Annotated in this window: 54 protein-coding genes and 1 pseudogene (2 of these 55 only partly in view); 4 read left to right on the top strand and 51 right to left on the bottom strand. The window is 60.6% G+C overall.

Going from position 1 to position 57,671, the window contains the following annotated elements; all coding sequences use genetic code 11:
* The 7 genes from DW037_RS00285 to DW037_RS00315 all read right to left on the bottom strand — a co-directional run.
* Positions 1-1,042: the 5' portion of a glycoside hydrolase family 172 protein gene (locus DW037_RS00285; protein WP_172676343.1), read on the bottom strand. It extends 83 nt beyond the left edge of the window; the window shows 1,042 of its 1,125 coding nt (coding positions 1-1,042); the start codon lies at positions 1,040-1,042; its stop codon lies beyond the left edge, outside the window.
* A 12-nt stretch (positions 1,043-1,054) separates the two neighbouring features.
* Positions 1,055-1,453 (bottom strand): PTS sugar transporter subunit IIA, encoded by a 399-nt coding sequence (locus tag DW037_RS00290; protein WP_089572475.1) that lies wholly within the window; start codon positions 1,451-1,453, stop codon positions 1,055-1,057.
* 26 nt (positions 1,454-1,479) lie between these two features.
* Positions 1,480-2,313, bottom strand: a complete 834-nt coding sequence (locus DW037_RS00295; protein ID WP_089572476.1) for a PTS system mannose/fructose/sorbose family transporter subunit IID — start codon at positions 2,311-2,313, stop codon at positions 1,480-1,482.
* 2 nt (positions 2,314-2,315) lie between these two features.
* Positions 2,316-3,101, bottom strand: a complete 786-nt coding sequence (locus DW037_RS00300) for a PTS sugar transporter subunit IIC (RefSeq protein WP_089572477.1) — start codon at positions 3,099-3,101, stop codon at positions 2,316-2,318.
* 9 nt (positions 3,102-3,110) lie between these two features.
* Positions 3,111-3,584 carry a PTS sugar transporter subunit IIB gene (locus DW037_RS00305; protein WP_089572478.1) on the bottom strand — a complete coding sequence of 158 codons (474 nt, stop codon included), beginning with the start codon at positions 3,582-3,584 and terminating at the stop codon, positions 3,111-3,113.
* A gap of 123 nt (positions 3,585-3,707) precedes the next feature.
* Positions 3,708-6,449 carry a PRD domain-containing protein gene (locus DW037_RS00310; protein WP_118372622.1) on the bottom strand — a complete coding sequence of 914 codons (2,742 nt, stop codon included), beginning with the start codon at positions 6,447-6,449 and terminating at the stop codon, positions 3,708-3,710.
* 233 nt (positions 6,450-6,682) lie between these two features.
* Complete coding sequence (locus DW037_RS00315; RefSeq protein WP_369831447.1) at positions 6,683-7,123, bottom strand: hypothetical protein; 441 nt, start codon at positions 7,121-7,123, stop codon at positions 6,683-6,685.
* Between the two features lie 227 nt (positions 7,124-7,350).
* Between DW037_RS00315 and DW037_RS10715 the strand changes: the two genes are divergently transcribed.
* Positions 7,351-7,452 (top strand): IS3 family transposase, encoded by a 102-nt coding sequence (locus tag DW037_RS10715; RefSeq protein ID WP_233505658.1) that lies wholly within the window; start codon positions 7,351-7,353, stop codon positions 7,450-7,452.
* A 757-nt stretch (positions 7,453-8,209) separates the two neighbouring features.
* On the opposite strand, the gene rplX is transcribed toward DW037_RS10715, so the two are convergent.
* The 25 genes and pseudogenes from rplX to DW037_RS00445 form a co-directional block, all read right to left on the bottom strand.
* The gene (gene rplX / locus DW037_RS00325) at positions 8,210-8,515 is read right to left on the bottom strand and encodes a 50S ribosomal protein L24 (protein WP_099432059.1); all 306 of its coding nucleotides are present in this window, start codon (positions 8,513-8,515) and stop codon (positions 8,210-8,212) included.
* A gap of 13 nt (positions 8,516-8,528) precedes the next feature.
* A complete protein-coding gene (rplN, locus tag DW037_RS00330) occupies positions 8,529-8,897 on the bottom strand; it encodes a 50S ribosomal protein L14 (protein WP_006235041.1) in 369 nt (122 codons plus the stop codon).
* 118 nt (positions 8,898-9,015) lie between these two features.
* Positions 9,016-9,276: a 30S ribosomal protein S17 gene (rpsQ, locus tag DW037_RS00335; protein ID WP_006235040.1), complete on the bottom strand. Its 261-nt coding sequence runs from the start codon at positions 9,274-9,276 to the stop codon at positions 9,016-9,018.
* A gap of 16 nt (positions 9,277-9,292) precedes the next feature.
* Positions 9,293-9,508 (bottom strand): 50S ribosomal protein L29, encoded by a 216-nt coding sequence (gene rpmC / locus DW037_RS00340; protein ID WP_006235039.1) that lies wholly within the window; start codon positions 9,506-9,508, stop codon positions 9,293-9,295.
* 107 nt (positions 9,509-9,615) lie between these two features.
* Positions 9,616-10,011 (bottom strand): annotated as a pseudogene (gene rplP / locus DW037_RS00345) (50S ribosomal protein L16); the annotation flags it as partial.
* Positions 10,011-10,721, bottom strand: coding sequence for a 30S ribosomal protein S3 (rpsC, locus tag DW037_RS00350; RefSeq protein WP_006235037.1), 711 nt, complete (start codon positions 10,719-10,721; stop codon positions 10,011-10,013). The pseudogene rplP and the gene rpsC, both read right to left, overlap by 1 nt.
* Positions 10,722-10,727: 6 nt before the next feature.
* The gene (gene rplV / locus DW037_RS00355) at positions 10,728-11,099 is read right to left on the bottom strand and encodes a 50S ribosomal protein L22 (RefSeq protein ID WP_006235036.1); all 372 of its coding nucleotides are present in this window, start codon (positions 11,097-11,099) and stop codon (positions 10,728-10,730) included.
* A gap of 14 nt (positions 11,100-11,113) precedes the next feature.
* Positions 11,114-11,374, bottom strand: coding sequence for a 30S ribosomal protein S19 (gene rpsS, locus DW037_RS00360; RefSeq protein ID WP_006235035.1), 261 nt, complete (start codon positions 11,372-11,374; stop codon positions 11,114-11,116).
* 32 nt (positions 11,375-11,406) lie between these two features.
* A complete protein-coding gene (rplB, locus tag DW037_RS00365; RefSeq protein WP_022094198.1) occupies positions 11,407-12,237 on the bottom strand; it encodes a 50S ribosomal protein L2 in 831 nt (276 codons plus the stop codon).
* A gap of 179 nt (positions 12,238-12,416) precedes the next feature.
* Positions 12,417-12,704 (bottom strand): 50S ribosomal protein L23, encoded by a 288-nt coding sequence (gene rplW / locus DW037_RS00370; RefSeq protein ID WP_022094197.1) that lies wholly within the window; start codon positions 12,702-12,704, stop codon positions 12,417-12,419.
* Positions 12,705-13,331 (bottom strand): 50S ribosomal protein L4, encoded by a 627-nt coding sequence (gene rplD, locus DW037_RS00375; protein WP_006235032.1) that lies wholly within the window; start codon positions 13,329-13,331, stop codon positions 12,705-12,707.
* A 46-nt stretch (positions 13,332-13,377) separates the two neighbouring features.
* The gene (gene rplC / locus DW037_RS00380) at positions 13,378-13,998 is read right to left on the bottom strand and encodes a 50S ribosomal protein L3 (protein WP_035137484.1); all 621 of its coding nucleotides are present in this window, start codon (positions 13,996-13,998) and stop codon (positions 13,378-13,380) included.
* 449 nt (positions 13,999-14,447) lie between these two features.
* On the bottom strand, positions 14,448-15,074 hold the full coding sequence (locus DW037_RS00385) for a histidine phosphatase family protein (protein ID WP_118372623.1): 627 nt from the start codon (positions 15,072-15,074) through the stop codon (positions 14,448-14,450).
* A gap of 39 nt (positions 15,075-15,113) precedes the next feature.
* Positions 15,114-16,268: a cation diffusion facilitator family transporter gene (locus tag DW037_RS00390; protein WP_233505655.1), complete on the bottom strand. Its 1,155-nt coding sequence runs from the start codon at positions 16,266-16,268 to the stop codon at positions 15,114-15,116.
* A gap of 150 nt (positions 16,269-16,418) precedes the next feature.
* Complete coding sequence (locus DW037_RS00395) at positions 16,419-17,633, bottom strand: PTS transporter subunit EIIC (protein WP_117629224.1); 1,215 nt, start codon at positions 17,631-17,633, stop codon at positions 16,419-16,421.
* A 40-nt stretch (positions 17,634-17,673) separates the two neighbouring features.
* On the bottom strand, positions 17,674-19,398 hold the full coding sequence (accD, locus tag DW037_RS00400; protein WP_117716432.1) for an acetyl-CoA carboxylase, carboxyltransferase subunit beta: 1,725 nt from the start codon (positions 19,396-19,398) through the stop codon (positions 17,674-17,676).
* Positions 19,385-20,728: an acetyl/propionyl/methylcrotonyl-CoA carboxylase subunit alpha gene (locus tag DW037_RS00405; RefSeq protein WP_117716433.1), complete on the bottom strand. Its 1,344-nt coding sequence runs from the start codon at positions 20,726-20,728 to the stop codon at positions 19,385-19,387. The genes accD and DW037_RS00405 overlap by 14 nt, the downstream gene beginning before the upstream one ends.
* Positions 20,729-20,737: 9 nt before the next feature.
* Positions 20,738-21,160 carry a 3-hydroxyacyl-ACP dehydratase FabZ gene (fabZ, locus tag DW037_RS00410; protein WP_117716456.1) on the bottom strand — a complete coding sequence of 141 codons (423 nt, stop codon included), beginning with the start codon at positions 21,158-21,160 and terminating at the stop codon, positions 20,738-20,740.
* 9 nt (positions 21,161-21,169) lie between these two features.
* A complete protein-coding gene (accB, locus tag DW037_RS00415) occupies positions 21,170-21,646 on the bottom strand; it encodes an acetyl-CoA carboxylase biotin carboxyl carrier protein (protein ID WP_117765060.1) in 477 nt (158 codons plus the stop codon).
* Positions 21,647-21,649: 3 nt separating this feature from the next.
* Complete coding sequence (fabF, locus tag DW037_RS00420; protein ID WP_117817116.1) at positions 21,650-22,897, bottom strand: beta-ketoacyl-ACP synthase II; 1,248 nt, start codon at positions 22,895-22,897, stop codon at positions 21,650-21,652.
* A 39-nt stretch (positions 22,898-22,936) separates the two neighbouring features.
* Positions 22,937-23,710: a 3-oxoacyl-[acyl-carrier-protein] reductase gene (fabG, locus tag DW037_RS00425; RefSeq protein ID WP_117817115.1), complete on the bottom strand. Its 774-nt coding sequence runs from the start codon at positions 23,708-23,710 to the stop codon at positions 22,937-22,939.
* Between the two features lie 30 nt (positions 23,711-23,740).
* Positions 23,741-24,667 carry an ACP S-malonyltransferase gene (locus tag DW037_RS00430; protein WP_117799712.1) on the bottom strand — a complete coding sequence of 309 codons (927 nt, stop codon included), beginning with the start codon at positions 24,665-24,667 and terminating at the stop codon, positions 23,741-23,743.
* Positions 24,655-25,599 (bottom strand): enoyl-[acyl-carrier-protein] reductase FabK, encoded by a 945-nt coding sequence (gene fabK, locus DW037_RS00435; protein WP_117716438.1) that lies wholly within the window; start codon positions 25,597-25,599, stop codon positions 24,655-24,657. The genes DW037_RS00430 and fabK overlap by 13 nt, the downstream gene beginning before the upstream one ends.
* 2 nt (positions 25,600-25,601) lie before the next feature.
* On the bottom strand, positions 25,602-25,838 hold the full coding sequence (locus tag DW037_RS00440) for an acyl carrier protein (protein WP_006235019.1): 237 nt from the start codon (positions 25,836-25,838) through the stop codon (positions 25,602-25,604).
* A 52-nt stretch (positions 25,839-25,890) separates the two neighbouring features.
* On the bottom strand, positions 25,891-26,850 hold the full coding sequence (locus DW037_RS00445; RefSeq protein ID WP_117646091.1) for a 3-oxoacyl-ACP synthase III family protein: 960 nt from the start codon (positions 26,848-26,850) through the stop codon (positions 25,891-25,893).
* A gap of 174 nt (positions 26,851-27,024) precedes the next feature.
* Between DW037_RS00445 and DW037_RS00450 the strand changes: the two genes are divergently transcribed.
* Positions 27,025-27,801, top strand: a complete 777-nt coding sequence (locus DW037_RS00450; protein ID WP_117716439.1) for a biotin--[acetyl-CoA-carboxylase] ligase — start codon at positions 27,025-27,027, stop codon at positions 27,799-27,801.
* A gap of 116 nt (positions 27,802-27,917) precedes the next feature.
* Here DW037_RS00450 and rpsJ read toward each other — a convergent pair whose 3' ends face one another.
* The 12 genes from rpsJ to DW037_RS00510 all read right to left on the bottom strand — a co-directional run bounded on the left by rpsJ (position 27,918) and on the right by DW037_RS00510 (position 46,002).
* Complete coding sequence (rpsJ, locus tag DW037_RS00455) at positions 27,918-28,226, bottom strand: 30S ribosomal protein S10 (protein ID WP_022094184.1); 309 nt, start codon at positions 28,224-28,226, stop codon at positions 27,918-27,920.
* A gap of 60 nt (positions 28,227-28,286) precedes the next feature.
* A complete protein-coding gene (fusA, locus tag DW037_RS00460; protein ID WP_022094183.1) occupies positions 28,287-30,386 on the bottom strand; it encodes an elongation factor G in 2,100 nt (699 codons plus the stop codon).
* 19 nt (positions 30,387-30,405) lie between these two features.
* Positions 30,406-30,879, bottom strand: coding sequence for a 30S ribosomal protein S7 (gene rpsG / locus DW037_RS00465; protein WP_006235013.1), 474 nt, complete (start codon positions 30,877-30,879; stop codon positions 30,406-30,408).
* A gap of 73 nt (positions 30,880-30,952) precedes the next feature.
* Complete coding sequence (gene rpsL, locus DW037_RS00470; protein WP_006235012.1) at positions 30,953-31,330, bottom strand: 30S ribosomal protein S12; 378 nt, start codon at positions 31,328-31,330, stop codon at positions 30,953-30,955.
* 680 nt (positions 31,331-32,010) lie between these two features.
* Entirely contained in the window at positions 32,011-33,087 is a 1,077-nt protein-coding gene (locus tag DW037_RS00475) for a DUF4179 domain-containing protein (protein WP_117629233.1), read from the bottom strand.
* Positions 33,038-33,556: an RNA polymerase sigma factor gene (locus tag DW037_RS00480; protein WP_233505656.1), complete on the bottom strand. Its 519-nt coding sequence runs from the start codon at positions 33,554-33,556 to the stop codon at positions 33,038-33,040. Before DW037_RS00480 ends, DW037_RS00475 begins: the two co-directional genes overlap by 50 nt.
* A gap of 318 nt (positions 33,557-33,874) precedes the next feature.
* The gene (locus DW037_RS00485) at positions 33,875-38,353 is read right to left on the bottom strand and encodes a DNA-directed RNA polymerase subunit beta' (protein ID WP_199578279.1); all 4,479 of its coding nucleotides are present in this window, start codon (positions 38,351-38,353) and stop codon (positions 33,875-33,877) included.
* 6 nt (positions 38,354-38,359) lie between these two features.
* Complete coding sequence (locus DW037_RS00490) at positions 38,360-41,788, bottom strand: DNA-directed RNA polymerase subunit beta (RefSeq protein WP_233542199.1); 3,429 nt, start codon at positions 41,786-41,788, stop codon at positions 38,360-38,362.
* Between the two features lie 350 nt (positions 41,789-42,138).
* Positions 42,139-43,047 carry a UTP--glucose-1-phosphate uridylyltransferase gene (locus DW037_RS00495; RefSeq protein ID WP_118372626.1) on the bottom strand — a complete coding sequence of 303 codons (909 nt, stop codon included), beginning with the start codon at positions 43,045-43,047 and terminating at the stop codon, positions 42,139-42,141.
* Between the two features lie 312 nt (positions 43,048-43,359).
* Positions 43,360-43,737: a 50S ribosomal protein L7/L12 gene (gene rplL, locus DW037_RS00500; RefSeq protein WP_006235005.1), complete on the bottom strand. Its 378-nt coding sequence runs from the start codon at positions 43,735-43,737 to the stop codon at positions 43,360-43,362.
* 102 nt (positions 43,738-43,839) lie between these two features.
* A complete protein-coding gene (gene rplJ, locus DW037_RS00505; protein ID WP_006235004.1) occupies positions 43,840-44,361 on the bottom strand; it encodes a 50S ribosomal protein L10 in 522 nt (173 codons plus the stop codon).
* 504 nt (positions 44,362-44,865) lie between these two features.
* Positions 44,866-46,002, bottom strand: coding sequence for a pyridoxal phosphate-dependent aminotransferase (locus DW037_RS00510; protein ID WP_118372627.1), 1,137 nt, complete (start codon positions 46,000-46,002; stop codon positions 44,866-44,868).
* 93 nt (positions 46,003-46,095) lie between these two features.
* Between DW037_RS00510 and DW037_RS00515 the strand changes: the two genes are divergently transcribed.
* Positions 46,096-46,758 carry a hypothetical protein gene (locus tag DW037_RS00515; protein WP_117629238.1) on the top strand — a complete coding sequence of 221 codons (663 nt, stop codon included), beginning with the start codon at positions 46,096-46,098 and terminating at the stop codon, positions 46,756-46,758.
* 1 nt (position 46,759) lies between these two features.
* Here DW037_RS00515 and DW037_RS00520 read toward each other — a convergent pair whose 3' ends face one another.
* From DW037_RS00520 to DW037_RS00540, 5 genes are all read right to left on the bottom strand, one after another.
* On the bottom strand, positions 46,760-47,323 hold the full coding sequence (locus DW037_RS00520; RefSeq protein WP_117629239.1) for a uracil-DNA glycosylase family protein: 564 nt from the start codon (positions 47,321-47,323) through the stop codon (positions 46,760-46,762).
* A gap of 3 nt (positions 47,324-47,326) precedes the next feature.
* On the bottom strand, positions 47,327-48,703 hold the full coding sequence (locus DW037_RS00525; RefSeq protein WP_117629240.1) for an alpha-amylase family glycosyl hydrolase: 1,377 nt from the start codon (positions 48,701-48,703) through the stop codon (positions 47,327-47,329).
* A gap of 153 nt (positions 48,704-48,856) precedes the next feature.
* A complete protein-coding gene (locus DW037_RS00530; protein WP_117629241.1) occupies positions 48,857-50,053 on the bottom strand; it encodes an MFS transporter in 1,197 nt (398 codons plus the stop codon).
* A 175-nt stretch (positions 50,054-50,228) separates the two neighbouring features.
* Entirely contained in the window at positions 50,229-50,981 is a 753-nt protein-coding gene (locus DW037_RS00535; protein WP_147329326.1) for a hypothetical protein, read from the bottom strand.
* Between the two features lie 165 nt (positions 50,982-51,146).
* The gene (locus DW037_RS00540) at positions 51,147-52,520 is read right to left on the bottom strand and encodes a 6-phospho-beta-glucosidase (RefSeq protein WP_117583084.1); all 1,374 of its coding nucleotides are present in this window, start codon (positions 52,518-52,520) and stop codon (positions 51,147-51,149) included.
* A 175-nt stretch (positions 52,521-52,695) separates the two neighbouring features.
* On the opposite strand from DW037_RS00540, the gene DW037_RS00545 reads away from it, so the two are divergent.
* Positions 52,696-53,448, top strand: coding sequence for a MurR/RpiR family transcriptional regulator (locus DW037_RS00545; RefSeq protein ID WP_158550125.1), 753 nt, complete (start codon positions 52,696-52,698; stop codon positions 53,446-53,448).
* Between the two features lie 62 nt (positions 53,449-53,510).
* On the opposite strand, the gene DW037_RS00550 is transcribed toward DW037_RS00545, so the two are convergent.
* Positions 53,511-55,175, bottom strand: coding sequence for a PTS transporter subunit EIIC (locus tag DW037_RS00550; protein WP_158571888.1), 1,665 nt, complete (start codon positions 55,173-55,175; stop codon positions 53,511-53,513).
* Between the two features lie 314 nt (positions 55,176-55,489).
* Positions 55,490-57,671, bottom strand: partial view of a ferrous iron transport protein B gene (feoB, locus tag DW037_RS00555; protein ID WP_117629245.1) — the 3' portion only. The gene runs 179 nt beyond the window's last position; 2,182 of the gene's 2,361 nt are visible here — the last part of the coding sequence; its start codon lies beyond the right edge, outside the window — the gene reads right to left on this strand; the stop codon is at positions 55,490-55,492.

Here is a 57,671-nt window from a genome sequence, read left to right on the forward strand (position 1 = left end):
AGATGTCGTCCTCGCGCTCGTAGAGCTTGATGTCGTCGTTGCCGAGGTCCTGGAACGTCACGCGCAGGTCCTCCTTGAACGAGATCGGGTCGGGAAGGTGCCACCTGTAGAGGCCGTGCCTGGGCAGCGCGTCGTCGTTAGTCGCGAGCATCGGATTCGGGTTCGGCTTGCCCGCGCTGAAGCGGTCGCGCGTGGCGTCGCGCGTCGAGCGGTACGGGTAGCCGGCGAACAGCGTGTTGAAGCACTGCGCCTCGGGCAGCGCGTGGGGCGGCCTGTCGAGGAAGGCCCAGGCACCGCCGAAGTAGTCCTCGGCTCCCGTCGAGGTGACCGTGGGGAACTCCTCGTCGCCGTCGAGGAAGAACTTCATCTCGCCCTCGCCCCACCAATAGCGCTCCAGGGCGCACAGGGCCATGTAGGTGCCGACGTAGTAGCCCTTGCCGCGCACGCCGTCGAGCACGGTGTAGTCGACGCCCCTGCGGGTGCTGCGCTCGCGGTTAAAGCGGGCGTGGAAGTACATGGCGTCGTCCGGCACGTCGGTGAGCGCGTAGTTGAACGTGTAGAAGATGTACTTAATGAACCCGGGGTGCTCGCTCGTAAGCGTGACCTTGGCGTGCTTCCTGAAGGGCATCTCGAAGTAGCAGTTCATGCCGCCCGTCGGGTTCACGCAGATGGGCATCGAGTTGACGATGGCGCGCTCACCGAAGCCGTTGCAGAAGAAGTCGCCGACAGGGCACTCGACCGAGGGGGTCTCCTCGTCGTCCCAGTAGAAGCGCAGCACGAGGTCACGCATGACGAAGCTGCCGGCGGCGGTCTTGTCGGGGACGGTCATCCAGATGTGGCGGATGATGCCGGGGCCCTCGATGTCCGCGAGCGTGATGGTCTCGCCGGACTCAAGGGGCACGCAGCACGAGCCCTTGCGGCCGACGCCGAGGTGGCTGGCCGACATGGCGGCGCGGCCCTTCTCGCCCGTGATGTTCTCGGGGGTGATGGCGCGGCTTTCCTCACCGCCGTGCATCCACACGTCCTTAAGGAACTCTCTCATCGTCGACCTCCTCTATTCGTCGTCGTCGCACTCGGCGGAACTGGCACCGTTCACGTAGATGATCTGCTGGCGCGCCTCGTTGACGAGGGCGTCGAAGTCGAGTTTCTCGTCGGGGCGCGCGAGCGCGACCGTCATGGCGAGCGGGAGGTTGACACCCGCGATCACGTGGATCCGGTCGGAGGCGAAGCGGGAAAAGCGCTGGTTCACGCTGCCGCCGTACGCGTCGGTGAGGACGACGACCTCGTCAGTGCCCGAAAGAGCCGCCTCGACCGCCGCGTCGAGCCCCTCGCCGTTGTCGTTCACGTAGGCGCACACGGCGTTGACGGCGTCGCCCTTACCCGTAAGGAACTCGAGGGTGTCCTTGAAGCCCTGGGCGAGAAGGGAATGGCTCGCCACAACTATCTTTCTCATTGATTCACCAATCTCTTGGGTCGAAGCTAGGCGAGGATGCCGGCGGCGGAGGCGACCATCGCGAGGACGATCACCACGAGGATGAGGGCCGTCATGCTCGCGTTCTTCTTGGTAAGAAGGTAATACGCGCTTCCCGTGATGGCGGCGGGGATCATGGCAGGCAGGATCTTGTCGAGCAGCGGCTGAATCTCCATCGCGACGTCACCGAAGCTGAAGCTAATCGGGCAGGTGACGCCGATGACCGAGGCGATGAGGCAGCCGACCACGGTGAGGCCGAGCACGGAGGCGGCGGCAGTGAGGTTGGGAAGCTTCTCGCTGAAGTCGGTGACGAGCTTCACGCCCTGCTTGTAGCCGAACTCGAGGGCGTGCATGCGGACCCAGAAGATGGCCAGGATGAGCGCGAACCAGATGCCGGCTCCCACGGGGTTGCCCTCGATGGCCATGTAGGCGGCGATGGAGCCCATGATGGTCGGGATCATGGTCATGAGCAGGGAGTCGCCGACGCCGGCGAGCGGTCCCATGGTGCCGATCTTCAGGTCTTGGACGGCGTCCGCCGCCGCTAGGCCGTCGCGCTCCTCCATGGCCACGCAGGCGCCAAGGATGATGGCGGCGAGCCAAGGCTGGGTGTTGTAGTAGCGGAAGTGGTTGTTGAGCGCTTGCTTATAGTCCTCGTCGTTCGTGTAGATCTTCCTCAGGACCGGCGAGAGGGCGTAGGCGACTGAGGCGCCCTGCTGGGTCTGGTAGTTGAAGGTGCACACGCTCATGAGCCAGCGCCAGTTCGCGTTGCGCAGGTCCTTCTTGGTGACCTTGTAGCCGGAGGGCTTGCCCTCAGCGACGGCGGTGATGTTCTCGTTTTCCATGGTTACTCATCCTCTCCGATGAAGGCGTCTGCGGAAGCGTGGGCGGCGAGCTCGGTGTCCCTCTCGGCACGCTGGTAGAACGCAATCGCGAGGGCAACGCCGACGATGGCGGCGCCGATGATGGGCACGTTCAGGAAGGCCGAGAGGAAGAAGCCGGCGAGCAGGTACTGGAAGTACTTGGCGGTTGGCATGTAGCGGAGCAGCATGGCGATACCGACGGCCGGGAGCATCTTGCCGGCGAGGGTGAGGCCGGAGAGGAACCACTGGGGCATGACCTCGAGGAGCCAGTTGACGGCGGGCTGGCCGAGCGTCACGGAGACAAAGACGGGCAGGGCGGCGCACAGGCCGAAGAGCGCGGGGCAGACCCACAGGATGGCGTTCATCTGATTGAACTTACCCTCGTTGCAGAACTTCTGGGACTTCTCGACGACAAAGCCGTTGAGGATCTTGGCGACGACGTCGAGCTGGATGCCGAGCATGCCGACCGGCAGGCCGATGGCGAGGCCCGTGTCGGAGCCCAGGGTCACGCCGTAGGCGGTGGCGATGATGGCCATCGTGCCGTAGTCGGGAATGGAGGAGCCGCCGAAGCCCGCGACGCCGAGCTGCATGAGCTGAATGGTGCCGCCGATGACAAGGCCGGTCTTCCAGTCGCCCATGACGACTCCGGTGATGAGGCCCCAGAAAACGGCGTAATTGACGAAGATCATCGGGATGCCGTAGTAGTCCACGTGCTTGATGAAGGCCAGCAGGGTCAAAAGGACGACCTGCAGGATAGTGAAGTTGACCATATTTCCCCCTTAGATGAGGTCTGCGACGGAGACGGGCTTGTCGGCGGGCACGAACTGGGCCGTCACCTTGACGCCACGGGCGATGAGCGCCTTGTAGCTCTGGACGTTCTCGGCGGAGGCGTAGGCGCGCTGGGTGAGCTGGATGCCGTCCTCCTTGACGAGCGAGCCGCCGACGACCAGCGACGGGAGCTCGACGCCCGACTCGACCAGGCGAAGCATCGTCTCGGGCTCCTTGGCGATGACGAAGACCTTCTCGCGGTCGTACTTGCCCGCGGCGAAGTTCTTGAGCGCGGTCTGCTCGGAGATGATCGAAACGGCCATGCCCGCGGGGCGCGCCATCCTCATGGTGGACTTCAGGACCTCGTCGCCGGCGACCTTGTCGTCGATGACCATGACTCGGGTCGCGCCCGACACCGGGGCCCACTGCGTCACGATGATGCCGTGAAGCAGGCGATTGTCGATTCGTGCCATAACAACACTCATGTTTGCTCCTATCAAATGAAGTTTTGCGTTCGGTACTGCCTCGGCGCTATCCGGATTCGCGCCGGGCAAGGGGTTATCGGATTATTGAGGACGCGCGGTCAGCTTGCGGCGGCGCGGGGAAGGTCACTCGTCGAGCAGGAGGTCCGAGGAGCCGAGGCGCTCTTCTCGCGCCGGGGCGGCGCTCACGCTTATGTAGTCGAAGACATATGCGATCTCGCTTACGGGAACCTCTACGCGATAACGCGTCGAGATGCTCGAGAAGCTCTGCCTGAAGGACTCGATGAAATCGGCGCGTTCCTCCTCGAAGCGGTCCTGGCCAACGTAGGTCTCAATGGGGTTTCTGGTAACAAGGCGCTCGACGAGACAGCAGAGGTGAACGTAGAGCCCAATGATGGCGTTGCTGCCGATCTTCTCGCCTGTCCTGCGCTGAAGCTCGTGCACGGCGCTCTCGATCTCATGGAATAGCCGCTCCGGGTCGAGGATGGTGATGGAGCGGATGACGTTCTGCAGCGTCATGTTCGAGAGCAGCTTCTCGTGGAAAGAAGAGAGCTCGGAAGCGTCAAGCCACCTGCCGAACACGGCATCAACCTTAGAGGCGGACGCCGTCGACATGATGTCCTCGAGGGCGACGAAGGGGACGGAGGCGACCCCGGGGTCTCCCGTGCCGATGACGGCGCAGACGCGGTGCTCGGAGAAAACGGCGTCGTTCGACCCGTTCGCGACGAGCTGCTTGAAGGGCCTCGTGAGCAGGCGCGCGCCTATGGTGCGCGGGAGGCTCTGCGAGACGAGCTGGCGTATCCTCTCCGCGGCGTCGACCCCGGACTCGGAGCAGAAGACGATGGCGTCCTCACGGTTGACGCGCTCGATCACCTTGCAGTGCGTCACGCACGCGGCGGTCGCATCGCCAAGAACCTCGGCGATGGACTTGCCGCCGAGCAGCCCGACCCCGATCTCGAGCGCAAGACCGGTAGAGACGTTGTTCACCACGCCGATAGTGGAGTCGGTAACGTTCTCGAGGGCCTTATAGGCCTCCTCCAAGGAGCCCATGTCGACGAGGAACACGACCCCGGTGCAGTAGGAATGGCGGTCGACGAGGCGCTGGAGCGGACCGACGATGTCCTTCAGCTGCTGGTCGTAGGGCATGTCGACAGCCTCGTACACATGCATGCCGAGCATACGGTTCGCCGCGTCGGCGATGCTCGTCGCCGTTGAGTAGCCGTGGGACAAGATGACGCAGAGCGTCCGAAGGGCCTTCGCATCGCGAGACTCCGATGCGACGCACAGCGTCAGAAGCGTCTTCGTGAAGTGATCGAGCGAGATTCCCAGCGCCCCTTCCACGTCTGCGGCGACCTGATCGGAGACACTCGAGGCAAACGGCAATTCGGAGGTCACGGCACCGAGGAGATGGGAGATTTGCTCCGCACAGGCAGACTTTCGCTTAGCCAGGCCGATACCCGGCCACAACTGCAGGCAAATCTCCTGGGCCAGTAGAAAAGCGACCTTCCTCGAAAGCTCGATGCCATAAGAAGAGCCTGCGTCGGCAAGGACCGCGCCCACGACGCGCTCGAAGGCGCGCGACCTCGAGGAGGCGACGCCGTGGTCGAAGATCAAGTGATCCTCAACGCCGCGCACAGCGGAGACAGCTTGCGAGACAAGCTCGGAGACAGAGAGCTCCCCGGCGCAGAATCGCTCATCGAGGGAGCACAGGGCATCGAGCGCCTGCTCGACCGGCCCTGTGCTCTCGGCGGCATCCAGAGACGCGTCGATCAGAACGCCATCGTCGGGCTGTTGATCGATCTGCGCGGAGGAGAGGAGCCCGCTGGGAAGAAGATACGGGCGAACGACGACGTAGTCGCCCTCGCGATTGAGGAACGCTTTGGCGCAGCAGTTCGTCACGCAGGCGCGCAAGCCGGCGATGTTATCGGAAAAGTCCGCGTTCACGAGGCAACGGTATGCGCCGCGGCTGATCTTCACATCAGAACCGATTCGGCACCCCTCGCTGCGCAGGAAGCTCAAGATGAGATCCTCGCGCTCCTCGGGGGTCCGCTCCTTGAGTGAGGGGACGCGGGCACAGATGGGCATTTTGCTGTAGGCCGAGGAAACCTTCAGGTCATCGGCGGAAAGCGTCGTCGAAAGAACGAGACGAGCGCGCGGCGCATCCTGGGAGGCATCGAGCCCGAGGGCCGTCGCAAGACAGTGCTCCATCGCAGAGGGAGAGAGTGCCTCGATGCCGTTGACAAAGACCACACCCCCGCGCGATTTCGCGATCGACTCGTCAAGAAGCCCGTTGAACGAGGCGGCGTCCGGGACCCCGGCGCAGTCGATGCGCACATAGGAGGAGTCGCGGGGCAGCAAGCCCTGGTTCTTGCCATACTCGTACACAAGGCGAGAAAGGAAAGACTTACCGACACCCACGCCGCCGCTCAAGAGGATGGGCAGGCCAAACGGAGGGTACTGAACCGCAGCTTTGCACTGCTCGACAACGGAGCTGAGGCTCATGTCGAAGCCCACGGCACGCGCGAAGTCGCGGTGATCGGCGATTCCCGTCGCCTGGATGAGGTCGGCGAGCGAGGCGTACTCGCTTGCAGAGAGCTTTACCTGAAAATGCTTCTGGAACGCGCGGCGATGAAAATAACGGACGGGCCTGCCCGCCACCTTAACCACAAGACCGGCGCGAACAAGGTCGTTGAGGTACTGGCTCGCCAGGCTCCTGGAGATGATGAGCGTCTCGGCGATGTCGGTGGTGGACAGACGGGCAAGGTCGTCGAGCGAGACGGCAGAGGTGAGGGCCTCGAGATGCTCGAGAATCCTGTCCCTCATGTCGACGGGCTTCTTTGCCAAGCTGTCCTGCGCGGTCTTGTCCATGACTTCTTACCTCCTCGTACAAGGAGTATAAGGGGAGAACAGAGAACGGAAGGGGGCGCGTGGGGGAATCAACAGCCCCGAGGAAAAGTCCACCACTTGAGGGGCAGAAAACAACGGCCATTGAACATTCAGGGCCGACGCTCAACACTTCGGCTCGACACTTCGCTTTGGAAAGGGCCCTGCGCGCCGGGGCCCCAACATAAAGAAGGGCCCCGGCGCGTAGGGCCTATAGCTTAACCATGCGCGCGACGATGCGGGCGCAATCGCAGGCGGCCTTCTTCTCGAAGGTGTTGTAGTCGACGACCTGGCCCTCGGCGCAGTGCTTGTCGCTGATGGCGCGCGCGACGACGAGGGGGCACGCCGTTGAGATAGGCGGCCTGCGCGATGGTGCAGCCCTCCATCTCGCAGCACAGGTCGCCGAAGGTCGCGAGGATGCGCTCCTTCTGTTCCGTGGGCGAGACGAACTGGTCGCCGGAGACGACGCGGCCCTCGAGGACCTTAATGTCGGGGGCGACGGCGGCCGCGGCGGCGCACGCCGCCAGCAAGGGCCGGAACGGATCGCGCAAGATCGAGGCGTCGCCCGGGAGGTCGGACGTTACCGTCAGCCGGCGCCGCGTCTGCTGCATCATGAGGGAGAACGGCCTGGCCGGCGCATACGGCAGGAAGGGGTTCAAGGTGCACCCCGGGGCGGTCAACGAGGCCGACGTGTCGAACGTCGTCGCGCGCGGCTTCGTCGGCAGGGCGCCATGCACCCATATATGCAGCGACTTGGCCTGCGTACGCGTCGGGGCGTCGTGGAACTACGTCTGCCTGCTCGTCGACCTCTGCAACGGGGAGATCGTCGGCCACTCCGAAGGACCGAGGAGGGACGCGCGAGCTCCGAGCCAAGCTCTTGGATTACGTGCACTGGTACAACAACTTCAGGATCCACTCGACGCTGGGCTACATGTCGCCGGTCGAGTTCGGGGAGGCGGGGCCGTCCCTCCCGGAATCGTCCAAATAAGTGTTGCCAATCCAGCCATCATCTCCGCGAAGGCGGACGTCAGGAAAAGCTCGGCTTGAGCTCGGTCGGACGCGGTCTGTGGGGCATCAATCAGGCTCAGGGGGCCTCCTTGTCTACTTCGGTCGCAAGCTGAATGATAGGGACGGCCCCTTCTCTCTTTCCCTTTCGCTTTCGACGCGTCACCCTCTCGGCGGGCTTAAGGCCCGCGCTCGCGGGTGCAGGGGCTACGCCCAAACCCCAAAAAAGTAACGCCGTACTCGAAGCGTTTCCGGACGTCAGCGTAATCTCAAATCCCGTTCGTCAACTCATGGGCAAGCCACCTGAGACTACTCATTTCTCCTACTGGCAATGAAGACCTGCGGCCTGCAGTTTTGCAAACTGCTTGAAAGCCACCTGCGTTGATTCACTTCCTATTGCAGCTGCGGCTTGCACTCGAAAAGGCATTTGCGTTTCAAAACGGGCGTTTTCGGCGCTATCGAGCCTCCAAAGGCATCCCGCCGCGCCCTTTGGGACAAAAACAAAAACTCAAAGCCCTGAGTTCGTAAATAGTTTTTGGAGTTGTCCCGACTTTTGTCCCCGAAGCCGACGAAACGCGACAGGGTGTCACCTGGCGGCACTCGATTCGAGTCGGCACCGAAAACTGGATGCAACCGGAATGACGGGACGGCAAAACCCAAGCCATCGAGCGGGGATACAAAAAGGCCCGGGTGCCGTGGGGCATCCGGGCCTTTGCTAGCAACTTGATGTTGCGGGCAGCTTAGAACTTGTGGCCGCACTTCTTGCAGACGCGCAGCTTGTTCTTGCCGTCCTTCTCGTGACCGACGCGGGTAACCTTACCGCACTCGGGGCAAACGAGATTGACGTTGGAGGCATCGATGGGAGCCTCCTGCGAAACGATGCCGCCCTGCTGGTTGGCAGCGTTGGGCTTGACGGCCTTCTTGACGACCGAAACGCCCTCGACAACGACCTTGTTCTCGGCGGGAAGAGCACGCAGGATAACGCCCTGCTTGCCGCGATCCTTACCAGAGAGAACCTGGACCTTATCGCCCTTCTTGATATACATATATCTCCCCTAACTACAGGGTCTCGGGAGCGAGCGAGACGATCTTCATGTACTTCTTGTCACGAAGCTCGCGAGCGACAGGCCCGAAGATACGGGTGCCGACGGGCGAACCATCGTTGTTGATGACAACGCAGGCGTTCTCATCAAAGCGAATGTAGGAGCCATCCTTGCGGCGGATCTCCTTAACGGTGCGAACGACGACGCAACGGACAACGTCCTTCTTCTTGACGTTGGCGCCAGGGGTAGCCTCCTGGACAGCACCGATGAACACATCGCCGATGCCTGCATAACGACGCTTGGAACCGCCAAGCACCTTGATGCAGCGAATCTTGCGAGCGCCGGAGTTGTCGGCGACGTTCAGCATGGTTTGCATCTGAATCATGGTAGATGTTCCTCCGAACTAAGAACCGAAGAGAGGTGCGCAGCCTTTAGACGGCCTGTGGTATGCAAGCCAGGCATACGCACATCTTCGGAAACGTACAAGTCGTAAGAGCGACTGCTTATTTAGCGCGCTCGACGACCTCGATGAGGCGCCAACGCTTCATCTTGGACATAGGACGGGTCTCCATAACGCGGACGGTGTCGCCCACGCCAGCCGTGCACTCCTCGTCGTGAGCGTGCAGCTTCTTGGAGCTGGTCATCATCTTGCCGTACTTGGGGTGACGCTTGCGCTCGGTGATGGTGACAACAATGGTCTTGGCACCGGAGACGGAGGTAACGACACCCGTACGGACCTTACGCGAGTTACGCGAATCAGTCATGTTCTCTCCTTAGGTCCTACTCGGCGACAGCGGACTTCTCCGCTGCGATCTCGCGGGCGCGCTGCTCCGTGAGGACGCGAGCGATGTCCTTCTTCACGGTGTTGACGCGAGCGGTGTTGTCCAGCTGGCTGGTGGCCATCTGGAAACGAAGGTTAAAGAGCTCGGCGCGCATTTCCTTCAGCTTCTCAACGAGCTGAGCGTCCGAGAGCTCACGAATCTCTGCGGGCTTCATTAGTTCTCCTCCTTGGCGGCGGCGGCGTCCTCAGCAGCCCACTTGGCCTCGAGAGCGGCCTCCTCAGCCATCTCCTTCTCGATGCGCTGCTCAGCGTTCTTAGCAGCAACAATCTTGGTCTTGATGGGAAGCTTGTGCTGTGCAAGACGCAGAGCCTCGCGAGCGACCTCCTCGGGCACGCCCTTGACCTCGAACATGATGCGGCCGGGCTTGACGACGGCCACCCACTCCTCGGGGTTACCCTTACCAGAACCCATGCGAGTCTCGGCAGGCTTCTTGGTGATGGGCTTATCGGGGAAGATCGTGATGTAGACACGACCGCCACGCTTCATGTAGCGGGTCATAGCAATACGAGCGGCCTCGATCTGACGGTTGGTGATCCAATGGGCCTCGAGAGCCTGGATACCAAACTCGCCGAAATGCAGCTCGGTATTACCCTTGGCCTGGCCCTTCATGGAGCCACGCTGCACCTTGCGGTGAAGAATACGCTTAGGGGCAAGCACTACTGACCCCTCCTCTCGGAGTTACGACGACGAGGACGGGAAGAGCCCTCGAGTGCAGGGTTGGGAACAGGCTGGCCCGGGAGCTTCTCGCCCAGGTAGATCCAGACCTTCACGCCGCAAGCGCCCATGGTGGTGCTGGCGACAGCCGTGCCGTAGTCGATCTTGGCACGGAGGGTGTGCAGAGGCACGCGACCCTCGCGGTACCACTCACGACGGCCCATCTCGGCACCGCCAAGACGACCGGAGCACTGGATACGGATGCCCTTAGCGCCGGCCTTGCGGGCGGACTGGACAGCCTTGCGCATAGCGCGACGGAAGGCAACGCGGCCCTCGAGCTGCTCGGCGATAGACTGAGCAACGAGGTTGGCGTCGAGCTCGGGGCGCTTGATCTCGACAACGTCGACGGAGAGCTGGCCCTTAGAAACGCCAGCGACCTTCTCGAGCTCGGTGCGGAGGGTATCGATCTCGGCACCCTTCTTACCGATGACAACGCCGGGGCGAGCGGTGAGGATGATGACCTTCACCTTGTCGCCAGCGCGCTCGATCTCGACGCGGGAGACAGCTGCGCGGGAAAGACGCTTCTCGAGGTACTTGCGGATCTCGAGATCGTTACCGAGGGTCTTAGCGTAATCCTTCTCTGCGAACCAGCGGGAGCGCCAGTTCTCGGTGATGCCAAGACGGAAGCCGGTGGGGTAGACTTTCTGACCCATACAGCTTTACGCCTCCTTTCGAGGAGCAACGACGACGGTGATGTGGGAAGTACGCTTCAGAATGCGAGAAGCGGAACCCTTGGCGCGGGGACGGATGCGCTTAAGCGTCGGACCCTCGTCAACATAGGCAGCGGCGACAACCAGGTTGTCGGCACGCAGACCGTTGTTGTTCTCGGCGTTCGCAACGGCGGAACGGAGAACCTTCTCGACATCCACGGCGACGGCGCGGTCGCAGAAGTGGAGGATGTCGAAGGCCTGAGCGACAGGCTTGCGGCGGATCAGATCGACCACCAGGCGGGCCTTGCTGGGGGAAACACGCACGTACTTAGCGACGGCGCGAACCTCGGTGGCCTCAGTTTCAATAGACTTAGTTGCCATTTACGGTTAACCCCCTATTTGGCCTTGTGGCCACGGAACGTACGAGTCGGCGCGAACTCGCCGAGCTTGTGACCAACCATGGACTCGGTAACATACACGGGCACATGCTTGCGGCCGTCGTGGACGGCGATGGTGTGACCAACCATCTCGGGGAAGATGGTGGACGCGCGGGACCAGGTCTTCACGACGTCCTTCTTGCCAGCCTCGTTCATCGCGGTGATACGCGAGAGAAGGCGAGTCTCCACGAACGGGCCCTTTTTGAGACTTCTGCTCATAAGTGCTTTCTCCTAAAACTCGGTATCCGAAATTACTTCTTACGGCGACGAATGATGTGCTGGTTCGAGACCTTCTTCTTCTTGCGCGTACGAAGGCCCTTCGTCGGCTTACCCCAGGGGGTAACAGAGGGACGACCAGAGGTGTGGTTCTTGCCCTCGCCACCGCCGTGCGGGTGGTCGACAGGGTTCATGACGGTACCGCGGACGGTCGGGCGCACGTTCATGTGACGCTTACGGCCGGCCTTGCCGATGACGATGTTGGAGTGATCGGCGTTGCCGACCTCACCGACGGTGGCGCGGCAGGTAACGAGGATGCGGCGCATCTCGGAGGAAGGCATACGAACGATAGCGTACTTGCCCTCCTTACCCATCAGCTGGCAGGAGTTACCGGCGGAACGGGCGATAGCAGCGCCCTTGCCCGGCTGGAACTCGACGGCGTGGATGAGCGTACCGACGGGGATGTCGGCGAGGGGCAGAGCGTTGCCCGGCTTGATGTCGGCGTCAGAACCGGACATGATGGTCTGACCGACCTCGAGGCCCTTGGGGGCCAGGATGTAGCGCTTCTCACCGTCAGCGTAGTGCAGCAGAGCGATGCGAGCGGAACGGTTCGGATCGTACTCGATCGTGGCAACCTTGGCGGGCACGCCGTCCTTGTTGCGCTTAAAGTCGATCACGCGGTAACGACGCTTCACGCCGCCGCCCTGGTGGCGGGTGGTGATGCGGCCGTTGTTGTTACGACCGGCCTTCTTGGGCAGGGGCTCGAGAAGAGACTTCTCGGGCTTGGTGCAGGTGATCTCGGAGAAATCGGAGATCGTCTGCCAACGCCTACCAGCGGAGGTCGGCTTAAGGTGCTTTACAGCCATTACAATCCCTTTCAATAGGAATCCGTTAGCCATCGCAGACAGGGATTCGAGGTTCTGCCTCGGGTGCGATGACACCGGACGTATACACGGTTCCGGGCGTGTCCATTTTATACGCCCAAAACCTTGAGCTCTCGCCTCCCCTATTTGGGAGGCATGAGCTCACTCAACAGCAGCGAGTCTTAGGCCTGGTTGCCAAAGACCTCGATGGTGTCGCCCTCGGCCAGCGTGACGATGGCCTTCTTCCAAGAACGGGTCTTGCCGGCGACATAGCGCACGCGCTTGGTCTTGGGCTTGACCGTCAGGGTGTTCACGCGAACGACCTTGACGCCGAAGATCTCCTCGACAGCGTCCTTGATCTGATACTTGTTAGCATCCTTGGCGACCTCGAACGTGTACTTGTTCAGCTCCATGCCGGAGAAGGAACGCTCGGACACGATCGGACGGATGATGATCTCGTGGGCGGTCATTTATGCAAGCACCTCCCCGAAGTGAGCGGCGATGTCGGCGGGCATCAGCACGGCGTTGTTGTTGACGAGATCGTAGGTGTTGGCCTCGTCGGCAGTGATGATGAACGTCTTGGGAATGTTGCGGAACGACAGGTAGGCGTTGACGTCCTCATCGCGAACGATGATGGTCAGACGCTTGCCCTCAAGGCCGAGAGCCTTGAGCATGGCGACGGCAGCCTTGGTGGAAGGCTTCTCGAAGCCGTAGTCGTCAACGAGCACGAGCTCGCCATCGGCCAGCTTGGCGGACAGCGCGGAGCGCATAGCCAGCTTGACCTCCTTGTTGTTCATACGCTTAGCGTAAGAACGGGGCTTGGGGGCGAAGACGACGCCACCGTGACGCCACTGGGCAGCACGGATGGAACCCTGGCGGGCACGGCCGGTGCCCTTCTGACGCCAAGGCTTCTTGCCGCCACCGGAAACCTCAGAGCGACCCTTAGCAGACTGGGTGCCCTGACGCCAAGAGGCCATCTGGCACTTGACGATGTGGTGCATAACGTGGATGTTCGGCTCGATGCCGTACACCTCAGCGGCGAGCTCGGCCTCGGCGACCTTCTTGCCCTCGCTGTTCTTTACTTCAAACTTTGCCATTTAAGTGTTCTCCTTGGTATGACGCTGGGCTAAATGGGCTGGGCCCTTAGGCCATACGGATGGCGACGAGACCATTCTTGGCACCCGGGACAGCGCCCTTGACCAAGATGAGGTTCTGCTCGGCATCGATGCGGACAACGGAAAGGTTCTTGACGGTAACGCGCTCGTTACCCATGTGACCGGCCATCTTGACGCCCTTGAGGACGCGCGCAGGATAGGCGCACTGACCGATAGAACCGGGGTGACGCTGGAAGTGAGAACCATGCGTCATAGGACCGCGGCGCTGACCCCAGCGCTTGATGCGACCCTGAAAGCCCTTACCCTTGGAGGTACCGATGACGTCGACCTTCTCGACATCAGCGAAATCAGCGACGGTGACGACCTCGCCGACCTTGTGCTCCTCGCCGTTCTCGACGCGGACCTCACGAAGGAAGCGGACAGGCTCGACGCCAGCCTTGGCGAAGTGACCAGCCATGGGCTTGTTCACGTTCTTGGCCTTGATGTCGCCGAAACCGATCTGGACGGCGTCATAGCCGTCGGTTGCCTGAGTTTTAACCTGCGAGACAGCGCAGGGGCCAGCCTGGATGACCGTGACGGGAACGACGTTATCGTCCTCGTCCCAAACCTGGGTCATGCCAATCTTGCGGCCGAGAATCATGCTGATCAAGATATGATCCCAACTCTCGCGTGGTCTTGGGACAATGCGTACACCACCGAGCGTACGCCCCTAGAGGACCACTACTTACACGACGTGCTCCCCAGCCTTGTATTGCGTCCGGACTACCTGACAACCCTATTAAGCAGGCATTTTGTCCAGCCAGAATACTCCCCTGGTTACACACAGCTGTTTAGTATACACGGCTGCGGGCGTATCCATCGAGATTCATATTTCACTCACATTGTTTACGCAGGTAAAGTGCGTGGATGGCTCCTGGGCACGGCGGAGGGCCGGAGAAATATATTAAGGTCCCTGCTCTACAGTCCTGCGCAAGACGGAGAGCACATTAAGTGCTCTCCTTTGCGTGCGGAACTCGCGATGACCTTAATATATTTCTCCGGCCCTCCGCCGTGCTCGGGAGACGACACGTTGATGTCTGCTTAACTCTGCTCGCTCAGCTAATTACTTTGTTGAGGATCGATGATTTGCTGCAAGATAAACTTGGATTGGGGCGCGTTGCCTTCTTCTCCCGACTTTTCCTCTTCGAAATCGAAAATCATGATGGCGCAGTTGGGGAGTTTTGTTGGGAACTCGAAGCCCCCTGGGGCTACAGCCTTGATAAATTGGCGGCTGGCGCTGCCGTGGCTTACTGCTAGGAGGGTTTCGATGCCCTTGGCGCCCATGAGATTGGTGAGGGTGGCTACCATGCGTTCTTGCAACGCTTTGCTTCCTTCTCCTCCGAAGGGGACCAAATCCTCGCCCGGATCCCAGACGTCGGTGGGCAGGGCGTCGTGGGGGCCTTCTTCGAAGGTGCCGTAGCAGCGCTCGATGATGCCTTCGCAGGGCTCGGCTGCTGCGTCCGGGCCAAGGAGTTCGGTTGCGACGAGCTGAGCTGTGTCCATGGCTCGGCCTAAGGGTGATGAGACCACTTTGTCGGGGACGACGCCGTGGGCTTTGAGCCATGCGGCTGCCATCCCGGCTTGCTGACGGCCTAAATCGGTGAGCGGTGAATCACAGCGACCCTGGACGAGCTTTTTGACGTTGAATTCCGTCTGACCATGGCGGAGTAGATATAGACGCCTCATGCTCTCCCCTTCTGCATCATTTGCTTTATCGGCTCGGCCCTACTCGTGGGTATGCCCTACGTAGTCTTCGTCGATCGTAATCTTGGCAATCGACTTGGGATATTCCGATTCGACCCGTTGTGCCAGCGCGTGCTTTAAGTCATCGGCACTCATCTGCAGATCCGAGGGACGCACGCAGTCAAAGATCACGTTGGTGTGCGTAGGACCCGGCACACAGCGTAGGTCATGAATCGAGAGGCGGCTATCGATCTGTTGAGCCATGGCGTTAATGCGTAAACGCATGCTCGCCACCTTGGGGTCATCGGTCACGATGGGATCGTAGTGAAGCGTGACGATCATGCCGTCTTCGACCCTAAACGACTGCTCGATGTTATCGAGTGTGTCGTGACTTTCCAGCGGGCTGGTCTCGGCCGCCATCTCGGCGTGCGCACTTGCAAACTTCCTGCCCGGACCATAATCGTGAACCATAAGGTCGTGGACGCCCAAAACGCCGGGATAGCTCATGATCTTGTCTCGAATGTGCTTGACCAGCCTGGGATCGGGCGTCTGGCCCAAAAGCGGGCTCACCGTATCCTGGATGAGTTCAAAACCGCTCCAGCCAATATAGGCGCCAACGGCAAGGCCGACCCATGCGTCAAGATTGATGTGCGTCACCTGCGAAACAATTGCGCACGCCAGCACGGCGCCCGTAGCAAGAACATCGTTCTTGGAATCCTGCGCGGTCGCATGCAGCGTCTCGGACTCAATGCGGTCACCGAGCTTTTGGTTGAGGGCCGCCATCCACAGCTTTACAACCATCGAAAGTGCCAGGACTGCCACCAGGGCAAGCGAGAACTCGACAGGTTCGGGGTGGATGACGCGCTCGACCGAGGACTTGATAAGCTCAAGGCCGATCAGCAGTACGAGTGCCGCCACGACCAGACCCGAGAGATACTCGTAGCGACCGTGGCCGTAAGGATGCTCGGGGTCGGCCGGCTTGCTCGCCAGCTTAAAGCCCAGCACGCTCACGATATTCGAGCTGGCATCGGACAGGTTGTTCATGGCATCCGCCACGATCGAAACCGATCCCGAAACCACACCAATTACGCCCTTCGCAGCACATAGTGCCACATTGGCGAGAATACACACCACGCCCGTCAACGTGCCCACGCGCGCACGGTCGCCCTGCGCACGCTTAACAATCCACTCGACCATCTGCATCCGCCCCCACGGTACTGCCTATATATCTATTGCTCAAACGGATTGTAGTGTAGCCACTTTGTCCTCCAGATACAAAAAGGCCGCAACCCGCACGGGCCACGGCCTTGGAACATGACAAAGGAATCGTCCTTGTGTCGCACAGGTTTATGCGCTCACTTCAGCAGCGCTCGCCACTGTTTCGGGTGAATCGGCTCCGTCCCCTGTCGTCTGCCCCTTCGCCGGCACCACGCCAAAGCAGTAGCTCAGCGCCGCAGACACCGCAAATGCCACACCGCCGGCAGCGCAGCACCACAGCAGGTTCGAGATGCCGCCCGTGGCAAAGCCAATGACCATGAGGACATTCGTCATGCCGATGGTATAGGCCGTAACGTGGCCCACGGCTGCAACAAGGCCTCCGACGGCGCCGCCAATGGCCATGCACGTCAGGCACCTGCCATATTTAAAGCCGCAACCGTACAGCGCCGGCTCGCTTACGCCGCCAAGAACACCCGAGATTGAATAGCCCAGCATGAGCGCCTTCTCGTCCTTATCCGCAACGCGAAGCGACGCGCCAAAGGGCATGCCCCAAACGGCGAACGTTGCCATCGTCGCGGCGATCAGGATGCACGAATCCGTTCCCACACTCATAAACTGCGCATAGGCGAGCGATAGGACAACGTTGCTGATGCCGGCGATCTTTAGGAACTCCCAGCCCGCGGCAAGCCCCATGAGCGTGAGCAGCGACACGATGCCACCGGAATTACCAAGCATAAACATAAGCTGGCCCAACAGCATGCCCAGATAGCTGCCCGCCGGCGCCGTAATACACAGCGAAACCGGAACCATAACGAGCATGGTTGCAAACGGAACGAACGAAAACGCCACGGCCTGAGGGATAACGCGCCGAAAGAAACACTCCACTCGCCATAGCACGGGCACCGAGATGAGAACCGGGATAACAGTTGTCGTGTAATCGTTGACCGGCGCGGGAAGCAGGCCATACACGGAAGTCATCGATGCCCCCGTCGTCGATGCGGCATCGACGAGCTTAAGCAGATCGGGCGCAATCAATACGCCGCCCAGCATCATGCCCAGCTGCTCCGAGCAACCGAGCTGGCGGGCAGCCGCCCAACCAAGATAAATGGGCAAAAAGTAGTAGCCGGCGTTATAGAGCCAACTGTAGAACAGGCGATAGATTTCGGAATCGGCAGACCACAGGCCCAGCATGCCTTCGCCCATAATGACGGCGACGGTACGGAACAACGCCGCGCAGACAATAAACGGCAGCGCCGACATCATGCTTTTGGACAGATAGTCCACCACGGCCATGGCGTTTGATGAGACCGTCGTTGTAAACGAGGTGTTAGAAACTTGTGACATGGAACGCCTTTCCCAATGTGACATGCAGACTTTTCCTTTGTCACATCGTGCGGTACTGACCGATTGTGCGGTACTTTTCGTAGCGGAGGTTTGTGAGGGTGGCGTCGTCGAGCTGCCCAAGCGTATCGAAGGCATCAAATGCCGAGGACATGACGGCACCGGCGATCTCCTCATGCGACAGGCCCCTATCGTCAACAATGCCGTCGATGATGCCGAGCGCCAACAGATCGGGGGCCGTGAGCTTCAGCGCCTCGGCGGCCTCATCCGCGCGCTCGGTATCCTTCCACAGGATCGACGCACAGGCCTCGGGGCTCACGACCGAATAGGCCGAGCTCGAGAGCATCAGGATGCGGTCGGCCACGGACAGCGCCAGCGCGCCACCAGAGCCGCCCTCGCCCGTCACCACCGAGACAATCGGCGTCTTAAGGCCGCTCATCTCCATGAGATTCCGGGCGATCGCCTCACCCTGGCCGCGCTCCTCGGCACCGATGCCGCAAAACGCGCCCGAGGTATCGACCAGGCACAGAACCGGTCGACCAAACTTTTCGGCCTGGCGCATAAGGCGACGCGCTTTGCGGTAGCCCTCGGGATGCGCCATGCCAAAGTTGCGGCGCATACGCTCTTTGGTCGTGGTGCCGCGCTCGATGGCGATGACCGTTACGGGGCGTCCGTCTTTCCAGCCAATGCCAGCCAACACAGCGGCGTCGTCGCCAAAGTAACGGTCGCCGTGCAGCTCCACAAATCCATCCAGGCCCAGCGAGATCATCTCACCCGCCGTGGCGCGATCTGCCGAGCGGGTCTGCTTGACAATCTCGAGCGCGGTTTTTGGTGCCGCCGAGCGCTTAAACAAGTGTCCCAGCTTTTTGCCGCGGCGACCCGTATGCACGATTTCATGCGGTGCCCCCAAGCCGGGCGCGTGCCCTTCGTGCAGCGCCAGCAACTCGCCTACCGTGAGCGCAATCTCGCCACGCGGAACAACGGCATCGCAAAAGCCGTGCTCCAGCAAAAACTCGGAGCGCTGGAATCCCTTGGGCAGGCGCTTGTGCATGTTCTGCTCGATCACGCGCGGGCCGGCAAATGCCGTCAGGGCATCGGGCTCGGCCAGGATAATGTCGCCCTCCATGGCAAAGCTCGCGGTTACGCCTCCGGTCGTGGGGTCGGTGAGCACCGTGATATACAGGCCGCCCGCCTCGCTGTGGCGCCTAACCGCCGCAGAAATCTTGGCCATCTGCATAAGCGAGGTCACGCCCTCTTGCATGCGCGCACCGCCCGAAACGGTAAAGCCGACGACTGGCAATCCCAGCTCGGTCGCACGCTCAAATGTGCGACAGATCTTTTCGCCCACCACAGAACCCATCGAGCCCATCATAAAGTTGGCGTCCATAAAGAAGAGAGCTGTATCGCAACCGCAGATTTTGCCCCTGCCGCACACAACGGCATCGCGCTCGCCCGAACGCTCGCTCACGCTCTTGAGTTTGTCGGCATAACCGGGAAACGAGAGGAAGTCCTCCGACGCCAGATTGGCATCCCATTCCTCAAACGTGCCCTCGTCGACCGTCATGCGCATGCGCGCGCGACCGCTCACGCGAAAGTGTTTGCCGCAACGGGGGCAGACCTCGAGGTTGTCGTGCAGGCGTGCCTCATCGATCACACGGCGGCAATCCGGGCACTTGATAAACACGTGGCGCGCGGGAAACTCGGCGCACGACTCGGTTATCGGCCCCTCGAGGACGTTGACCGTCTTCGCTTTTCTATTCATCAGCATAGAGATGCCCCATCAGATCGGTGTGATACATGCCCAACAAGAACTCGTCGTTTGCCAGCACGTCGAGCTGAAGCTCGCTGTTTTCGCTCACGCCCTCAATCACGAGCTCGCCCAGGGCCGAACGCATCTTGCGAATGGCGCCGTCACGCGTGGGCGCACACACGATGAGCTTGCCAAGCATGGAGTCGTAGTACGGCGGAACGTTCGCACCGGTAAACATGGCGGAATCCCAGCGCACGCGCGGACCACCCGGCACACGCAACGCGGTGACCGTTCCGCATGACGGCAGAAAGTCCGGCGTTTCGGCATTGATGCGGCACTCCATGGCGTGGTTGCGAACCGGCATGTCCTCCTGCTCAAAGGGCAGAGGCTGGCCGGCTGCCACGCGCAGCTGCCACTTGACCAAGTCGGTATCAGTCACAAACTCCGTAACCGGATGCTCCACCTGCAAGCGCGTGTTCATTTCCATGAAGTAGAAACTGCCGTCGTCCGAATACAGGAACTCGATGGTACCGGCTCCTTCGTAGCCGACGGCACGAGCCAGGTCACGCGCTGCCTTGTGCATGCGAGCACGAATGTCGTCGCGTCCGTCGAGGCACGGCGCGGGGCTCTCCTCGATCAGCTTTTGGTTGCGACGCTGAACCGAGCACTCGCGCTCGCCGAGCGAAAACACATGGCCCTGCTTATCGGCCATAATCTGCACCTCGACATGGTGCGCCGGCGCGACGAACTTCTCCATGTAGCACTCGCCGTCGCCAAAGACGGCCTCGCCCTCGGCACGCGCCTCGATGAACGCCTTTGCCGCATCTTCCACGCGCTCGACCTTGCGAATACCGCGGCCGCCACCGCCTGCGCGCGCCTTGATGAGCACGGGACAGCCGATGCGCTCGGCCTCGGCTGTTGCCTCCTCGGGACTTTTGAGCAAATCGCAGCCCGGCACGATGGGCACGCCCGCCGCGGCAGCCGTTCGACGTGCGGCGTCCTTGTCGCCCATGCTGTCGATGACCTCGGCCGAAGGACCGACAAACGTCAGGCCATACTTGTCGCAGTCGCGCACGAAGCTCGCCTTCTCGGAGAAAAAGCCATAGCCGGGATGAATTGCCTTGGCGCCCGACTTTACGGCACAGGTGAGCACGGCATCGTCGTTGAGGTAGCTCTCGGCAAGACGCGGGCCACCGATGCAATACGCCTCGTCGGCAAGCTGCACGTGCAGCGCGTCCGCATCGGCCGTGGAATAAACGGCGACGGTCTTGATGCCCATATCGCGGCACGCACGGATAACACGGACCGCGACTTCGCCGCGGTTGGCGATGAGCACTTTGTCGAACATGAGCCTTCCTTAACTTTCGTGCATGAGTGCAAAAGACATATCGGCGCGGCAGCAAACCTCACCGTTGACGCTCGCAGTACCCGTCGCAAAGCGGAACGGCCCGCGCGCACGCGTGATGTTGCACACCAGATCAACCGTGTCGCCCGGGCGCACCGGACGCTTAAAGCGCACCTTATCGAGGCTCGTATAGAACGGCGTCGCGCCGCGCGCCTCCTCGTCGCCCATCAGCAGCACGCAACAGTTTTGGGCGAGCATCTCGCACTGAATCACGCCGGGGACTACCGGGTTTCCCGGAAAATGCCCCTGCAAAAAGTACTCGTCACCCGTAATCGTGATCTTGCCGTGGGCCTCGTCGCCCACCAGCTCGGCTTCGTCGAGCAAAAGCATCGGCTCGCGATGCGGCAACAGTTTCTTGAGCTCTTCTTTGTTCATGGACATCACCTATCCGATCCTCATAAGGCAACTGCCGAACTCCACGAGGTCGCCGTCGGCCACGCAGATCTCGAGCACCTCGCCGTCTGCCTCGGCCGTCACCTCGTTGAGAACCTTCATGGCCTCGATGATGCAGAGGGTCTCACCGGCCTTGACCTTGGAGCCCACGTGCACAAACGGCTCGTCGCCCGGCGCCGGGGCAGCATAGAAAACGCCGACCATGGGAGCGGTCACCTCGGTGCCCTTGGGCTCCGGTGCGGCGGCAGGCGCCTGCGCGGCGGGCTCCGGTGCGGCGGCAGGCATGGCGACAGGAGCCACCGCCGGAGCAGTCACGGCACCCGGCATAGGCATGGGCACGGCAACCGGCTGCGCGGCGCTCGCGCGCTCGAGTTCGACCGCGGTGCCATCGGGCTCCTCAACGCGTACGCGCGTGAGGCCGCGGTCCTCCATAACATCGGCTATCTCGGCAAGTCTTTTGGAATCCATGCTCTAGCTCCTCGTATATCTACGCAGCGCGATGGCGGCATTGTGCCCGCCAAAGCCCAGGTTGGTCGAAAGCGCCCAGGTAAGGTCGACGCGAACCGCGCGATTAGGCGTGTAGTCAAGATCGCAGGCGGGATCGGGCGTGTGGTAGTTAATGGTCGGCGGCACCACGCCCTGCTCGAGCGCCATGGCGCAGGCCATGACCTCGATGGCACCCGTGGCGCCGATCATGTGGCCGGTCATCGACTTAGTCGACGAGACGTGCGCGGCGCGCGCCGCGTCCTCGCCGAGCGCACGCTTAATGCCCGCCGTCTCGGACGAATCGTTGAGCTTGGTCGATGTGCCGTGGGCATTGATGTAGAGGCCCTCGGAAGGCTTAACGTCGCCCTCGGCCACCGCCAGCGATATCGCACGGGCAATGCCGGCAGCCTCGGGATCGGGGCTCGTGATGTGATAGGCATCATCGGTGTTGCCGTAGCCCACGACCTCGGCGTAAATGTGCGCACCGCGCGCCTGCGCATGTTCTATGCTCTCGAGCACGAGCACGCAGGCGCCCTCGCCCATCACAAAGCCGTCGCGGTCTGCATCGAACGGACGGCAGGCCGTCGCGGGATCGGGGTTGGTGGTCAATGCGCGGCAGGACGTAAAGCCCGCAACGGCATCGGGGATAATTGCGGCCTCGGCGCCGCCCGCGAGGATCGCGTCGGCATAGCCGTGCTTGATGGCGCGGAACGCCTCACCCACCGCATGGGCAGAAGTCGCGCAGGCAGTCACGACGGGTAGGGTCGGGCCCTTTGCCTTATGGCGAATCGCGATGTTGCCCGAAGCCATGTTGGGGATCATCATCGCAATCATATAGGGTGATGCACGGCGAGGCCCTCGATCGGCAATCGTGTGGACGTTGTCGACGAGTGTCTGCATGCCGCCCACGCCTGAACCCACGTAGACGCCCAGGCGCTCGCGATCGATGGCGCCTTCGACATCAAGGCCCGCATCGTGCATGGCCTCGTCCGAAGCCGCCATCGCAAACTGAACGCAGGGGTCGAGGTGCTTGGCATCGTGCTTACCAAAGTACTCGTTGCCGTCAAAGCCCTTGACCTCGGCCGCCACCTTGACAGCAAACGCATCCGTATCGAAGTGCGTAATCGGGCCGATACCGCACGTGCCGGCGCACATAGCCGCCCAAGTGGCAAGCGCCGTGTTGCCGAGCGGCGATACGGCACCTATGCCGGTGATTGCAACTCTCTGTTCCATCATGGTCTCCTCATCCAAGCCGTTCTTCGGCCCTGGTTTCTACATCGCCATTCCGCCGTCGACGCGTACAACCTCGCCCGTAATGTAGGAAGCCGCATCGCTCGCCAGAAAGCGCACCACGCCGGCCACTTCCTCGGGACGTGCCATGCGCTTAAGGGGAATCTGTTCCTCGGTTGCCGTACGCACCTTCTCCGAGAGCTTTGCCGTCATATCTGTCTCGACAAACCCGGGAGCGACCGCGTTCGCTCGTACGCCACGAGGCGTAAGCTCGCGCGCCACCGCCTTGGTAAGCCCTATCACGCCCGCCTTGGAAGCAGCGTAGTTGGCTTGTCCGGCATTGCCCATCAGGCCCACGACCGAGCTCATGTTGACGACGCAACCGCCGCGCTGGCGCATAAAGGTCTTGGTGAGCGCGCGCGTCATATTGAATGTTCCCTTGAGATTGACATCGAGCACGCGATCGAATGCGTCATCGCCCATGCGCATGAGCAGGCCATCGCGGGTGATGCCGGCGTTGTTGACGAGCGCCCAAATGGAACCAAAGTCGTTGAGGACCGCTTCCACGCACGCGTTGACAGCAGCGGGATCGGCCACGTCGCATTGATATGCGCGTGCCGTGGCGCCAACCGCCTCACAGGCTTCGCACGTCTTGCGCGCCGCATCGACGCTGCCGGCATAGACGACGGCGATATCAAAGCCGTCCTCCGCCAGACCGACAGCGCAGGCGCGGCCGATACCCCGCGAGCCGCCCGTGACCAGTGCCACACGACGTGAGTCGTTGCGCTCGAGCGCGCCGTTGTTCAAGTTGCCCATGTCATTCCTTTCGGGTTACAGCCCTGTGGACTATGCGAGCTCGTCGGCAATAGCTGCGACCTGCTCGGCCGTTTCGCACGAATACACGCGAACGTCGCTCAGCGTACGCTTGGCCAGGCCCGACAGCGTTTTGCCAGGGCCGACCTCAATAAACGTGTCGATGCCCTGATTCTGCAGAGCATGCAGCGTGTCGACCCAACGAACGGCATGACTCACCTGATTGGCCAAGACATCCGATGCCGCTCGCGGGTCCGCCGGATAGGGCGCCGCCGTCATGTTTGCCATGACCGGAATCAGCAGCGGTGACGGCGCGTGGCCGGCTTGGATATACGTCGCCAGCCCCTCAGTCGCCTCGGCCATATAGGGGCTATGAAATGCGCCCGACACCGCGACTTTCATAGCGCGGCCGCCAGCCTCTTTTACTAGGACGTCGAGCTCCTGCAGCGCCTCGGGCGCTCCGGCAACAACCGTCTGCTGCGGACTGTTGTAGTTGACCGGCCAGCAGTCCTCGCCGGCCTGTTTTGCCAGGTTCTCGACTTGCGCCGCATCGAGCTTGATGACGGCGCGCATGCCGCCCGGATGGCGCTCGGCAGCCGCGGCCATCAGCGCCGCGCGCTCGCACACGAGCTCAAAGCCCGCTCGCGTATCGAACGCCCCCGCAAAGGTGAGCGCGGCGACCTCGCCAAGCGAAAAACCCGCACAGGCGGCAGGTACCACGCCGCGCTCACGCAGGGCGACAGCCGCTGCCAGATCGTGAACGAACACGCACGGCTGCGTGTTCTCGGTCTGCGAGAGTTCCTCCTTGGAGGCGCTTCGGCACTGCTCACTGGTCCCCGGGCGCACCTCGTCGACAATGGCGAACACCTCGGCGGCCGCCGGCGATGCCTCGATCAGGTCGACGCCCATCGCGGGGTGCTGGGCGCCCTGGCCGGCAAACAGAAACGCTACGCCACCCATGCGCACGCACCCTTCAGGACGTGCTCGGCGCCATCGACCAGGTCGTCAACGATTTCACGTGCACTTTGGCGCTCGTTGACCATGCCGGCAATCTGTCCACACAAAAACGAGCCCTCTTCGTAATTGCCGTCCTTGGCGGCCTTGCGAAGGGCGCCCGTGCCCATGGCCCCGAGCTCCTCGACGCTTACGCCCGCCGCCTCGCTCTTGGCGTAGGCGTTAGTGAAGGGGCTCTTGAGGGCACGCACCGGGTGTCCCGTCGAGCGGCCGGTCGCACGCGTCGAGGTGTCGTTGGCCTTCAGGACCATCTCCTTGTACTGCTCCGATACGGTGCACTCATCTGCGATCAGAAAGCGCGTACCCACCTGCACGCCGGCGGCGCCCAGCATAAAGGCGGCCGCCACGCCGCGGCCATCGGCGATACCGCCAGCCGCAACCACGGGAATATCGACCGCATCGACAACCTGTGGCACCAGTGCCATCGTCGAGGTCTCGCCAATATGGCCGCCTGATTCGGTACCCTCGGCAACCACGGCAGTGGCTCCACGACGCGCCACGAGACGCGCCAGCGCCACCGAGGCAACGACCGGGATGACCTTGATGCCCGCCTCGTTCCACGCCTTCATGTACTTGGTGGGATTGCCGGCACCCGTCACGACGACCGGCACCCGTTCGTCAATCACGACCCGCGCGACCTCGTCGGCAAACGGGCTCATGAGCATGACGTTGACGCCAAAGGGCTTATCCGTCCTGGCGCGCAGCTCATGAATCTGGTCGCGCAGCCAGTTGGCGTCGGCGTTCATGGCCGCGATAATCCCTAAGCCGCCCGCCTCGGACACTGCGGACGCCAGCGAGGCGTCGGCGATCCAGGCCATACCGCCCTGGAACACGGGCTTTTCGATGCCGATCAGATCGCAGAGAGGAGTCTTGAGCATCTCTACTTCTCCAATGCCGCCTCGACCGTATCGGCGAACTCGCCGACCGTCTTGGGGTTCTCCTCGGTATCGAGCTGGATGCCAAACTCGTCCTCAACGGCGACGAGGATCTCGACGGTGCCCAGACTGTCGAGACCAATCTCCTCGAGCGTGGACTCGGGCTTCATCTCGACGTCGTCAAGACCGGCGGTCTCGCGGATAACATCGCAAACGCGCTCGAAGGTCTTCTGATCTGCCATGGTAGTTCTCCTTTGTTTGTGCCCTAGGGGCGTTTTTATTTCCTATGTGCGACTACTTCCAACGAAGTAGATAGCCACCTATATCCAGACCGGCGCCAAATCCAACGAGGGCGATGGTGTCGCCCGTGTGAAGTGCACCGGCGTTTGCCAGCCGGTCGAGGGCAAGCGGAATGCATGCGCTCGAAATGTTGCCGGTCTCGCGCAGCGTTCGAACCACGCGCTTGTCTGGCACACCGAGGCGCTTGACCGCCTGACTCAGGATTCGTTCGTTAGCCTGATGGAATACAAAATGGTCGATGTCCTCGACCGAAATGCCCGCATCGCTCGCAAGCTTATGGACCGTGTCGCAAATCGCGTTGACGCCGAACTTGAACACGCGGCGGCCATTCATGGACAGCACGCTCTCGCTATCTGCGGAGGCCTTAAACGGCGAGGTGCCGACCAGACCGGGAACGCACAACGTCTCGACGTCGGGCGCCGTCGAAAGCTCAACGGCAAGGGGGCTGTCTCCCCCAGCCTCAATCACCGCGGCGCCTGCCCCATCGCCAAAGAGCACACAGGTGGCGCGGTCGGTCCAGTCGAGCGCGCGCGTCATCTGCTCGGCGGCAACGACAAGCACATGCTTGGCTCGTCCTCGGGCGATATAGCCCTCGGCAACATCGAGCGCAAATACGAAGCCGGCGCAGGCAGCCGAGACATCGAAGGCAGGGCACGTCGCGCCCAGTCGCTCAGCAACGGCACACGCCTCGGCGGGAACAAGGTGGTCACCCGTCGTCGTCGAGCAGACGATCAGATCCAACTGGCTCGCGTCGATTCCGGACACCTGAAGTGCCCGCTCGCTCGCCGCTACGGCAAGGTCGTCAAGTGACTCGGTGGTGCAGACGTGGCGACTCTTAATACCTGTGCGGGTAAAAATCCACTCATCCGAGGTATCGAGGAACTCGGACAGCTCGTCATTGGAAACACTGCGCTTAGGAAGCGCCGAGCCTGTTCCAAGAATCGTGAAACCCATCACTAACCTCCTTTGAGTTGTTGACGTGTTTACATCGACCAAGAGAGGATAGCGCATTTCAGTCGTTGTTAACGTGTTAACATTAAATTGTCCAAATGCGACAAAGGCTTCACATTGTGTCTCTCTCGACACCATTGCGTTATTCACTTATTCATTAAGGAGGTAGCAGCCGTTATGGATGCCAAATTAACGATAGTCGACGTAACCGGATCGACCAACGATGACCTGCTCGAAGCAGGAAAACAGGGAGCGCCGCACGGCACAGGACTTGCCGCCCGGGCTCAGACAGCAGGACGCGGCCGGCGCGGCCACAAGTGGGATTCAACCGCCGGCAACCTATTGCTTTCGATTGTCCTGCGTCCATGCGTTAATCCTGCGAAGTACTCTGGTCTTGCTGCCGTCAGCGGCCTAGCGGTGCTCGAGGCGCTCGAAAAACAGGGTCTTGCAAACGAGATTGGCCTCAAATGGCCCAACGACCTGGTCGCGCGTGGACGCAAACTCGGCGGCATTCTGGTCGAGGCCGCACGCGATAACGAAGGCAAACCTTTCGCCGTCTGTGGCATTGGTGTCAATGTGAACTATGCGCCCCAAGAGGTGCCCGATGGCGGCCTGCCGGCAATCGGTCTCTCGAACCTTAACGAGAACGTTCCAGCTGTCGACATGCTCCTCGATGAGGTCTATCACGCAGTTATAGACGCTATAGATGCCTGGGCAGAACGCCTCAACGCCATGGAAGAAAACACCGGACCGCTCGCGCCCGTCCACGGCGAATATGTCGCTCACCTCAATTGGATTGGAAAGCACGTTATCGCCCGCTCCCCTGCCGGTGACGAGCTGGCGCGAGGCATCTTTAAAACGGTCGATGGCTTTGGTCGTGCGTGCATCGAAACGGAGGACGGCGTGCGATCCTTCCATTTTGAGGAAGCGTCATTGCGCCCCTTGAGTGAGTAGGTCGCCACAGCCAGCCGCTCGGCAGCCTTACCCGGCGATCCAAACCCATCATGCAAAACAAAAGGGCCCCGCTACCGTAACGGCAGCGGGGCCCTTTAAGCTATGAGCGATATCGCTTAGAGCTTGATGTCGATGTCGACGCCAGCGGGGAGGTCGAGACGCATAAGCGAATCAACGGTGCCCGAGGTGGGGTCGAGGATGTCGATGAGGCGCTTGTGGGTGCGCATCTCGAACTGCTCACGGGAGTCCTTGTTCACGTGCGGCGAGCGGATAACCGTGTACAGGTTGCGCTCGGTGGGCAGGGGGACAGGACCGGAAACGCGAGCGCCGGTCTTCTGAGCGGTCTCGACGATGAGCTTCGCGGACTGATCGACGACCTCGTGATCATAGCCCTTGAGGCGAATGCGGATCTTCTGGGTAGCCAACTTAAACCTCCAAAGAGTGCGAGAGATGCTCTCGCGGATTACGTAACAGGGAGCTCGAACTTAGGCGTTCTTGCTCATGACCTCGTCCACGATGGACTTGGGCGCGGGCTCATAAGAGTCGAACTGCATCGTGTAGGATGCACGGCCCTGGGTCTGGGAGCGAAGGTCGGTAGCGTAACCGAACATCTCGCCCAGCGGCACCTTGGCACGGATGAGCTTGCTGTTCTTGCGATCCTCCATGCCCTCGATCTTGCCGCGGCGACCGGAGAGGTTGCCCATAACGTCGCCCATGTACTGCTCGGGGGTCTCGACCTCGACAGCCATGATCGGCTCGAGCAGCTGCGGGTCGGACTTCTTGAGGGCGTCCTTGATAGCCATGGAACCGGCGATCTTAAAGGCGGCCTCGGAGGAGTCGACCTCGTGGTAAGAACCGTCGAACAGGGTGACCTTAACGTCGAGGACCGGGAAGCCGGCGATAACACCGGTGTTCAGGGCCTCCTGGATGCCCTTGTCGATGGACGGGATGTACTCCTTGGGCACGACGCCGCCGACGATAGCGTTGACGAACTCGTAGCCGAAGCCCTCCTCCATCTTCTCGAGCTTGATGACGGCGTGGCCGTACTGACCGCGACCACCGGACTGACGGACGAACTTGCCCTCAGCCTTCTCGACGTCGTGACCAGCGGTCTCGCGGTAGGCAACCTGGGGCTTACCAACGTTAGCGTCAACCTTGAACTCGCGGAGCAGACGGTCGACGATAATCTCGAGGTGCAGCTCGCCCATGCCGGCGATGATGGTCTGGCCGGTCTCGTGGTTGGTGGACACCTGGAAGGTCGGGTCCTCCTCGGCGAGCTTGGTCAGAGCCAGGGACATCTTGTCCTGCTCGGCCTTGGTCTTGGGCTCGATGGCAACGTCGATAACGGGCTTAGCGAACTCGATCTTCTCGAGGACGATCTCCTTGCCCTCGGCGCACAGGGTGTCACCGGTGGTGGAGTTCTTGAAGCCGACGCAAGCGACGATGTCACCGGCGGCAGCGTCGTCACGGTCGATACGCTCGGCGGCGTTCATCTCGAGGATGCGGCCGAGGCGCTCGCGCTGACCGTTGGAAGCGTTGACAACGTAGGAGCCGGACTCGGCGCGGCCGGAGTAAACGCGGACGTAGGTGAGCTTACCGACGAACGGGTCGGTCATGATCTTGAAGACCAGGCCGGAGAAGGGCTCGTCGAAGGAAGGATGACGCTGAATCTCCTCGCCGGTGTCCGGATCGGTACCGGTGACGGCCTCGACGTCAAGCGGGCTGGGCAGGTAGTCGACGACAGCGTCGAGCAGCTCCTGAACGCCCTTGTTCTTGTAGGCGGAACCCACGAAGACGAGGTTGAGCTCGTTGGCCAGAACGCCCTTGCGCAGAGCAGCCTTGAGCTCCTCGACGGTGAAGTCCTCCTCCATGAGGATCTTCTCCATGAGCTCGTCGTCAAAGCTGGCAGCAGCGTCGAGGAGCTCCTCGCGCTTGGTGGCAGCGATGTCGGCAAACTCAGCCGGGATCTCGTCCATCGGCTCGGGGTAGGTCATACCCTTCTCGTCGGCCTTGAAGTCCCATGCAGTCATGGTGACCAGGTCGATGACGCCCCAGAAGTTGTCCTCGGCGCCCATCGGGACCTGAGCGGCCACGGCGTTGGCGTCGAGACGATCCTTCATGGTCTCGATAGCGTTGAAGAAGTCAGCGCCCACGCGGTCATACTTGTTGATGAAGGCGATGCGGGGGACGTTGAAAGTGGAAGCCTGACGCCAAACGGTCTCAGACTGGGGCTGAACGCCGGCAACGGCGTCGAAGACGGCGACAGCGCCATCGAGGACGCGCAGGCAGCGCTCGACCTCGGCGGTGAAGTCAACGTGGCCCGGGGTGTCGATGATCTGGATGCGGTAGTCCTTACCGTCCTTGTTCCAGAAGCAGGTGGTAGCAGCGGAGGTAATGGTTACGCCGCGCTCCTGCTCCTGAACCATCCAGTCCATGGTGGCAGCGCCCTCATGAACCTCACCGATCTTGTGGGTCTTACCGGTGTAGTAAAGAATACGCTCGGTCGTGGTGGTCTTACCGGCATCGATGTGGGCCATGATGCCGATGTTACGGGTATCGGAAAGCTTGTACTTAGGCTTAGCCATGTTAGTTCCTTACCTTAACTTACCAACGATAGTGAGAGAACGCGCGGTTGGCCTCGGCCATCTTGAAGACGTCCTCACGCTTCTTGACGGAAGCGCCCAGGCCGTTGGAGGCGTCGAGGATCTCGTTGGCGAGACGCTCGGCCATGGTCTTCTCCTTGCGAGCGCGGGAGAAGTTGACGATCCAGCGGATACCCAGAGCGGTGGAACGACGGGAGTTGACCTCCATCGGGACCTGATAGGTAGCGCCGCCGACACGCTTGGGCTTAACCTCGAGCGTGGGCTTGACGTTGTCCATAGCCTTCTTGAAGGTAGCGAGAGCGTCGCCACCCTCAGACTTCTCGGCAACGATCTCGAAAGCGGTGTAAACGATGCGCTCAGCGGTGGCCTTCTTGCCGTCAAGAAGGACCTTGTTGATGAGCTGAGTCACCAGGCGGTTGTTGTAAACGGCGTCAGGCTGAACCTCACGACGATTAGCTGCTGCACGACGCGGCATGTGAAATCTCCTTAAGTGTCTACCGTGCGGCGCTTAGGCGGCACACGGCGAAAGTATCAAAACGTTATCTGGCTTATTTAGCCTTGGGGCGCTTAGCACCGTACTTGGAACGGGCCTGCATACGGTTCTGGACCGGAGCAGCGTCGTAGGCGCCACGGATGACGTGATAACGGACACCAGGGAGGTCACGGACACGACCGCCGCGGACGAGCACGATGGAGTGCTCCTGCAGGTTGTGGCCCTCACCCGGGATGTAAGCAGTAACTTCGATGCCGTTGACAAGGCGAACACGGGCAACCTTACGAAGAGCCGAGTTCGGCTTCTTGGGGCTCGTGGTGAAGACGCGGGTGCACACGCCGCGCTTCTGGGAGTTGTGCTGCAGAGCAGCGTTCTTGGACTTCTTGGGCACGGAACGACGGCCCTGGCGAACCAGCTGGTTAATAGTAGGCAAAGCGTACTCCTTCTCGAATGATTCCAGCTTTCTGTAAAGTGCAACGGCTTGAATCGAGGGGTCAGCATCCCCCTACGAAACACGCAGTTCGATAGGATACGTGCCGTTAGCTGTGTCGTCAACAGACCACGCCGCCGGGCGTATCCCAAAATAGGCACATTTCCGCAAAGCCTACACAAAAGGAATCCCCTCCTGTGCGCTTGGGCGGATTCCCGGCCCGGGCGGCGCGGGGGTTAAGTTTGCTGCTCTACAGTCCTGGCTCGCACGGAGGCCACATTAAGTGGCCTCCGGCTCGTGCGGAACTCGCGACAAACTTAACCCCTGTGCCGCCCGGCCCGGGAATCCGACGTACTCGTCAGGACAACGCTACCTGCCAAAAAGGGACAGGTTTATTTTGGTCGGTTTTATCTGGGGAAACGTCGCGCTCCAGCGGTGATCCGACCTCACTAGCACTGTAGATTGACGGTGTTTTCGGAAGTATGCGGCAAATTATGAACTTACCGAGCACACAGGGATTTTGCGATAACAAACCCGCAGGTAGAACGCTTGAGCATATACGGTGTGGTCGACCCATCAAGATTTTGCCGCATACTTCAGAAATGCAGGCGAATATCGTGCGGTCTAACCGCCCATTTACCGCAAAGAAGGCCGCTTCCCCTAGTAGGAAGCGGCCCCAAATCTTACGAATAGACGATGGTAAAGGGTTCCGACGTTTCGGCGCCCCCTGTTGAAGTGCAGCGTGTGCCTTCGAGCGTTACTGAAACCACTTGGTCGACATCAATCAACTTCGTTGGCACCCAAATGTTCTCTCCGCTATTGCGTGCCATCGAAACATAGAAATTGTACGCCCCTGCGTCGTCATCTTCGATAATCTGCTCCGATCCATCCTTGTAGCTGACGGTCAGTTTATGATCAACTGCTTCATAGCCCAGATCATCGATGTGCGTCTGGATGGAAAACGGGCTGATCTCGAGAGGCGAGTCATCGGAGCGGAGTTCCTTTGTATCGACGTACGCTCCAACGCTAAACTCGGGCGTCGATGCCTCGAACAGCTTCGCGTCCTCGCCTTCGCCCTCAGTCCAGCAGATATTCCAGGTGACCGTATGTCCCAAATCTCGCTCACGATCCCACGAGGCAAAGTACATCGTGCCATTAATGACCGTGTCGCTTGATGTGTCCTTATCAATTGTGCAGCGTGTGTCAGCCCATTCCTCGCCGAAGTTCATGCTGGGCGTGCCGATGCCTTGTTCTTCTTCACCATAGAGAACAAGTTCGCCTGTCTCTGCTGCCGGCTTGTAGTAGTTAACGCCATTTGAATTGGACAACGTAAACGTCACGGCTCCGCAGCCGTTTTGGTCAATAGCCATCTCATGGATATCAAGCGTATAGCCGTTACCCTCGACGGACAGATTAACCTCCTGAACTGCGCCCTCCAGGCTTTGGGGCGCGATCCCGTCACCAAACTCTCTGGTGTAGGTATATTTAGTCCCCGATGAACCGCCGTTGGTCCAGGTAATGGAATCCCCGTTGCCGTGGTTTCCCCAGGCTGAGGCAAAATAGCTGGAATTGATAACTGCGTAGGCGACCCCTCCGGTCGCCAACACTCCGACAAGACATCCGATTACGGCAACATAGAGAGGCTTCGCGTGGCCCTTTCGATGAAGCGGCTCACCCGCAGCGGTATTAAGGACGCGATCTGCAAGATTGCTATCGGCTTGGATGGACTCGAAGGCCTGCTTGATTTGATTGGATTTCACGGTCGCCCTCCTCTAGGATGAATTTGAGCTTCGATCGACCACGAGCTAAACGCGTTCGAACGGTCGCGGCTGGTACATGCAACAACTCGGCAATCTCTGAGGTCGAAAAGCCCAGATAGTAATAGAGCACGATGGGGATACGGAATCGTTCCGGAAGCCGCATGACATCTGACAGGACGGCCTTGGTCTCATCCTGCGCTGTCGAAAGCGACTCGGCCAGGTTCTCAATATCCTCCACACGCCTCCATGGCTTTCGAAAGAGAGATTTGCATTCATTGATCGTGACCCGGATAAGCCATCGACGAAGATGTTCCCAGCTTTCAAATTGCGCATCGCTTTTGAGTAACTTCAGAAAGACGTCTTGAGCGACATCGTCGGCGTCGGCGCGATCACGCAGGTACGTCAACGCGATCCGAAACACGACATCCCGGTGGTCTTCGACCACCTGTCTAAATGCTTGTTCTTCCATAATCACCTCCCGGTGACGTTAATAATTCTTGGTGAGGCCCTCACCTTAAATACGCTCTTGTCGGGCGAAATGTTTCAAATTCAAGCAGGAAAAACCTACCAAAATAAACCTGTCCCTTTTTGGCAGGTCTCCAACGGATCAACGGAACGCAACAGGTTGAGCATGCACAAGCGAGCGGCCCCCAGAGCGTACAAGGTGGCATGAAAAAGGCAGGGCATTGACCTTTTGGTCATGCCCTGCCTTTTGAATGACAGATTGTAGCTCTGGGGGCCGCGCAGCGACGGAGGTCGCCGCCGTTCGTTAGAACGGCGGAACTAATTACTCCTCGTCGTTGTCCTTGGCCTCTTCGGCGTCGTCGGTGTCCACGAGTTGGTTGAGCAGCTCGTCGAGGGAAGCCATGTCCTCGTTGATGGCACCGTTGGCGGGAGCCTTCTTGTCGTCGATCGGGGCGCCCAGGAGCTCCTCGTCGGCGTCGGCGTGATGCGTCGGCGCAGCGGAGGTGCCCAGCAGGATATCGTCCGGACCGTCGGGGCTAAAGACCATCTGCAGCAGCTGCGAGAGGTCTTCCTCGTCGGCAACGTCGTCGTTGTTCTCGAGGATGTAGAGCAGGTCGTGGGCCTCCAGGCCGTCACGGAGCTCCTCGATCGCCTTGGCACCGATGCCGTCGATGCGCAGCAGATCCTCCTCGGACTTGCCGACCAGGTCGCCGACCGTCTCGATGCCGACCTCGCTGAACTTGTTGGTCCAGCGCTGCGACACGCCCAGGTCGTCGAACAGGTACAGGCGAGCCTTCTCGGCGGAGATGGTGTGGCCGTTGCGGGTGAACGAACCGTCAGCACCACCGAACTCGTCGTAGCCGGCCCAGTCGAGCTGCTGCGGGAGCTGCTCGTCCAGATCCTTGAGCTCCACAGGAGCCCACTCGGGCAGCGACTTGGCGTTGGGCGAAGCCGGGCCGTCGATGTCCACGTAGCCATCGGCCGTGCGATACGTCAGCTTGGCGTTGGCGTACGGCTTGAGGCCAGTACCAGCCGGGATCTTCTTACCGACGATGACGTTGGACTTAAGGTCGAGCAGGTGGTCGACCTTGCCCTCGATGGCAGCCTCGGTAAGGACGCCGGCGGTACGGATGAACGAAGCGCTCGACAGCCAGGAGTCGATGTTGGACGCGACCTTGAGCGTACCCAGGATGACGGGCTCGGCAACAGGAGCCTGACCGCCCAGACGGGCAACGCGCTCGACCTCGTCAGCGAACTCGTAGCGGTCGACGTACTGACCAAGCAGGTACTTGGAGTCGCCGGGGTTGGTGATCTGAACGCGACGCAGCATCTGACGTGCGAGCACCTCGATGTGCTTGTCGTTCAGGTCGACGCCCTGGCTGGTGTAGACGTCCTTGACGCTCTCGACGAAGGTGTGCATCGTCGACTCGATGTCGGTCAGCTTGCGCAGGTTGCGGAAGTTGACGAAGCCCTTGGTGATCTGGTCGCCGGCGCGAACCTCGCAGCCGTCCTCGATCTCGGGCATAAAGCGCACCGAAGCGGGGACGCGACGCTCGTCGAGGACACGGGTGTGATCCTCGGAGTCGGTGAGCGTCAGCACGTACTCGGACTTCTCGGGCTTAATCGAGAGGTGACCGGAGTACGGAGCCAGCTCGGCCTCGCGACCCAGGATCTTCTCGTTGACGTTGCCGACGATATCGAACATACGGCTGACCGTAGGCAGACCCTGCGTAATATCGTCGACGCCAGCGACGCCGCCGGAGTGAATGGTACGCATCGTAAGCTGCGTACCGGGCTCGCCGATGGACTGGGCGGCAATAATGCCGACTGCGGTACCGATGGCGACCGGACGACGGGTGGAAAGATCCCAGCCGTAGCACTTCTGGCACACGCCGTACTTGGAGCGGCAGGTGAGCAGCGCGCGGAGCTTGACCTTCTTGAGGCCCGCATCGACCATCTTCTGGATGTCGGCGACCTTCTCGATGTAGCCGTCCTGCTCAAAGAGCACGGTGCCATCGGGAGCCACGACGTCCTCGATGAAGCAACGGCCGACGAGGTCGGTGTTGAGGTCGGTGGTGCCGGGGATGATGAGGTTGTAGGTGACGCCCTCGTGCGTACCGCAGTCCTCCTCGCGGACGATGACGTCCTGGGCCACGTCGACCAGACGACGGGTCAGGTAACCAGAGTCCGAGGTGTGGGATGCGGTATCGACCAGACCCTTACGGGCGCCGTAGGTCGAAATGAAGTACTCGAGCGGCAGCAGGCCCTCGCGGAAGTTCGCCTTAATGGGAAGGTCGATCGTCTCGCCGGACATGTCTGCCATCAGGCCACGCATGCCACCGAGCTGACGCAGCTGGGTCTTAGAACCACGGGCGCCGGAGTCGGCCATCATGTAGAGCGGGTTCTCCTCGTCGAACATATCGAGCATGAGCGCTGCAACCTTATCGGTACAAGCGGTCCACTCGTTAACGACTTCGATGTGGCGCTCCGTCTCGTTGATGAAGCCCTCCTCGAAGTACTCGTTGATCTGGTCGACGTTGGCCTGGGCGCGGTCAAGCAGCTCCTGCTTCTCGGCAGGGATGAGAGCGTCCCACACCGAGATGGTGAGGCCGGCGCGGGTAGCGTAGTGGAAGCCGGAGTACTTGATGGCGTCGAGGATCGGGCCGACCTTGGCCTCGGGGTAACGATCGCAGCAGTCCGCAACCAGCTTGGCCACGTCGCCCTTGACCATCTTGTAGTTCATGAACTCATAGTCTTCGGGCAGGCACTGGCGGTTGAAGATGATGCGGCCGATAGAGGTCTCGAAGCGCGCGGTCTTGTTGCCGGTGACGTCGTAGTCGACAAACTCGTTCTTGCCGTTCTTGACGCGGAAGATACGGGTGCCGTCCTCGTTGATGACGTTGGCGTTCTCGGCGGACACGCGGACCTGAATCTTGGCCTGCATGTCGACCTCGGAGCGGCAGTCATAGGCGTGCAGCGCGTCGTCGAAACTCGAGAACACGTGGTTCTCGCCCGGCAGACCGTCGCGGACCTGGGTCAGGTAGTACACACCGATGATCATGTCCTGCGAGGGGATGTTGACCGGCTTGCCGGATGCCGGCGAGCGCAGGTTGTTCGCAGAGAGCATGAGCACGCGGGCCTCGGCCTGAGCCTGGCTGGACAGCGGCACGTGGACAGACATCTGGTCGCCGTCGAAGTCGGCGTTGAAGGGCGAGCAGACCAGCGGGTGCAGGTGGATAGCCTTGCCCTCGACCAGCACCGGCTCAAAGGCCTGGATGGACAGACGGTGCAGGGTCGGTGCACGGTTGAGCAGCACGACGCGGCCGTCGATGACCTCTTCGAGGATGTCCCACACAAAGGTGGCACCGCGGTCGATAGCGCGCTTGGCGCCCTTGATGTTCTCGACCTTGCCGAGCTCGACCAAGCGCTTCATGACGAAGGGCTTGAAGAGCTCCAGCGCCATGGTCTTGGGCAGACCGCACTGGTGCAGCAGCAGCTTGGGGTCGGTAACGATAACCGAACGGCCGGAGTAGTCGACACGCTTACCCAGCAGGTTCTGACGGAAACGACCCTGCTTGCCCTTGAGGGCCTCGGCGAGCGACTTGAGCGGGCGACCGCCACGGCCAGAGACCGGGCGACCACGACGGCCGTTGTCGAACAGGGCGTCCACGGACTCCTGGAGCATGCGCTTCTCGTTGTTCACGATGATCGCAGGGGCGTCCAGGTCGAGCAGGCGCTTGAGTCGGTTGTTACGGTTGATCACGCGACGGTACAGGTCGTTGAGGTCGGACGCGGCGAAGCGGCCGCCGTCGAGCTGGACCATCGGGCGCAGATCGGGCGGAATGACCGGGATGACGTCCAGGATCATGTTCGCGGGGCTGTTGCCGCCCTTCAGGAAGGCGTCAACGACCTCGAGGCGCTTAACGGCCTTCTCACGCTTCTGCTTCTGGGAGTCCTCGTCGGCGATGATGGCCTTGAGCTTCTCGGCCTCGGAAGGAAGGTCGATGGCAGCGAGCAGGTCGCGGACGGCCTCGGCACCCATGCCACCCTTGAAGTACATGGAGTAGTAACGGGTCATCTCGCGGAACAGCGGCTCATCGGAGATAAGGTCGCGCTCGGTGAGCTTCATGAAGGCGTTGAAAGCGTCCGTGCGGAGCTGCTTCTCGTCCTTGCACTCTTCCTCGATGTCAACGGTGCCGGAGGCGATCTCCTCGGGGGTCAGCGGCTCCTCGTCGGAGAACTCGTCAAAGTTCTCGGGGTCGCCCTGCTCCTTGAGGGACTCGATCTGGCGGGCGCACTCGGCATCGATCTCTTCCAGATCGGCGGCGAGCTCCTCGCGCAGGTCGTCGGCGTCGGCCTCGCGGGCCTCATAGTCAACCTCGGTGATGATGTAGCTGGCGAAGTACAGAACCTTCTCGAGGTCCTTGGACTTGATGTCGAGCATACGGCTCATCGGGAAGCTCGTGGGGCTCTTGAAGTACCAGATGTGGGACACGGGAGCGGCGAGCTCGATGTGGCCCATGCGATCACGACGCACCTTGGCCGAGGTGACCTCGACGCCGCAGCGCTCGCAGACGATGCCCTTAAAGCGGATGCCCTTGTACTTGCCGCAGGAGCACTCCCAGTCCTTGGCGGGACCGAAGATCTTCTCGCAGAACAGGCCGTCCTTCTCGGGCTTGAGGGTACGGTAATTGATGGTCTCCGGCTTCTTGACCTCACCGTGCGACCAGGAACGGATCTGGTCGGCGGAGGCAAGGGAGATCTTTACCGAGTCAAAATCAGTAGCTTCGAAATCTGCCACAGTCAACTACTCCTTATCAGTGGTCGTGGCGGCGACAGCCTCGGGCGCCTCGGTGGTCTCGGCGTCCTCGGCCTCGACGTCGGCGTCAACGCCGGCGAGCGCAGCCAGGTCGTCGAGAGCGGAGGTCTCCTCGGCGGTCACAGGTGCGGAGGCGTCCTCGTCGGCATCGTGCATGGGCTCGATGTCCAGTGCGAGGGAGCGAATCTCCTTGACGAGAACCTTGAAGGACTCGGGGATACCCGGGACAGGAACGTTCTCGCCCTTGACGATAGACTCGTAGGTCTTGACGCGGCCCACGGTATCGTCGGACTTGACGGTCAGGATCTCCTGCAGGACGTTGGAAGCACCGTAAGCGTACAGTGCCCAAACTTCCATCTCGCCGAAGCGCTGGCCGCCGAACTGAGCCTTGCCGCCCAGAGGCTGCTGGGTAACCAGGCTGTAAGGGCCGGTCGAACGGGCGTGGATCTTGTCGTCGACCATGTGGCCGAGCTTGAGGATGTAGGACGTACCCACGGTAATGGGCTCGCGGAACTCCTCGCCGGTGCGGCCGTCGAACAGACGGGTCTTGCCGCGCTCGTCAAGCTGGGTGACGAACTCGGGGCGCATGTGATCGCCAAAGGCAGCGGTGGCCTTGTTGAGCATGTTCTTGTTGGCGCGACGGATGACCTCGGCGATCTCGTCCTCCTTGGCGCCGTCGAAGACGGGCGTCGCGGTGAAGAACGGACCGGGGACGTACTTGTCGGAGTCGGCCTGCTCGGTATCCCAACCGCACGCAGCAGCCCAGCCGAGGTGGCACTCGAGCAGCTGGCCGACGTTCATACGCGAAGGAACGCCCAGCGGGTTGAGGATAACGTCGATCGGGGTACCGTCAGCCATGTAGGGCATGTCCTCGACCGGCAGAACGTTACAAATAACACCCTTGTTGCCGTGGCGGCCGGCGATCTTATCGCCCTGCTGGATCTTACGACGCTGGGCGACGTAGACGCGCACCTGCTCGTTGACGCCGGGGGCCAGGTCGTCGCCGTTCTCGCGGCTAAAGCGGACGACGTCGATGACGCGGCCGTAAGCGCCGTGAGGCATCTTAAGGGAGGTGTCGCGGACGTCGTGGGCCTTGGCACCGAAGATGGCGCGCAGCAGGCGCTCCTCGGCGGTCAGAGCGCTCTCGCCCTTAGGCGTGACCTTGCCGACCAGGATGTCGCCAGGGCCGACCTCGGCGCCGATACGGATGATGCCGTCCTCGTCGAGGTTGGCAAGCATGTCCTCGGAGAGGTTCGGGATCTCGCGGGTGATCTCCTCGGGGCCGAGCTTGGTGTCGCGGGCGTCGATCTCGTGACGGGTGATGTTGATGGTCGTCAGCAGGTCCTCGGCCACCAGGCGCTCGGACACGACGATACCGTCCTCGTAGTTAAAGCCTTCCCACGGCATGTAGGCCACGGTGAGGTTCTGGCCCAGTGCGAGCTCGCCGTGATCGGTCGAAGGACCGTCGGCCAGAGGCTCGCCCTGCTCAACGGTGTCACCGACGCGCACGAGCGGACGGTGGTTGATGCAGGTGGACTGGTTGGAGCGCTGGTACTTGGCCAGGTGATACTCGTCCATGCCGCCGGCATGCTTGACGATGATCTTGGCGGCGTCGGCAAAGATGACCTCGCCGGCGTTCTTGGCCAGGGTGACCTCGCCGGAGTCCAGAGCGGCGCGACGCTCCATGCCGGTACCGACATAGGGAGCGGCGGGGTGAACCAGCGGCACGGCCTGGCGCTGCATGTTAGCGCCCATCAGCGTACGCTTGGCGTCGTCGTGCTCAAGGAACGGGATCAGCGTGGCTGCGACGGAGAGCATCTGACGCGGCGAGACGTCCATGTAGTCGACGTCCTCGACGGGCACGTCGGCGGGAGCGCCGAAGGAGCCGTCGAAGTCGCGGGTACGGGCGATCACGGTGTGCGGGCGGACGATCTTGCCCTCGGCATCGGTCGTGATGAACTCGTTGGTCTTGGGATCGAGCGGCGTGTTGGCCGGCGCGATGACGTGCTTCTCTTCCTCGTCAGCGGTCATCCAGTCGATCTGGTCGGTGGCAACGCCGTTCTCGACGCGACGGAACGGGGCCTCGATGAAGCCATACTCGTTGACGCGGGCGTAGAGGGCGAGCGAGCCGATCAGGCCGATGTTGGGGCCTTCGGGGGTCTCGATCGGGCACATGCGGCTGTAGTGCGAGTTGTGAACGTCGCGGACGGCCGTCGGCACGTTGGTGCGGCGGCTGGAGCCGGACTTGTGGCCGGCAAGACCACCAGGGCCGAGTGCGGACAGACGGCGCTTGTGGGTCAGACCGGTCAGGGGGTTCGCCTGGTCCATGAACTGCGAGAGCTGCGAGGAACCGAAGAACTCCTTGATGGAGGCCACGATCGGGCGGATGTTGATGAGCGACTGCGGGGTGATCTCGTCGATGTCCTGGGAGCTCATGCGCTCACGGACGACGCGCTCCATACGGCTCATGCCGATACGGAACTGGTTGGCGACGAGCTCGCCGACGGTGCGGATGCGGCGGTTGCCGAAGTGGTCGATGTCGTCGACCTTGAAGCCCTGCTCGCCGGCAGCGAGGGACAGGAGGTAGCGCAGCGTCGCGACGATATCCTCGTCGGTGAGCACCGTGACCTCTTCTTCGGTGGTGAGGTTGAGTTTCTTGTTGACCTTGTAACGACCGACGCGGGCCAGATCGTAGCGCTGCGGGTTAAAGAGCAGGCCCTCGAGCAGGCTACGGGAAGCGTCCACGGTGGGAGGCTCGCCCGGGCGCAGGCGACGGTAGATCTCGATGAGGGCGTCCTCGCGGGTAAGGGCGGTGTCGCGCTCCAGGGTGCGCTTGATCACATCGGAGTTGCCGAGCAGCTCGATGATGTCGTCGTTGGTGACGGCGATGCCAAGGGCGCGCAGGAACATCGTGGCGCTCTGCTTGCGCTTACGGTCGATGGAGACCATGAGCTGGTCGCGCTTGTCGACCTCAAACTCAAGCCAGGCACCGCGGGACGGGATGATCTGGGCCTTGTAGATCTGCTTGCCCGAATCCATCTCGGAGCTGTAGTACACGCCCGGGGAGCGGACGAGCTGCGAGACGACGATACGCTCGGTACCGTTGATGATGAAGGTGCCCTGATCGGTCATCATGGGGAAGTCGCCCATAAAGACGAGCTGCTCCTTGATCTCGCCGGTCTCCTTGTTGGTGAGACGGACGTCGGTCAGAAGCGGAGCCTGATAGGTCATATCCTTCTCGCGGCACTCCTCGACGGTGTGCGCGGGGTCGCCGAACTGATGCTCGCCGAAGGTAACCTCGAGAACATGGTTCTGGCTCTGGATGGGGCTGGATTCCTTGAACGCCTCACGAAGGCCCTCGTCCTTAAAACGCTCAAAGGATTCCCTTTGAACAGAGATAAGGTTGGGGAGCTCCATGGCCTCCGGGATTTTCCCGAAGCTGACGCGCTTGCGCTCAGTGGCAGTGTATGCGTAGGTCACCAGGTTTTTCCTCCTTCACGGAAATGCTCGGTGGGTTGGCGAGGCATAGCTTCGCCAGTTATCGCAACCTAATAGTTTATCAGGTACCGACCGTTGGGCAAGAAAAGCCTTGACGCGATTGAGTTTTTGGAGTAGCAAAGTTTTTCGACAGAAAACACGCAGGTAGATGTATGTGTATCGAACATCTGTTCATATATTTTATGTGAACAGAGAGCTAGCAATCGCAGCTCTTATAAAAAACGGGCGCGAACCGAGGTCCACGCCCGTAAATGTCGGTGCCCGAAGGCTTACTTGCGCATCAATCCGCCGCGCTCGTCGATGGCGTCCCAGAAGGCATCGGCAAAGCGGGGGTCGTTTGCAGCCATGAGGGCGTTAGTGGCCATCCAACCAGAGGGAGTGCCGGTGTCGTAGCCCGACAGCGGGTCGATGACGACGGCGTACATGGCCTCGCGGTCGAGCGAACGGGCCATGGCGTCGGTGAGCTGGATCTCGCCGCCCTTACCGGCCTGCTGATCGGCCAGCAGGTCCATGACTAGCGGGCTCAGCAGGTAGCGACCGACGATGTACAGGTTGGACGGAGCAGCCTCGGGAGCGGGCTTCTCAACCAGACCGCCGATACGCCAGACAGCGCCCGGCTCTGCATCGGCAACGTCCTCGGCACCCTCGAGCGAACCGACGCGCTCACCGGCGATAACGCCGTAGCGGCTGACTTCCTCGGGCGAGCAAGCAGCGACGGCGATAACCGAAGCGCCACCGTGCTCCTTGGAAACGGCGAGCATCTTGTCGCAGATGTCGCGATTAGGCACAACGTAGTCGCCCAGAAGAACCAGGAAGTTCTCCCCTGCTACGGCGTCGGCAGCAGAGCGGATAGCATGGCCGAGGCCCTTGGCCTCGTACTGATAACGGAAGTCGACCGGCATACCGCCAGCGTGGGCGACGGCATCGGCATAGGCGTTCTTGCCGCGCTCGCGCAGCAGGTTCTCGAGCGAGCGATCGGGCTGGAAGTAGTTCAGTAGCTCGGGCTTACCGGGAGAAGTAACGATGATGGCGTCGTCGACTTCCTCGGGGTCGAGCGCCTCCTCGACGACGTACTGAATGACGGGCTTGTCGAGCACCGGCAGCATCTCTTTGGGCGTGCACTTGGTGCCAGGCAGAAAACGCGTGCCAAGACCGGCGGCGGGGATGATTGCCTTCATGTTATTCAAAGATCCTTTCGCAGGCGCAAAAGCGCCCCATGCGTGCGGCACACAGCCGCAGACCAAATTGCGATACCCAAGCATCTTACCGCTGGAACTATATGTCGCTACAAGGCAGGGACAATTCTTCAGCAGGTCAACGCAAATTATTGCTCGAATGGTGCAATTTTATTACCCAACGGTAGTGACCCCAAAGCACTGCAAACGGCAGTAATTTGCATGCCGAGCCAGCAAAATAGAGGGGTCATAACAAAAAAGACGGGGCTCGCAACGCGAACCCCGTCTGCAAAGAAATCTGGCGAGAAAGCCTGATTACTTGAGGGTGACAGCAGCGCCAGCAGCCTCGAGCTTCTCCTTGGCAGCCTCGGCGTCCTCCTTCTTGGCACCCTCGAGAACAGCCTTGGGAGCGCCCTCGACGACCTCCTTGGCCTCCTTCAGGCCAAGGTTGGTGAGCTCACGGACGGCCTTGATGACCTGGATCTTGTTGTCGCCGAAGCCCTCGAGCACGACGTCAAACTCGGTCTTCTCCTCGGCCTCAGCAGCGCCAGCAGCGGGAGCGGCGACAACAGCGGCAGGAGCAGCGGCGGAAACGCCGAAGGTGTCCTCGATAGCCTTGACGAGCTCGGAAGCCTCGAGAAGGGTCATTTCCTTAAGAGCATCGATGATCTCATCGGTGGTAAGCTTAGCCATTTCTAAGTCCTTTCGGTTTCCGTGTCTGTGCACGGAGATCAGTTAAAACACGGCGCGAATGCGCCAGGGGCGCGGCGTTGCCGCCGCGGGTGAAAACAGCGACTAGGCTGCCTTCTGCTCGGAGACCTGCTGGATCGAACGAGCGAGACCAGAGGAAACGCCGTTGACGCAGACAGCGATGTCGCGAGCGAAACCGGAGATGAGACCGGCGATCTGGCCGAGAAGCTGATCCTTGGTGGGCAGCTCGGCGATAGCCTTAACATCATCAGCGGAAACGGCCTTGCCGTCGGAGATACCGCCCTTGATCTCAAGGACGCCCTTGGACTTAGCGGAGAAGTCCTTAAGGGCCTTAGCGGCCTCGACCGGCTCGGACTCGTAGAACACATAAGCGACGGGGCCGGCGAGGATCTCGTCGAGCTCGGGCTGCTCCTGGTTCTTGAGAGCGATCTTGACCAGGTTGTTCTTGTAGACCTTCATCTCGGCGCCGCACTCGCGAAGCTGATGACGCAGCTCCTGAGCCTGCTTAACCGTCAGACCGTTGTAGTTGACGACGAACAGACCGGCGTTCTCGGCGATACGGGACTCGATCTCTGCAACCTTGTCGATTTTGTACTGCTGGGGCATGAATTACACCTCCTCGAATTCTTTCCGGGCACGGTCCGCCACAAGGACGTGACGGGGGCATGTCCAAAAAGAAAGCCCCCGCGCTGCATGAGCGACGGGGGCGAGAAGACATATCTACTCGACCACCTCGGCTGGCGGGATATCCCATTAAGCTCGCGGGCGATGCCCGTTTGCACCGGCTGTCTCTGGCAGCGGATTCGTGCGTGAACCGAAAGTATTATGGCGGGGACCCCGGCGTCGGTCAACGGGCACGAGGATTCGCACACAAACCCTGCATACGCTCCGGTCGGGAGGGGCAGGGCGAGTTTTCCGCTCGGTCAAGTCCTGGGCTCGCACGAAGGCCACATTAAGTGGCCTTCGGCTCGTGCGGAATCTACGGAAAACTCGCCCTGCCCCTCCCGACCGGAGCTACGTTGCCTTTGTTGCGAATCCTCGTGCCCGTTGGCCGGCGCGCCCCACGCATAACTCTTAGGTCGGTGGGCTGATGGGTTGGGTCTCGTTGGGCTACAGGGTTGAAACGAAGTTTGACAGGCGGCGGAGGCCTTCGTCCAGATCTTGATCGGAGACGCAGTAGCTTAGGCGGATGTGGCCTTCGCAGTTGAAGCAATCGCCGGGAACGAGGGCGACTCCCGCCTCCTTGATGGCGCGGATGCAGAACTCCTCGCTCGTTATGCCGAATTGCTTGATGCTTGGGAAGGTGTAGAAGGCGCCCGCGGGCTCCACTACGTCGAGGCCCATGGCGTCTAAGGCTGCGAGTACGCGTTCGCGGCGGGCTCGGTAGACTTTGAGCATAGGGGTTGGGTCGACGGTCAGGGCTCGCGTTGCGGCGTCCATCTCAAAGGAGACGGCGCTCGATACTAAGTATTGGTGGGCCTTTGCGATCTCGGCGATGACGGGAGCTGCCGCTGCGAGCCAGCCCAAGCGCCAGCCGGTCATAGCCCAGGGCTTGGAGAAGCTCTCGATGACCACTGTCTGATCGCGCAGCTCAGGGTGGCGCTGGGCAAAGCGCTCGTAGCCATCCACATAGACGAGGCGGTTGTACACGTCGTCGCAGACCACGTAGATGCCCGCCTGCTCCGCCACGCGCGCTACGGCGTCGAGTGAGGCCGCGCTGAGAATGCAGCCCGTGGGATTGTTGGGCGAGCAGATAACGATGGCCTTGGTCGCCGGGGTCACACAGGCGCGAAGCGCTTCCTCGTCAATCTGGAATTGCGCAGGCTCCGTATCCAAAAAGGCCGCTTTGGCGTGATTGGCTACGACGATGCTCTCGTACAGGCCAAAGGCCGGCGTGGGGATAATGACCTCGTCGCCGGGGTTGAGCATAGCCATGAATGTTGCCGACAGGGCCTCGGTCGCGCCGTCGGTCAGGATGACCTCGTCGGCCGAAAACGCAAGGCCCGCTTCGCCCATATATGCGGATAGCGCCTCGCGCAGGGCGGGGCGACCGTTGTTGGGCGGATAGTGCGTGTCACCGCGGTCCAACGCGGCGGTCACCTCGGCGCTAATCACATCGGGCGTGGGAAAGTCGGGCTCGCCAAGCGCAAGCGCGATGCACCCTGGGTGCTGGGCGGCGAGCGCGTTAATCCGACGGATGCCGGAGGGCTTGAGCGTGGCAAGCGAGGTGTTCATAGGCAGACGCATGGCGTTCCTTTCGTAAGGGTTGCACTAGGATAGCGCGGCGAGGCGCCACCAGACGGTGTAACCTAAACGGAAACCAACCGGAAAGGAGGCGGCATGGAGACGATCGCGCGCGGCGATAAGCCCAAGACGTTGCAAACCATTGCGTATATCAGCATTCCCGAGAGCGCCGATCTTGAGTTTTTGCTCTGGGACCTGCAGGATGCCATCGCCGCCTATGCACAGCTTTCCGGCACTGTACTCCCCCGACCGGTCGACTTGAAGGCGGATGATGACGATGCTGCCGCCGATGGCCTCGTGCTCGCCGTTGATGATGCATTTGATGACGGGGCGATGATCACTGTCGAGCAGATGCTCGATCGCCTTGGGAATGCAGAGACACGCGTCTATGTCGTCGTGCAGGTTGCCCACAGAAGCACCGAGGGGGCGCACATGCCCGTCAAGCGCCTGCGGGAAGCTTGCGAGCTCCGTAAACTAACGTGGTGCGGCGGTGTTACCATCTGCGCCGGCAGCGGCATCGCGGCGCTTCGCCATTCCCCACGCATGGGCCTCTTACGCCGGCCATTTTCGGAAGCGATGGACAAGCTCGTGGGTGCGGTGCGTATGGGTTGCTCGGTTGAGCATGCGCAGCGACTCGGCGGCGGCAGTGCCGAGGACATCGACACCAATGGCATGGTTTGCGCCGAGCCAGCCGTGCCCGCGCCGATCTGGCGAGGCGTTCTGAAACACCTCGGCGCCCGCACTCAATCAATAATCTAAATTAATAAGCTGCCCAGTCAACGGCTTCACTCCAACGCTCGACAAGCCGCTCCAAACGCCACGCCGCGTTGGCAGGACTCGTCGACGGCAGCACGATGGCAGGTAGCCCCGTCCGCTCTTGTAGATATCGTTTGTAGAGCCGCCCGGCCGCGCCGCCGTTGCAGATAACGACCTCAATCGGCGTGACATCGGTAATGCGCTCGATATGTGCCGGCACAACGTTGCGAATGCTCGCGTCGCTCGAGCCCTTAATGTCGCAACTCTCGATCACATCCCACAGGGCCACGCCGCCGTTCAGCAGCATGGATCGCTTGGCAGCAATGGAGGCATCGAGCGTCGCGGGCTCACCGCTTGCCAAAGGATCGCCCTCGTTGGGTGGCACGAGCACACCGAGGCACGCGGCCATCACGCGCCAAAAGCGATTCTGGGGATTGCCGTAATAAAAGGCATTGGTACGCGAAAGCACTGAGGGAAACGACCCCAACACCAAGATGCGCGAGTGCTGGTCGAACACGGGCTCGAACCCGTGCTCAATATGTTGATAGCCCTCGTCAGGCGTTGCCATGACCTAGGCCCTCGACAGATAGCGCACCTCGTAGGGCGCAAGCTCAAGAGTACCCGTCAGCTCAACCGTGGGCGCGCCGTCGGCAAGCAGGTCAACAAAGGACCCGTTGAGCTCGCCAGCGCCAAAGGTGTAAGGCTCGTCCACGGCATTCACCGCCACGAGTACCGTCGCGCCGTCGCAGGCGCGCTCGAACAGCAGCTGCTTGTTCTGGATCACCACGTTGCGATAGGCACCGTAGTTGAGAGCACGGGCCGCCGCGTCGTCGGCCGAGCGAAGGTGCGTGAGCTGCGTGACGAACGCCGTCAGCTCGTTGGGCGCAGGCTCATCGAGCGCAGGTCGCAGCGCCCAGTCACCATCGGGGCCGCCCTTTTCGCCGGCAATCCCCCACTCGCTGCCATAGTAGACACACGGAATGCCCGGCATGCCAAAGAGCATGCCATAGGCGGGACGCAGGCACGACTTGTCGGTGAGGATGCTCGCCAGGCGCGGCACGTCGTGGTTGTCGACAAACGACAGCAGGTGTTTGCCGCGGTAGATGCACCACGGATCGCCGCCAAACTGGCGATGCAGCGAATGCGCGATCTCGAACATGTTGACCGAGTTAAAGCTGGAGCACAGGCCCTTGTAGCACTCGTAGTTGGTGCAGGAGTCGAGCATCTCGTCGTTGACGATCTGGTTGTAGTCGCCGTGGAGCGTCTCGCCGATCAGCACAAAGTCGGGCTTGAGCTCACGGGTAAAGGCATGCAAACGACGCATGAAATCACGGTCAAGCATATAGGCAACGTCCAGGCGCAGGCCGTCGACGCCAAAGACCTCGGCCCAACGACGCACGGACTCGAGCAGGTAATCGACCACGGCGGGGTTTTGCAGGTTGAGCTTCACAAGCTCAAAATGGCCCTCCCAGCCCTCGTACCAAAAGCCGTCACTATAGCAGGAATCGCCGTCAAAACTGATGTGGAACCAGTCCTTGTAGGGCGAGTCCCACTTACGCTCCTGCACGTCGCGGAAGGCCCAAAAGCCACGACCGACGTGGTTGAAGACGGCATCGAGCACCACGCGGATGCCATGGGCGTGCAGCGTCTCGCACACGGCGGCAAAGTCGGCGTCGCCACCTAGGCGGCGGTCGATGTGGCGCAGGCTGCGCGTGTCGTAGCCATGGCTGTCGGATTCGAGCGGCGGGTTAATGAGCACAGCACCGATGCCGAGCTCTTGCAGGTAGTCGGCCCATTGGGCGATCTTCATGATGGGCGCATCGGGGTTGGGCGCGGCGTTGGCAGCCTGAGCGAGTTCATCCTCGGCAACGGGGGCGGCGTTTTCGCGCGGAGCTCCGCAAAAGCCCAGCGGATAGATCTGATAGAACGTCGTCTCGTATGCCCACATAGCAACCTCCCGGTAAGCTCAACACAACGACATCCATTGTATGCCCGGCTTGTATCCTCTTCCCCAAAATAAGTTGCGGTGAAATAATTCCTGCTTGGGCCTTCAGAGGCCTTAAACAGGAGCTATTCCACCGCAGCTGATGAGGGGACGTGATTAGGCGACGGGCTTTGCGCGGCGTATGGCTGGGAACAGTACGGTGATGGCAAGGATGACGCCCACGACGGTAATCGCCCCGCCCGCAAAGCCAATCCAAGCGATACCGGGACCCGAAACCACGGCGCCGCCGATTGCGGTGCCCGTGCCGATACCGAGGTTAAACAGGCCCGAGAAGATCGACATGGCGACGGCCGACGAATCCGCCGGCGTGTACTTGATGAGCTCGGCCTGGAACGCAACGTTAAAGGCCGTGGAGCAGCAGCCCCATAGCGCGCAGACGGCAAGCACTGCTACGAGCGACGATGCGACCGGACCCACGAGCAGCAGAGCCACCGGCACGCCGGAGAGCGTGATAGCCAAGAACGGGAAGCGATGCCCATCGAACAGGCGGCCAAACAGCCAGCTTCCGAGCAGACCAGAGCAGCCAAACGCCGTCAGCGTCATGGTAATAGCGCTTGCGTCGACGTGCGCGACCTGCGCCAGGAACGGCTCGATATAGCTGTAACCCGCATAATAGCCGGTCGCCATAAAGACCGTGACCGCGTAGAGCGCAATCAGGAACGGGTTCTTGAGCAGCTCGGGCAGCTGTTTGACGGTAAAGCGCTCGCCCGCCGGCATGGCCGGGAACACCGCGGCCTGGTAGACAACCGCGACAGCCGAGAGGGCCCCGACCGCGGCGAATGTCATGCGCCAGCCCACGGCCAGTCCGATGGCGCGGCCGATCGGCAGGCCAAAGATCTGCGCGATGGACGAGCCCGTGGCGATCATGCTAATGGCGAGCGCCCCGTGGCGACTGTCGACCAGGCGCGAGGCCATAATCGAGGCGACCGACCAGAACACGGCATGTGCGCAAGCGACCACCAGGCGCGCACAGACCAGGATGGGATATGTCGGTGCCACAGCGGACAGGAACTGACCCAGAGAAAACACGGCGAGCACGCCGAGCAGCATACGCTTGAACTCAAAGCGCGAGGCAAACACCATGAGTGGCAGCGACAGCAGCATGACGCCCCAAGCATAGACCGAGATCATGATGCCTGCCTGGGCCTCGGTGAGCGAGAACGACGCGGCGATATCAGTCAGAAGGCCGATGGGCATGAACTCCGACGTGTTGAACACGAACGCACAGCAGGCGAGCCCGATAAGCGGGAGCCACTGCCTGAGTGCGATACCACCTTGCTTTGTTTGGGCCATATAGGAAAACCTCTCCGATTATCTTGAGCGGTGGGCGATTATAGCAATGAGAAGTCTATAAAATGAGCAACAAAAGAATTCTTGGAAAACGATCGTTAACAGACGGCGCGCCAATTCTACTTAGAAAGCAAGGTACGCAGGAACTCAATGTCGAAAACGCGGCTTCATCTTCGGGCTATCGCGCCTGCTCGGATACGCACAAGGACACCCCCATGAGCACGTCAATTTCGAGCCAACTCGCAACCGCACAATGAACTAGCAAAAGAAGGATATAAGCAAACGCCCCATAATAAAGTCCCTCATGTACAAGCGCCGTCACTGAAAGTGCCGACGGCAGCGCCGCACTCGAAACTACCCATCCAACAAGAACCTGGATAGCGCAACTTGCAACCAGGTTCCATGCCACTAGCAGCGTTGCGGGACGCGCGATTTCTCTGCAGGAGGAACGAAGCACCGTGACCGAACGCATGATGTAGCGTGGTGCAAACCGAATGCCTCGTAGTCCCCTCTGCTCCACGCCCGCATCTTCAATTAACACGAATACGAACGACGCGGAAAGAAGCGTCACGATTACTGCCACCACAAGCGAGCACAACACCCCGAGCTGGCTGCTCGCAAGCGAGGCAAAGACTACAATTGCCGATAAAATCAAGTGAACCAAATAAATTAGCAGCGCCCCAGAAATCTGGAGGGGAACCGTCGAGGCCAAGAGATAAACCGGAGGGGTTCGAGCAGGTTGCACCGTCTCTTTGGACCGGTCGACGGCAAATAATGAAAAAGCCACATTCGATAGAAGCAGGTTTAAAAAGGCCGCGACCACAGTGCAAATAAGCGTAATGGACGGATTGATATAGGCGAGCTCAGTTGCAACGTTTGATACACCAATTTGAAGCGCGCTCATAACAAACAAGGGGATATATAACGCCATCGTGCAGCCACTCCGGCATCCCTTCGCCCGATCGCCCGATTCCAGAAAGACATTGAAGTTCTCTCGCAAGTTCACTCTATACCCGTTTTCTTACTAGGCAGGGCGAACGAGCGCCAATATAAACGCCGGTCCGCCCATCCATGATTTCTAGTTTTAACGTCCAGACTAGTCTGTCCAGCCGTCGATGTAGTCGCGGTTAAGCTCAAAGTACTGCGCGGCGATGTCTTTCGCCAAGGAGTACGAATTAACGAGCGGGTGCATCGCGAGGCTCTCGACAATGTCGCGCTTCGATCGGTTAACGATGCCACGCGCCACGGTGCGCTCGTAGTACTTGACGCGACGAATCAATTCGAGGTTTCCCGCGGGCACAGAATCGGCTTCGACGCGATGCGGTACACAGCCATCGGTGGAGATATCGCACGTTGACTCGATGACATCTGTATCGAGAAGGCCGGGGATGGCGCCATTGTTGGGGGTGCACAGGATCATCTGCTGCGTCTTGCCAGAGCGAGCAATATCCATGAAACGGAGCGCAACACCTGCGTATCCGCCAGCATCTTTGCCGTACACGTCAAACGTCCACGGCTTGTCGCGGTGAATACCTGTCTCGGCCGCCATGTAGTTGTTTTCGCGCATTCCGTACCACTTCTCAAAGCACGCGAGGCCCTTTTCGAAGTCGTTCTCAATATCGATAGATGCAAGCTCGCTCGTCATTTCTCGATTAATTTCTTCGATTAGTTCGCCGCGCGTCTGGGGCGAAGAGAGAACGTTGGCAACGGCGCGCTCGCGATAGTAGAAATAGTATAGGTACTCATTTGGCACGCATCCGCGATTTAGAACGAGATCCTTCTCGAAGAACCTAAGATCCGTATGAGCATATGCCCCGTCGTCGTGGATCAAGTCGGGCATGATGTCCTCGCCGTCAACCGTCACATTGCGGAAGAACGAGAGGTGGTTGAGTCCATAGCACTCGCCCTGAACCGATGCGGGATCAACGCCTTTATACTCGGCAAACTGATGCAACATGCCCGAGGGGGCATCGCAAATGCCATAAGTAAAATCGTAGCCCATATCGCGTAAGGCCTGAGATACGACGCCAGCGGGATTAGTAAAGTTAAACACCTTGACGCCCGGCTTTGCGTACTTCTTGATTAACTCGCAATACGAAGCAAGCGCAGGGACGGAGCGCATGGCAAAAGACACGCCGGCTGCGCCAGTCGTCTCTTGGCCAAGAACCCCATGTGAGAGAGCAATGCGCTCATCGCGAACGCGCATATGGTCCCCACCGACGCGAATCGTCGTGATCACGTAATCGGCGTCCTTAACGGCCTCGACTGCATCGCCCGTCAGTGAAAAATTAAGCGTGGGGCAAAGCATGCCCGAGACATGGGCGGCAAGGCCACCGTAGATGCGCAGCTTCTCGGGATCATTGTCCATAAACACAAGTTCATCGATTCCAAGCGATGACGCCTGCTGGGCTATGCTCTTTGCCAAAAACATGGAGCGGACGCCACCGCCGCCTATGACCGTAAGTTTCATATCGAAACCCCCAATTAGCACATTCAATATTGCACGGTTCGCCTGTGTATGGATATTGTATCCAGCATGGAGGGCCGCTTCCCGCCCCGGCTGCAAGGCGGGAAAGGAATTCCCCAAGGAGTTATTATTTACGCAACGGAAGCGGCCACACACGTCCGGCGGGAAGGGAGCACCGATGGTTGATAAAAAGCAGATTTCCAAGCTCTACTCAGCCGCAAAGCTATCCGAAACCGAGCAAAGCGTACTCGAATACCTGCTCAACAATATCGACACCCTCGATGATATTGGCATAAAACCCGTCGCCATGGCATGCTTTACCAGCATGACGACAGTCATCAGGCTTTCGAAAAAGCTCGGCTACCGTGGCTACCGCGAAATGATGTACGATCTCAAGCACCTTCAGCATGTCTCCCGCGAAATGAATCAATCACTCAAAGACAGTAGCGTCCACTTCGTATGCCACACCGGAGATGTAGACGTATTCATCGCCGCACTGCATCGCAACAGAATGATCGGAGTAAACGGAGAGGGCTTCTCACGCATCGTTGCGCAGTACATGGCGACCAAGCTCGTTGGACTTGGCTTTTTGGCCGTCATACAGGACTTCCTAGAAACCGATCAGTTTGTCGAATCCAACCGAAATACGCTCAGCTGCATGATGCTCATATCCAAATCGGGCCAGACAGAAGCCATCCTGGAAACCGCAAGGGCATGCCACGACGCGGGCATTACGACCCTCGCGTTTACCGGCAACGAAGACAGCGAGCTCGCCAAGACGGCAGACGCGATCTTTACGATACATGACGATCACCCAATGGATCTTAAGAACGTTAAGCCTAACTGCTTTACCGGAAGTTGTATTCTCGCATTCGAAGAACTATTGAGTATCTGCCTTGACAATCTAAAACAAGAAGGCTTGGCTCCCTAAATCATGCGATAGGAAGCCAAGCCCTAGAATTGCGCTATGCAATTGAAAGCCACTTGCGCGTTTTACTCGTCACCGAGAACTTCGTGCACCTCAGAAGCGACTTCGCCGACACGAGGACCGTAAATGACCTGGATTGCCTTGTCGCTCAGGCGGATAACGCCCATAGCTTCAAGATTCTTGGTGAACACCTCGTCGTCTGGAACCTTAGAACCATCCTTGACAATCACGCGAAGACGTGAGATGCAGTTGTCAAGATCATCAATGTTGTCGGCTCCACCAAGCGCTTCGACAATGCCAACAGCAAGCGCGCTGTCCTTGGTCGCACGGCCCTGGACTGTCTTCTCGGGAGTGCTATCAGACTCGCCCTTTGCCTCAGCGGCCTTTGCCTCGAACTCGGCTCTGCTGTTGATCAACTCAATATCGTCACCATCGTCTCGACCGGGCGTCTTGATATCGAACTTAGTAATAAAGAACCGGAAGAGGAAGAAAGCTGCCAGGAAAAAGGCGGGGAGCAGAATAAGGTACGGAAGCAGATTAAGCTTCTCGGGGCGGAATAAGAATGGGATCAGGTCCTTGATATTTCCCTGGTACACCGAAACGCCCATTGCCTCCGAGAGAACTTCACCCAGTCCGGAAAGCGGAGCGTAAACGCCAAAGTAGAGCCAGGGGGCGGCAAACAGGAACGTAAAGAGAATAGGCTCCGTAACGCCAAAGAAAACAGTCGAAATCACTGTGGGGATTAAAAGACCAGCAACCTTCTTGCGGTTCTGGGGCTTGGCACAAGACCACATAGCAAGGGCGATGCCCGGGAACAACGCGTAATCGTTAATGCCATAGCCAGCCATGAAGGCCCTAACCAAGAGCTTGTCGCTACTGGGAGAAGCTAGCTGTGCAAGCTGAATAGCGCTATTGCCCACCACGCGCGTTCCGTCGACGACCATGGAGCCGCCAAGCTCAGTCCAATACATGGGCGTCTCGAGCAGCGGATGCAAGCCAAACGGCACAAGGCTCTCGAGCACCCAGCGATAGACAAACGTACCGACCAGACCGGAGCCTTTCACGAACGTCGCAATACCCGAGAAGCATCCACCGATGACGGGCCAAACGAAGTACATGATGCCGCCCAGGACGCCACCGGCGACCAGCGATACAATGGGAACCGTTCGACTGCCCGCAAAAAACGCCAGCGCCGTTGGAAGCTTGGTCTTGTAAAAACGGCCGGTGATCCAGGCGACCAGGCAGCCCACGATAATGCCGCCAAAGACACCAGAGCTGTAGCCAAAAAAGCCGAGCGAGGTAGTGTAGAGTGCGGACTGCTCACTCGCTTGAATGGACGTAAGGCCGACCTTCTGAAGAGCTTCCACCGTTGTATTGTCGGCAGCCAAGCCAGCTGCTCCAAGCAGAATCTCAACCGTCTTGAGCATGGTGAGATAGCAGACAAGGGCAGAAAAGGCAGCCCAGCCCTTCTCTTTGCGAGACAAGGAGAAGGCGCAGCCGACGGCAAACAAAACACCGAGGTTTCCAATGATTACCTCGCCGAGACCCTTAAATACCGAGAAGAACGTAAAGAGCGGCGAAGCGGCATACCAGTCCCAATTAACGCCAAGGGACACAAGGGTCAGTTCGGTCGTAAAAACGCTACCGATACCCAAAAAGAGACCGGAAATGGCAATGAGCGTAATCGGAACGAGCATTGCCTTTCCGAACGATTGGAATTTTTCTTTCATCAATTCCCTCCTCAATGAGCCTCTACAAACGACTATTGCACCCCACGTCCCCACACAGGCGAAACGGAAGACATGTTCGGCAATAGACACAAAGTGATTGTAGAAAGGGGCACACAAAATGCGCATCGGCATCGCGTAATGCGGTTAAATCGACTGACGATTGCAAGTATTTACGAATCCGTAAACGGCAGCAAATAGGCAGCGAACGGCAACCTGCAGCGTAGGACAGTCCCCGCAGGCCGACAATTACCGGTATTTTGGCTCATATTTATTGAATTGTTGCTCGCCCAAAAGCGCGGAGCATCAACGCGCCCCTAAGCCAACCCCAGCAATATGCCCGCCGAATGCACGACAAACGCCACGATCCAGGCGACCGTCACCTGAAACGCGAATACGGCCACGGCATAGCGCGCGCCCAGCTCACTCTTGACGGCGCCGATTGCCGCCACGCAAGGCGGGTACAGCAGCGTAAAGACCAAAAACACGTAGGAGGTAAACGGCGAGAACATAGTCGACAGCGCCGCGGGCGAGGTTGCACCCAAAAGCACCGTCAGGGTCGAGATGACGCTCTCCTTGGCAATAAGTCCGGTGACGAGCGCCGTCGATGCGCGCCAGTCACCAAACCCAAGCGGCGCCAGCACCGGCGCGATGATGCTACCAAGGCCCGCAAGGAGGCTTTGCGACTGATCAGCGACCACGTTAAAGCGAATGTCGAACGTCTGGAGGAACCAGATGACCACGGTAGCGGCAAAGATGATGGTGAAGGCCTTGGTGATAAAGTCCTTGGCCTTATCCCATGCCAGCATCACCGTCGTCTTGACGCTCGGTAGGCGGTAATTGGGAAGCTCCATGATAAACGGCACCGGGTCGCCCTTAAATGCCGTGCGGTTGAGTACCAGGGCCGCGACGCAGCCGACCGCGATGCCGATCAGATAGAGCGAGACCATGGCAGGAACCGTCGCCTGCGGGAAAAACGCCCCGCACAGCAGGCCGTAGACCGGCAGCTTGGCCGAGCAGCTCATGAACGGCGTGAGCATAACCGTCATCTTGCGGTCGTGCTCGGACGGCAGTGTGCGGGTCGACATGATTGCCGGCACGGTGCAGCCAAAACCAACGAGCATGGGCACGAAGCTACGGCCCGACAGGCCAAAGCGGCGCAGCACCTTATCCATGACAAAGGCCACGCGCGCCATGTAGCCGGAGTCTTCCAGAATGGAGAGGAACAAGAAGAGCACGACGATGATCGGCAGGAAGGTCAGCACGCTGCCCACGCCCGTAAGGACGCCGTCGACGGCGAGCGAACGCACCACGTCGTTGGTGCCGAACGCCTTGAGGCCCGCATCGGCCGAGGCGATGATGGCGGCGATGCCGTCCTCCATAAGTCCCTGCAACGCCGCGCCGATCACGCCAAACGTCAGCCAAAAGACGAGGCCCATGATCACCAGAAACGCCGGAATGGCCGTGTAGCGACCCGTCAGGATGCGGTCGATCTTGACGGAGCGCACGTGCTCGCGGCTCTCGTGCGGCTTGACGACGCAGCGCCCGCACACGTCGCCGATAAAGCTAAAGCGCATATCGGCCAGCGCGGACAGGCGGTCGGTACCCGCCTCGCCCTCCATCTGAGTGATGATGTGCTCAATGGCGTCGAGTTCGTTGCGGTCCAGGTGAAGCGCCTCGGTTACCAGCTCGTCGCCCTCAACCAGCTTGGTCGCTGCAAAACGCACGGGAATGTGCGCCGTCGCAGCATGGTCCTCGATAAGGTTGGCAATGCCGTGGATGCAGCGATGCAGTGCACCGCCGTCCGAGCCATCGGGTGCGCAGAAGTCCAGGCGGCCGGGACGTTCGCGGAACCGTGCCACATGCAGGGCATGGTCAACCAGCTCGCCGATACCCTCGTTGCGCGCGGCGCTAATGGGAACAACGGGCACGCCCAGCAGGCTCTCGAGCAGGTTGACGTCCACGGCGCCGCCGTTTGCCGTCACCTCGTCCATCATGTTGAGCGCGATGACCATGGGGCGATCGAGCTCCATAAGCTGCAGCGTCAGATACAGATTGCGCTCGATGTTGGTAGCGTCGATGATGTCGATGATGGCGTCGGGATGCTCATCCAGGATAAACTGGCGGCTCACGATCTCCTCGCCCGTGTACGGCGACAGGGAGTAAATGCCGGGCAGGTCGGTAACGCTTGCCTCGGGGTGGTTGCGGATGGTGCCATCTTTGCGGTCGACCGTCACGCCGGGAAAGTTACCAACGTGCTGGTTGGAGCCCGTAAGCTGGTTGAACAGCGTGGTCTTGCCGCAGTTTTGGTTACCGGCGAGGGCAAAATGCAGCGGTGCGCCCTCGGGCACGGCCGTCTTGGCAGCACGAGGCGAATACGTCCCCTCGCCCAGTGCCGGGTGATCTGTCGTGCCGATTGCGGCGTTGGCGCGCGGACCCATATCGGTGTCGTGAACACCCACGAGCTCGATGCGAGCAGCATCGTCCTTGCGCAGCGTC

Origin of the sequence: Collinsella sp. AF39-11AT, from assembly GCF_003474585.1 — a bacterium.
In the GTDB taxonomy this organism is placed as follows: Bacteria; Actinomycetota; Coriobacteriia; order Coriobacteriales; family Coriobacteriaceae; genus Collinsella.

Coding starts and splice junctions, on each gene's coding strand:
- DW037_RS00290 (WP_089572475.1), bottom strand. CDS start 1,453: ATGAGAAAGATAGTTGTGGCGAGCCATTCCCTTCTCGCCCAGGGCTTC.
- DW037_RS00295 (WP_089572476.1), bottom strand. CDS start 2,313: ATGGAAAACGAGAACATCACCGCCGTCGCTGAGGGCAAGCCCTCCGGC.
- DW037_RS00300 (WP_089572477.1), bottom strand. CDS start 3,101: ATGGTCAACTTCACTATCCTGCAGGTCGTCCTTTTGACCCTGCTGGCC.
- DW037_RS00305 (WP_089572478.1), bottom strand. CDS start 3,584: ATGAGTGTTGTTATGGCACGAATCGACAATCGCCTGCTTCACGGCATC.
- DW037_RS00310 (WP_118372622.1), bottom strand. CDS start 6,449: ATGGACAAGACCGCGCAGGACAGCTTGGCAAAGAAGCCCGTCGACATG.
- rplX (WP_099432059.1), bottom strand. CDS start 8,515: ATGTATATCAAGAAGGGCGATAAGGTCCAGGTTCTCTCTGGTAAGGAT.
- rplN (WP_006235041.1), bottom strand. CDS start 8,897: ATGATTCAGATGCAAACCATGCTGAACGTCGCCGACAACTCCGGCGCT.
- rpsQ (WP_006235040.1), bottom strand. CDS start 9,276: ATGACTGATTCGCGTAACTCGCGTAAGGTCCGTACGGGTGTCGTTACC.
- rpmC (WP_006235039.1), bottom strand. CDS start 9,508: ATGAAGCCCGCAGAGATTCGTGAGCTCTCGGACGCTCAGCTCGTTGAG.
- rpsC (WP_006235037.1), bottom strand. CDS start 10,721: ATGGGTCAGAAAGTCTACCCCACCGGCTTCCGTCTTGGCATCACCGAG.
- rplV (WP_006235036.1), bottom strand. CDS start 11,099: ATGGCAACTAAGTCTATTGAAACTGAGGCCACCGAGGTTCGCGCCGTC.
- rpsS (WP_006235035.1), bottom strand. CDS start 11,374: ATGAGCAGAAGTCTCAAAAAGGGCCCGTTCGTGGAGACTCGCCTTCTC.
- rplB (WP_022094198.1), bottom strand. CDS start 12,237: ATGGCTGTAAAGCACCTTAAGCCGACCTCCGCTGGTAGGCGTTGGCAG.
- rplW (WP_022094197.1), bottom strand. CDS start 12,704: ATGACCGCCCACGAGATCATCATCCGTCCGATCGTGTCCGAGCGTTCC.
- rplD (WP_006235032.1), bottom strand. CDS start 13,331: ATGGCAAAGTTTGAAGTAAAGAACAGCGAGGGCAAGAAGGTCGCCGAG.
- DW037_RS00385 (WP_118372623.1), bottom strand. CDS start 15,074: ATGAGGCGTCTATATCTACTCCGCCATGGTCAGACGGAATTCAACGTC.
- DW037_RS00390 (WP_233505655.1), bottom strand. CDS start 16,268: ATGGTCGAGTGGATTGTTAAGCGTGCGCAGGGCGACCGTGCGCGCGTG.
- DW037_RS00395 (WP_117629224.1), bottom strand. CDS start 17,633: ATGTCACAAGTTTCTAACACCTCGTTTACAACGACGGTCTCATCAAAC.
- accD (WP_117716432.1), bottom strand. CDS start 19,398: ATGCTGATGAATAGAAAAGCGAAGACGGTCAACGTCCTCGAGGGGCCG.
- DW037_RS00405 (WP_117716433.1), bottom strand. CDS start 20,728: ATGTTCGACAAAGTGCTCATCGCCAACCGCGGCGAAGTCGCGGTCCGT.
- fabZ (WP_117716456.1), bottom strand. CDS start 21,160: ATGAACAAAGAAGAGCTCAAGAAACTGTTGCCGCATCGCGAGCCGATG.
- accB (WP_117765060.1), bottom strand. CDS start 21,646: ATGGATTCCAAAAGACTTGCCGAGATAGCCGATGTTATGGAGGACCGC.
- fabF (WP_117817116.1), bottom strand. CDS start 22,897: ATGGAACAGAGAGTTGCAATCACCGGCATAGGTGCCGTATCGCCGCTC.
- fabG (WP_117817115.1), bottom strand. CDS start 23,710: ATGGGCAACTTGAACAACGGCGCGCTCGAGCGCAACGACTCACGTCGT.
- DW037_RS00430 (WP_117799712.1), bottom strand. CDS start 24,667: ATGGGTGGCGTAGCGTTTCTGTTTGCCGGCCAGGGCGCCCAGCACCCC.
- fabK (WP_117716438.1), bottom strand. CDS start 25,599: ATGCTCAAGACTCCTCTCTGCGATCTGATCGGCATCGAAAAGCCCGTG.
- DW037_RS00440 (WP_006235019.1), bottom strand. CDS start 25,838: ATGGCAGATCAGAAGACCTTCGAGCGCGTTTGCGATGTTATCCGCGAG.
- DW037_RS00445 (WP_117646091.1), bottom strand. CDS start 26,850: ATGGGTTTCACGATTCTTGGAACAGGCTCGGCGCTTCCTAAGCGCAGT.
- DW037_RS00450 (WP_117716439.1), top strand. CDS start 27,025: ATGGATGCCAAATTAACGATAGTCGACGTAACCGGATCGACCAACGAT.
- fusA (WP_022094183.1), bottom strand. CDS start 30,386: ATGGCTAAGCCTAAGTACAAGCTTTCCGATACCCGTAACATCGGCATC.
- rpsG (WP_006235013.1), bottom strand. CDS start 30,879: ATGCCGCGTCGTGCAGCAGCTAATCGTCGTGAGGTTCAGCCTGACGCC.
- DW037_RS00480 (WP_233505656.1), bottom strand. CDS start 33,556: ATGGAAGAACAAGCATTTAGACAGGTGGTCGAAGACCACCGGGATGTC.
- DW037_RS00490 (WP_233542199.1), bottom strand. CDS start 41,788: ATGGAGCTCCCCAACCTTATCTCTGTTCAAAGGGAATCCTTTGAGCGT.
- DW037_RS00495 (WP_118372626.1), bottom strand. CDS start 43,047: ATGAAGGCAATCATCCCCGCCGCCGGTCTTGGCACGCGTTTTCTGCCT.
- rplL (WP_006235005.1), bottom strand. CDS start 43,737: ATGGCTAAGCTTACCACCGATGAGATCATCGATGCTCTTAAGGAAATG.
- rplJ (WP_006235004.1), bottom strand. CDS start 44,361: ATGCCCCAGCAGTACAAAATCGACAAGGTTGCAGAGATCGAGTCCCGT.
- DW037_RS00510 (WP_118372627.1), bottom strand. CDS start 46,002: ATGCGTCTGCCTATGAACACCTCGCTTGCCACGCTCAAGCCCTCCGGC.
- DW037_RS00515 (WP_117629238.1), top strand. CDS start 46,096: ATGGAGACGATCGCGCGCGGCGATAAGCCCAAGACGTTGCAAACCATT.
- DW037_RS00520 (WP_117629239.1), bottom strand. CDS start 47,323: ATGGCAACGCCTGACGAGGGCTATCAACATATTGAGCACGGGTTCGAG.
- DW037_RS00525 (WP_117629240.1), bottom strand. CDS start 48,703: ATGTGGGCATACGAGACGACGTTCTATCAGATCTATCCGCTGGGCTTT.
- DW037_RS00530 (WP_117629241.1), bottom strand. CDS start 50,053: ATGGCCCAAACAAAGCAAGGTGGTATCGCACTCAGGCAGTGGCTCCCG.
- DW037_RS00535 (WP_147329326.1), bottom strand. CDS start 50,981: ATGGCGTTATATATCCCCTTGTTTGTTATGAGCGCGCTTCAAATTGGT.
- DW037_RS00540 (WP_117583084.1), bottom strand. CDS start 52,520: ATGAAACTTACGGTCATAGGCGGCGGTGGCGTCCGCTCCATGTTTTTG.
- DW037_RS00545 (WP_158550125.1), top strand. CDS start 52,696: ATGGTTGATAAAAAGCAGATTTCCAAGCTCTACTCAGCCGCAAAGCTA.
- DW037_RS00550 (WP_158571888.1), bottom strand. CDS start 55,175: ATGAAAGAAAAATTCCAATCGTTCGGAAAGGCAATGCTCGTTCCGATT.